This is a genomic window from Arthrobacter sp. M2012083 (assembly GCF_000281065.1).
Classification (GTDB): Bacteria; Actinomycetota; Actinomycetes; order Actinomycetales; family Micrococcaceae; genus Arthrobacter.
Map to the genome: position 1 here is coordinate 115,343 of NZ_AKKK01000011.1, position 57,208 is coordinate 172,550.

At 61.9% G+C, this 57,208-nt stretch carries 54 protein-coding genes (2 of these 54 cut by a window edge); 15 read left to right on the forward strand and 39 right to left on the reverse strand.

Annotated elements, in window-relative coordinates; translation table 11 throughout:
- A protein-coding gene (purL, locus tag A477_RS0107395; RefSeq protein ID WP_017198378.1) for a phosphoribosylformylglycinamidine synthase subunit PurL crosses the window boundary here: on the forward strand, positions 1–208 show its 3' end. The gene continues 2,102 nt to the left of window position 1, outside the view; 208 of the gene's 2,310 nt are visible here — the last part of the coding sequence; its start codon lies beyond the left edge, outside the window; its stop codon occupies positions 206–208.
- 73 nt (positions 209–281) lie between these two features.
- On the opposite strand, the gene A477_RS0107400 is transcribed toward purL, so the two are convergent.
- Genes A477_RS0107400 through A477_RS0107410 form a run of 3 tightly spaced genes read right to left on the reverse strand, consistent with a single transcriptional unit; the run spans position 282 to position 3,375 of the window.
- Positions 282–1,700 (reverse strand): putative bifunctional diguanylate cyclase/phosphodiesterase, encoded by a 1,419-nt coding sequence (locus tag A477_RS0107400; protein WP_017198379.1) that lies wholly within the window; start codon positions 1,698–1,700, stop codon positions 282–284.
- Positions 1,697–2,200, reverse strand: a complete 504-nt coding sequence (locus tag A477_RS0107405) for a hypothetical protein (protein WP_017198380.1) — start codon at positions 2,198–2,200, stop codon at positions 1,697–1,699. The genes A477_RS0107400 and A477_RS0107405 overlap by 4 nt, the downstream gene beginning before the upstream one ends.
- Positions 2,197–3,375, reverse strand: a complete 1,179-nt coding sequence (locus A477_RS0107410) for a GGDEF domain-containing protein (protein WP_017198381.1) — start codon at positions 3,373–3,375, stop codon at positions 2,197–2,199. Before A477_RS0107410 ends, A477_RS0107405 begins: the two co-directional genes overlap by 4 nt.
- A gap of 119 nt (positions 3,376–3,494) precedes the next feature.
- On the opposite strand from A477_RS0107410, the gene A477_RS0107415 reads away from it, so the two are divergent.
- Positions 3,495–3,788, forward strand: coding sequence for a DUF503 domain-containing protein (locus tag A477_RS0107415; RefSeq protein WP_017198382.1), 294 nt, complete (start codon positions 3,495–3,497; stop codon positions 3,786–3,788).
- Positions 3,789–3,794: 6 nt separating this feature from the next.
- Here A477_RS0107415 and A477_RS0107420 read toward each other — a convergent pair whose 3' ends face one another.
- Positions 3,795–4,436: a GntR family transcriptional regulator gene (locus A477_RS0107420; RefSeq protein WP_017198383.1), complete on the reverse strand. Its 642-nt coding sequence runs from the start codon at positions 4,434–4,436 to the stop codon at positions 3,795–3,797.
- 165 nt (positions 4,437–4,601) lie between these two features.
- On the opposite strand from A477_RS0107420, the gene A477_RS0107425 reads away from it, so the two are divergent.
- Genes A477_RS0107425 through A477_RS0107450 form a run of 6 tightly spaced genes read left to right on the forward strand, consistent with a single transcriptional unit; the run spans position 4,602 to position 9,850 of the window.
- The gene (locus A477_RS0107425) at positions 4,602–5,969 is read left to right on the forward strand and encodes an MFS transporter (RefSeq protein WP_017198384.1); all 1,368 of its coding nucleotides are present in this window, start codon (positions 4,602–4,604) and stop codon (positions 5,967–5,969) included.
- A complete protein-coding gene (locus A477_RS0107430; protein WP_017198385.1) occupies positions 5,966–6,760 on the forward strand; it encodes a carbon-nitrogen family hydrolase in 795 nt (264 codons plus the stop codon). The genes A477_RS0107425 and A477_RS0107430 overlap by 4 nt, the downstream gene beginning before the upstream one ends.
- A 10-nt stretch (positions 6,761–6,770) precedes the next feature.
- The gene (locus A477_RS0107435; protein WP_017198386.1) at positions 6,771–7,466 is read left to right on the forward strand and encodes a DUF2848 family protein; all 696 of its coding nucleotides are present in this window, start codon (positions 6,771–6,773) and stop codon (positions 7,464–7,466) included.
- Positions 7,463–8,950, forward strand: coding sequence for a 4-hydroxyphenylacetate 3-hydroxylase family protein (locus A477_RS0107440; RefSeq protein ID WP_017198387.1), 1,488 nt, complete (start codon positions 7,463–7,465; stop codon positions 8,948–8,950). The genes A477_RS0107435 and A477_RS0107440 overlap by 4 nt, the downstream gene beginning before the upstream one ends.
- 2 nt (positions 8,951–8,952) lie before the next feature.
- Positions 8,953–9,324 carry a cupin domain-containing protein gene (locus tag A477_RS0107445; protein ID WP_017198388.1) on the forward strand — a complete coding sequence of 124 codons (372 nt, stop codon included), beginning with the start codon at positions 8,953–8,955 and terminating at the stop codon, positions 9,322–9,324.
- Position 9,325: 1 nt separating this feature from the next.
- Positions 9,326–9,850: a flavin reductase family protein gene (locus A477_RS0107450; RefSeq protein ID WP_017198389.1), complete on the forward strand. Its 525-nt coding sequence runs from the start codon at positions 9,326–9,328 to the stop codon at positions 9,848–9,850.
- A 123-nt stretch (positions 9,851–9,973) separates the two neighbouring features.
- Here A477_RS0107450 and A477_RS0107455 read toward each other — a convergent pair whose 3' ends face one another.
- The 13 genes from A477_RS0107455 to A477_RS0107525 form a co-directional block, all read right to left on the reverse strand.
- A complete protein-coding gene (locus A477_RS0107455; protein WP_017198390.1) occupies positions 9,974–10,294 on the reverse strand; it encodes a putative quinol monooxygenase in 321 nt (106 codons plus the stop codon).
- A 118-nt stretch (positions 10,295–10,412) separates the two neighbouring features.
- The gene (locus A477_RS0107460) at positions 10,413–11,306 is read right to left on the reverse strand and encodes a carbohydrate ABC transporter permease (RefSeq protein WP_017198391.1); all 894 of its coding nucleotides are present in this window, start codon (positions 11,304–11,306) and stop codon (positions 10,413–10,415) included.
- Complete coding sequence (locus tag A477_RS0107465) at positions 11,306–12,331, reverse strand: ABC transporter permease subunit (protein ID WP_017198392.1); 1,026 nt, start codon at positions 12,329–12,331, stop codon at positions 11,306–11,308. Before A477_RS0107465 ends, A477_RS0107460 begins: the two co-directional genes overlap by 1 nt.
- Positions 12,328–13,737 (reverse strand): N-acetylglucosamine/diacetylchitobiose ABC transporter substrate-binding protein, encoded by a 1,410-nt coding sequence (gene ngcE, locus A477_RS0107470; RefSeq protein ID WP_017198393.1) that lies wholly within the window; start codon positions 13,735–13,737, stop codon positions 12,328–12,330. The genes A477_RS0107465 and ngcE overlap by 4 nt, the downstream gene beginning before the upstream one ends.
- A 176-nt stretch (positions 13,738–13,913) precedes the next feature.
- Positions 13,914–14,540 (reverse strand): tetratricopeptide repeat protein, encoded by a 627-nt coding sequence (locus tag A477_RS0107475; protein WP_017198394.1) that lies wholly within the window; start codon positions 14,538–14,540, stop codon positions 13,914–13,916.
- 95 nt (positions 14,541–14,635) lie between these two features.
- Positions 14,636–15,046 carry an MmcQ/YjbR family DNA-binding protein gene (locus A477_RS0107480; protein WP_017198395.1) on the reverse strand — a complete coding sequence of 137 codons (411 nt, stop codon included), beginning with the start codon at positions 15,044–15,046 and terminating at the stop codon, positions 14,636–14,638.
- Positions 15,047–15,095: 49 nt separating this feature from the next.
- Entirely contained in the window at positions 15,096–15,920 is an 825-nt protein-coding gene (locus A477_RS0107485) for a polysaccharide deacetylase family protein (RefSeq protein ID WP_237715745.1), read from the reverse strand.
- A 138-nt stretch (positions 15,921–16,058) separates the two neighbouring features.
- Complete coding sequence (locus A477_RS0107490; RefSeq protein ID WP_017198398.1) at positions 16,059–16,484, reverse strand: CoA-binding protein; 426 nt, start codon at positions 16,482–16,484, stop codon at positions 16,059–16,061.
- Between the two features lie 89 nt (positions 16,485–16,573).
- A complete protein-coding gene (locus A477_RS0107495; RefSeq protein WP_017198399.1) occupies positions 16,574–17,566 on the reverse strand; it encodes a hypothetical protein in 993 nt (330 codons plus the stop codon).
- Positions 17,563–18,117 carry an RNA polymerase sigma factor gene (locus A477_RS0107500; RefSeq protein WP_017198400.1) on the reverse strand — a complete coding sequence of 185 codons (555 nt, stop codon included), beginning with the start codon at positions 18,115–18,117 and terminating at the stop codon, positions 17,563–17,565. The genes A477_RS0107495 and A477_RS0107500 overlap by 4 nt, the downstream gene beginning before the upstream one ends.
- 393 nt (positions 18,118–18,510) lie before the next feature.
- Positions 18,511–19,845, reverse strand: coding sequence for an HNH endonuclease (locus tag A477_RS0107515; protein ID WP_026005427.1), 1,335 nt, complete (start codon positions 19,843–19,845; stop codon positions 18,511–18,513).
- A gap of 228 nt (positions 19,846–20,073) precedes the next feature.
- Positions 20,074–20,688, reverse strand: a complete 615-nt coding sequence (locus A477_RS0107520; protein ID WP_017198403.1) for a TetR/AcrR family transcriptional regulator — start codon at positions 20,686–20,688, stop codon at positions 20,074–20,076.
- Entirely contained in the window at positions 20,685–21,752 is a 1,068-nt protein-coding gene (locus tag A477_RS0107525) for a saccharopine dehydrogenase family protein (protein ID WP_017198404.1), read from the reverse strand. The genes A477_RS0107520 and A477_RS0107525 overlap by 4 nt, the downstream gene beginning before the upstream one ends.
- 452 nt (positions 21,753–22,204) lie before the next feature.
- Here A477_RS0107525 and A477_RS0107530 point away from each other — a divergent pair, with 452 nt between their 5' ends.
- Complete coding sequence (locus A477_RS0107530; RefSeq protein ID WP_017198405.1) at positions 22,205–23,341, forward strand: AI-2E family transporter; 1,137 nt, start codon at positions 22,205–22,207, stop codon at positions 23,339–23,341.
- A 10-nt stretch (positions 23,342–23,351) separates the two neighbouring features.
- Here the strand turns inward: A477_RS0107530 and A477_RS0107535 are convergent, their stop codons facing one another.
- Positions 23,352–23,807 (reverse strand): iron chaperone, encoded by a 456-nt coding sequence (locus tag A477_RS0107535; RefSeq protein ID WP_017198406.1) that lies wholly within the window; start codon positions 23,805–23,807, stop codon positions 23,352–23,354.
- A 371-nt stretch (positions 23,808–24,178) separates the two neighbouring features.
- Here A477_RS0107535 and A477_RS0107540 point away from each other — a divergent pair, with 371 nt between their 5' ends.
- A complete protein-coding gene (locus A477_RS0107540) occupies positions 24,179–25,780 on the forward strand; it encodes a chitobiase/beta-hexosaminidase C-terminal domain-containing protein (RefSeq protein ID WP_192811988.1) in 1,602 nt (533 codons plus the stop codon).
- 77 nt (positions 25,781–25,857) lie between these two features.
- Here A477_RS0107540 and A477_RS0107545 read toward each other — a convergent pair whose 3' ends face one another.
- From A477_RS0107545 to A477_RS0107575, 7 genes are all read right to left on the reverse strand, one after another.
- Positions 25,858–26,892: an alcohol dehydrogenase catalytic domain-containing protein gene (locus A477_RS0107545; RefSeq protein ID WP_017198408.1), complete on the reverse strand. Its 1,035-nt coding sequence runs from the start codon at positions 26,890–26,892 to the stop codon at positions 25,858–25,860.
- 73 nt (positions 26,893–26,965) lie between these two features.
- On the reverse strand, positions 26,966–27,271 hold the full coding sequence (locus A477_RS0107550; RefSeq protein WP_017198409.1) for a putative quinol monooxygenase: 306 nt from the start codon (positions 27,269–27,271) through the stop codon (positions 26,966–26,968).
- A gap of 39 nt (positions 27,272–27,310) precedes the next feature.
- Positions 27,311–27,892, reverse strand: coding sequence for a glycerol-3-phosphate responsive antiterminator (locus A477_RS0107555; protein ID WP_017198410.1), 582 nt, complete (start codon positions 27,890–27,892; stop codon positions 27,311–27,313).
- A 39-nt stretch (positions 27,893–27,931) separates the two neighbouring features.
- Positions 27,932–29,458, reverse strand: coding sequence for an FAD-binding oxidoreductase (locus A477_RS0107560; RefSeq protein ID WP_017198411.1), 1,527 nt, complete (start codon positions 29,456–29,458; stop codon positions 27,932–27,934).
- Positions 29,455–31,131 carry a glycerol-3-phosphate dehydrogenase/oxidase gene (locus A477_RS0107565; protein ID WP_017198412.1) on the reverse strand — a complete coding sequence of 559 codons (1,677 nt, stop codon included), beginning with the start codon at positions 31,129–31,131 and terminating at the stop codon, positions 29,455–29,457. Before A477_RS0107565 ends, A477_RS0107560 begins: the two co-directional genes overlap by 4 nt.
- Positions 31,132–31,200: 69 nt before the next feature.
- Positions 31,201–32,706: an FGGY family carbohydrate kinase gene (locus tag A477_RS0107570; RefSeq protein ID WP_017198413.1), complete on the reverse strand. Its 1,506-nt coding sequence runs from the start codon at positions 32,704–32,706 to the stop codon at positions 31,201–31,203.
- Between the two features lie 13 nt (positions 32,707–32,719).
- A complete protein-coding gene (locus A477_RS0107575; protein ID WP_017198414.1) occupies positions 32,720–34,153 on the reverse strand; it encodes an MFS transporter in 1,434 nt (477 codons plus the stop codon).
- A 324-nt stretch (positions 34,154–34,477) separates the two neighbouring features.
- On the opposite strand from A477_RS0107575, the gene A477_RS0107580 reads away from it, so the two are divergent.
- A complete protein-coding gene (locus tag A477_RS0107580) occupies positions 34,478–34,912 on the forward strand; it encodes a SipW-dependent-type signal peptide-containing protein (RefSeq protein ID WP_017198415.1) in 435 nt (144 codons plus the stop codon).
- 96 nt (positions 34,913–35,008) lie between these two features.
- Here A477_RS0107580 and A477_RS0107585 read toward each other — a convergent pair whose 3' ends face one another.
- Genes A477_RS0107585 through A477_RS0107605 form a run of 5 tightly spaced genes read right to left on the reverse strand, consistent with a single transcriptional unit; the run spans position 35,009 to position 39,709 of the window.
- Positions 35,009–36,121, reverse strand: coding sequence for an NAD(P)/FAD-dependent oxidoreductase (locus A477_RS0107585; RefSeq protein WP_017198416.1), 1,113 nt, complete (start codon positions 36,119–36,121; stop codon positions 35,009–35,011).
- Between the two features lie 39 nt (positions 36,122–36,160).
- Entirely contained in the window at positions 36,161–37,222 is a 1,062-nt protein-coding gene (locus tag A477_RS0107590; RefSeq protein ID WP_017198417.1) for a Gfo/Idh/MocA family protein, read from the reverse strand.
- Complete coding sequence (locus A477_RS0107595; protein ID WP_017198418.1) at positions 37,222–38,025, reverse strand: amino acid ABC transporter ATP-binding protein; 804 nt, start codon at positions 38,023–38,025, stop codon at positions 37,222–37,224. Before A477_RS0107595 ends, A477_RS0107590 begins: the two co-directional genes overlap by 1 nt.
- A complete protein-coding gene (locus A477_RS0107600) occupies positions 38,022–38,810 on the reverse strand; it encodes an amino acid ABC transporter permease (RefSeq protein ID WP_017198419.1) in 789 nt (262 codons plus the stop codon). The genes A477_RS0107595 and A477_RS0107600 overlap by 4 nt, the downstream gene beginning before the upstream one ends.
- Positions 38,811–38,842: 32 nt before the next feature.
- Complete coding sequence (locus tag A477_RS0107605; RefSeq protein WP_026005430.1) at positions 38,843–39,709, reverse strand: ABC transporter substrate-binding protein; 867 nt, start codon at positions 39,707–39,709, stop codon at positions 38,843–38,845.
- A gap of 180 nt (positions 39,710–39,889) precedes the next feature.
- On the opposite strand from A477_RS0107605, the gene A477_RS0107610 reads away from it, so the two are divergent.
- Positions 39,890–41,011, forward strand: coding sequence for a LacI family DNA-binding transcriptional regulator (locus tag A477_RS0107610; RefSeq protein WP_017198421.1), 1,122 nt, complete (start codon positions 39,890–39,892; stop codon positions 41,009–41,011).
- A gap of 157 nt (positions 41,012–41,168) precedes the next feature.
- Positions 41,169–42,893 (forward strand): PHP domain-containing protein, encoded by a 1,725-nt coding sequence (locus A477_RS0107615; protein ID WP_017198422.1) that lies wholly within the window; start codon positions 41,169–41,171, stop codon positions 42,891–42,893.
- A gap of 3 nt (positions 42,894–42,896) precedes the next feature.
- Here the strand turns inward: A477_RS0107615 and A477_RS0107620 are convergent, their stop codons facing one another.
- From A477_RS0107620 to A477_RS0107640, 5 genes are all read right to left on the reverse strand, one after another.
- Positions 42,897–44,039, reverse strand: coding sequence for an App1 family protein phosphatidate phosphatase (locus A477_RS0107620; RefSeq protein WP_017198423.1), 1,143 nt, complete (start codon positions 44,037–44,039; stop codon positions 42,897–42,899).
- An 80-nt stretch (positions 44,040–44,119) separates the two neighbouring features.
- Positions 44,120–44,869 (reverse strand): class F sortase, encoded by a 750-nt coding sequence (locus tag A477_RS23680; RefSeq protein ID WP_237715746.1) that lies wholly within the window; start codon positions 44,867–44,869, stop codon positions 44,120–44,122.
- 4 nt (positions 44,870–44,873) lie between these two features.
- On the reverse strand, positions 44,874–46,163 hold the full coding sequence (locus A477_RS22760) for an ice-binding family protein (RefSeq protein ID WP_237715747.1): 1,290 nt from the start codon (positions 46,161–46,163) through the stop codon (positions 44,874–44,876).
- Between the two features lie 302 nt (positions 46,164–46,465).
- Complete coding sequence (locus A477_RS0107635; RefSeq protein ID WP_017198426.1) at positions 46,466–47,767, reverse strand: cation:proton antiporter; 1,302 nt, start codon at positions 47,765–47,767, stop codon at positions 46,466–46,468.
- 41 nt (positions 47,768–47,808) lie between these two features.
- Complete coding sequence (locus tag A477_RS0107640; protein WP_017198427.1) at positions 47,809–48,372, reverse strand: TetR/AcrR family transcriptional regulator; 564 nt, start codon at positions 48,370–48,372, stop codon at positions 47,809–47,811.
- A 94-nt stretch (positions 48,373–48,466) separates the two neighbouring features.
- On the opposite strand from A477_RS0107640, the gene A477_RS0107645 reads away from it, so the two are divergent.
- The gene (locus A477_RS0107645; protein WP_017198428.1) at positions 48,467–49,300 is read left to right on the forward strand and encodes an alpha/beta fold hydrolase; all 834 of its coding nucleotides are present in this window, start codon (positions 48,467–48,469) and stop codon (positions 49,298–49,300) included.
- A gap of 250 nt (positions 49,301–49,550) precedes the next feature.
- Positions 49,551–50,918, forward strand: a complete 1,368-nt coding sequence (locus A477_RS0107650) for an MFS transporter (RefSeq protein WP_017198429.1) — start codon at positions 49,551–49,553, stop codon at positions 50,916–50,918.
- Positions 50,919–50,936: 18 nt separating this feature from the next.
- Here A477_RS0107650 and A477_RS0107655 read toward each other — a convergent pair whose 3' ends face one another.
- The 4 genes from A477_RS0107655 to A477_RS0107675 form a co-directional block, all read right to left on the reverse strand.
- Entirely contained in the window at positions 50,937–52,445 is a 1,509-nt protein-coding gene (locus tag A477_RS0107655) for an APC family permease (RefSeq protein ID WP_017198430.1), read from the reverse strand.
- 29 nt (positions 52,446–52,474) lie between these two features.
- Positions 52,475–54,148 (reverse strand): amidohydrolase, encoded by a 1,674-nt coding sequence (locus A477_RS0107660; protein WP_017198431.1) that lies wholly within the window; start codon positions 54,146–54,148, stop codon positions 52,475–52,477.
- A gap of 4 nt (positions 54,149–54,152) precedes the next feature.
- Entirely contained in the window at positions 54,153–55,586 is a 1,434-nt protein-coding gene (locus A477_RS0107665; protein WP_026005432.1) for a purine-cytosine permease family protein, read from the reverse strand.
- Positions 55,587–55,758: 172 nt separating this feature from the next.
- On the reverse strand, positions 55,759–57,208 hold the 3' portion of the coding sequence (locus A477_RS0107675; protein WP_017198433.1) for an aldehyde dehydrogenase. The gene runs 47 nt beyond the window's last position; 1,450 of the gene's 1,497 nt are visible here — the last part of the coding sequence; its start codon lies off the right edge, out of view; its stop codon occupies positions 55,759–55,761.

The following is a 57,208-nucleotide window of genomic DNA, read 5'->3' on the forward strand; positions in this document are numbered from 1 at the left end:
TGAGTCCCAGGCCCGGGCCATCGTGTCCGTCCCGCGCTCGGAGGAAGTCCGTTTCAAGGACATGTGCACCGCGCGCGGTTTCGCCCACCTCCGTATCGGCGTTGTTGACGCTGCCGGCGGAAAGCTGGAGATCAACGGTGTGAATGAGCTGTCCTTGGATGCTCTCCGCGAAGCACACGAAGCCACCCTGCCGAAGTACTTCGGCTAAGAGCAGGCAAGCCAAAAAGGCCCCGGCGACATCCTCTGGAATGTCGCCGGGGCCTTTTGCTTCTTCAGGTTAATCAAGCCGGCCACACCACTTGCCGTGATAGCTGCTCGGTGAAGTCCGCTTCCGGCAACGGTCGCCCGAAGTAATACCCTTGCCCGCTTGCGCAGCCGATGCTCCGGAGCGCTTCCGCCTGTTCGGCGGTCTCGATCCCCTCCCAAACACCTTCCAGCCCGCAGGAGCGGATGACTTCCTGGACGGCGGCCAGGAAACCGAGCTGCGAAGGGTCCGTGCCCAGGTCCTGGACGAACTGCCGATCCACTTTTACCCGGTCCACCGGAAGTTTCCGCAGGTAGCCCATGGACGAGTAACCGGCACCGAAGTCATCGATCTCGAGTCCGACTCCCAGCCTGTGCAGGCTTGCCAAGGTGTAACGGTCCAGCTCGTTGTTATGGATGATGGCGCTCTCGGTGAGCTCCAGCACCAGTGATTCCGGGGCCAGGTTCTCCTCGGCCAGTGCTTCACCGACGTCGTCCACGAACTCGAGGCTTTGAAGGTCGGCGGCAGACACATTGATGCGCATGGAGAAGTCGTGCTGTGTGGTGGCCGGGTTGTCGCGCCACTGTCGCAACTGACCGACGGCCTTGCGCAGGACCCACCTGCCCAGTTCCGCGATCAGGCCGGTGGCCTCCGCAACGGGAATGAACTGGTCCGGCATGATCAGTCCGTGAATGGGGTGGTTCCAGCGAACCAGAGCCTCGCAGCCTTCGATCCGGCCAGTGGAGAGCTCCACGATCGGCTGGTAGAAGAGGACCAACTGATCAGAACGGATGGCTTCGCGGAGCTCTCCCACTATCTGCCGCTGAAGCTGCCGGGCGTGAAGGGTGGCGGGATCGAAGACTTTGAGCTTGTTCCGGCCCTCGTTTTTGGATTCTTCCATGGCCAGATCGGCCTCTTGCAGAAGGTCCTCGATGCTGTGATGTGGTTCAGCGGTGCGCAGCCCGAGGCTTGCGCTGCAGCGGATGCTGTTGTTGCCGAGGTCGATGTTCGGCCCCAGCGCGGCAAGGATGCGGTTCCCGACGGCGGTGGCCCGACTTTGCGGGGTGGCGGGTAGCAGCACCGCGAATTCGTCGCCGCCCAGGCGGGTGACGACGTCGTTCTCCCGGACGGCCGAGCGGACGCGCATGGCAACGGTGACCAGAACCTGGTCCGCGGCGGCATGACCGGCGGAGTTCTTCAGTGCCTTGAACCCATCCAGGTTCAGGAGGAGAAGTGCCGGCGGGACGGCGCCCTTGGCCGTGGCTGCCTGAGCTTCGACGAAGGAATTCACCAGTGCTTGGTGGTTGCCGAGCCCAGTGAGGGCGTCCGTAAGGGCCTCGCGGCGTTGTTCATGGCGTGCTCGGTGGAGCTCCTCCATCAGCGCCTGTACGTGCCGCTCCAATTTCTCGATCCGTGAATCAACGGGGATCAACCTGTGGGGTTTGGAGCCTCTCACGACTCTTCCAAGCGTCGCAGGCTGGAGTCAGCGACAGCCTGCGGTTTGGCCACTGGGTTACGGCGTTCGTCCAGGAACAGCCGGTATGAGGCAATGTCCAGCCTGCCATCCGGCTCCACCTTGTTTCCGGCGCGGTACACGTGGGTGATCCACGCCCCGCCAAGGATCGCCTCAATCCAAGCGTCGCATTCTGCGAGCGGGAGGTGCACGCGGGTGCCGGTGTTCCTGCGGTGACCGGCGATGGACACTGTGATGCAGCTGCCCAGGAGGCCTTTGTCCGCCGTGAACCAGGCAAGGCCTTCGACGTCGGCCACTATGGTGAGGTTTGCGTTGCTGTCCTCCACCGACTGAACGGGACCCATCCTTACCGACCGTCGATCCGCGTTCAGCACTGTGGGTGTTCCGGCCTTGTAGGGAGGGCTCGTGATGCCTTGCCGGAACGCGGACAGTTCTTGGGTGTGCTGGATCTGGATCCGGGTGGTGAGTTCGTTGAAGGTCATGATCTTGCCTCATCCGCGATAGTGGCCGCCTCGGGGCGGTCGGCTCCTACAATCCTGTTTCTTCCTTGCGCTTTCGCACTGTAAAGGGCTGCGTCCGCTACCTCGATCATGAAGTTGAGGTCGGCTGCAGCGGGAATGCTTGACGTGACTCCGTAGCTGATGGTCGGGAATACAACACCCTTTGGAGTCGGCAAGGCCGCCATCCGGCGGCTGATTTCGGTAGCGATGTTCTCCGCCCGGTCCTGCGTAGCTCCCGGCAGGAAGAGGACGAACTCTTCGCCTCCATAGCGTCCGATGAGATCTGTGGACCTGACGGAGGCCGTGCAAACGTCAGCGAATGCCTGCAAGGCCACATCCCCTGCCCCGTGACCGTGTTCGTCGTTGACGGCTTTGAAGTGGTCCAGGTCGGCCAGGACTACGGCTGCGCCGGAACCTGTGGAGTGAAGGCGCTCGAGTTCCGTTGTGGCGAGGTCCAGGAAGGCTCCACGGTTGAGGAGTCCCGTGAGATGGTCGCGGGTGGCACGTTCCCGGAGACCCTTGATGAGTTGGTCGCTGGTCAGGGCCGTCATGCTGAAGGACACCGTGACCAGAAGAACCATTGATATCAGCGCGGACGGCCCGGGCCCAAAATACGTGCGGAACGTGTAGCTGCCCGGCCCTTCGAAGGCATAAACCATCCAGCGGCCCAGGTAATAGGCGGCCAGCAGGCCGGCGGCGACGGACAGGGCTTTGTGGACTTGCGAATGCGAGGACTTGATGAACCAGAGATCGTACGCAGCCAACGCTATGCCCACCGTCATCATGGCCAGATAAACCAGGCCTCCGGACCAAACGTTGCTCCCGGGGCTTTCCAGAAAGGATGCGATAGCCGTGATGGCCGGACCAAGAGCCAGCTGCCATGACGCGGCCTTCCGGTCCCGGAGTGTCTTCGCTCCGGCCCACACGCTGAAAGCGCCTGCCACCACCAGGACGTTGCCCAAGGGGTTGGCCCACTGCTGGTGGGGGGTTCCGTTGAGGAGGAAGGCGGCATTCCCCGCCATGAACTCGAGCAAAGCCAGGCTCCACCAGCCTGCATACGGCGAGCGCGTGCGGTGGAATGAAGTACAAAACAGCACCAGGAGGGTCACCGTGACCACACCCAGAGCGACCCTCACCGAGAATGCATCGAGCTCCATGTCCAACCCCCTCAGCTGGTCACCCTCCGGCCTTTGAGTTCAGTGTCCCGGGGCTTACTCAACCTGGATGCGAATTTTGCTCAAGATTGGCTCAAGATGCAGGCAAGTAATAATGAACCATGTGGATCGGTTGGATTGAGTTCGACGTCCTCTTGGGCGATGTCCATAGCCTCAAGGAGAAGCGGTCGCTGGTACGGCCCCTCGTGGCTGAGCTTAAGCGGCGCTTCGAGGTGTCAGCCGCTGAAACGGGCATGCAGGACCAACATAGGCGAGCGCTGGTGGGTGCCGCTATGGTGGCCGCCGACCACGCGCACCTTCAGCAAGTGCTCGACGCCGTAGAACGGTTCGTGGCTGCCCGGCCTGAGTTTGAGCTGCTGAGCGCACGGCAGCGTGAGCTGCACAGCGAGGACTAACAGGGCTTAGTAGCCGATAACCGCCAAGCGCGTGGAGTCCAGGTGGGCATCAATGGCCTGATGCGCGGCGTCGAGGCTTCGGCTGCGGAGGGCGTCAACAATCAACTGGTGTTCGCGGAGGACATCGCCGGCGCGATCGGTGCCTTGGCTGACTGCCTTGACCCCGATCCTGAGCTGCTTTTGCCGAAGGGAAGCATAGAAATCGGCAAGTACGGGGTTGCCCCCTGCCCGGACCATCAGGGTGTGGAATTCGGTATCCAGTTCAATGAACCGGGCTGGGTCTTCCCGCGCTTCCTGTTGCTGGTCAATGATTCGCTGGAAGGCCTCGATCTGGGCGTCAGGCATGGTCTCCACAGCTGAGACCGCCCACTTTTCCACGACCGCCCTGGCCTGCAGGATGGCGCGTACATCGGGGTCCGAGATCGGCGGGACGTAGGCGCCTTTGTGGGGGACGCGCTTGACGAACCCCTCGGCTTCGAGACGCAGCAAGGCTTCACGCACAGGTGTCCTTGATGTTCCGGTGGTCTTTGCCAGGACCCCTTCGTTGAGGAAGGTTTCCTCCTCACGAGGGAGTGCTGCGATGTAGCTTTTCATCCACTGGTAGGCCACTTCTGGCTGCGACTGCGCAGTGGGGGTCATCTGGATCATGCAGAGCCTTTCTCGCCTTGCCCAGTATACGAGTTGCATTCAGAACGGAGCGGAGTCCTGAAAAAGTTCTGCTTCAAATATAGACAGGTTGTATACAACTCGTCTACAGTCTTCTTAGTGACACCGCTCACGCACTCGGAATCTCCCCGCAAAAGGACCCCCACAATGACCGAATTGAAGAAAGCAGAACTGAGGCGACAGAAGCACTCCAGCCTGCCCGTCGTTGCTGCTTCGAGTCTCGCCGGCACCGCCGTCGAATGGTATGACTTCTTTCTCTACGGCACCGCGGCCGCGCTGGTATTCAACAAGCTCTACTTTCCCACCGACGATCCCTTGGTGGGCACCATGCTGGCCCTCGGAACGTTCGCAGCCGGTTTCCTTGCCCGTCCCGTCGGCGCAATAGTCCTGGGGCACCTCGGCGATAAGCACGGTCGACGCGCCACGTTGGTTGCCAGCCTGATGCTCATGGGCGTGGCTACAACCCTTATCGCTTTCATCCCCTCCTACGCCGCCATCGGATTGGCAGCACCTTTGCTCCTCCTGCTGCTCCGCCTGATCCAAGGCTTTGCCCTGGGCGGCGAGTGGGGTGGCGCCGTCCTCCTGGTTTCCGAACACAGCAATGAGAGCACCCGGCGTGCCTTCTGGTCCTCCTGGCCAAATATGGGTCCGCCCCTGGGCAACCTGATGGCCGCCGGCGTCCTGGCCATCCTGGCCGCCACTATGCCGGAGAGCGAATTCCTGGCATGGGGATGGCGCATAGCGTTCGGATTGTCCGCCCTGCTGGTTGTCATTGGCCTCATCCTGCGCCTCTATGTCCAGGAAACCCCGCTGTTCAAGGAAGCACAGCGGAAGCGCGAAGCCGAAGGCAACAAGGAACGGAAGCTGCCACTGGCCATCCTGTTCCGCCGCAACTGGCGCGAAATCCTCATCGCTACCGGTAGCCGGATGGGCGAAAACGCAGGCTTCTACATCTACTCGCTGTTCATCATCACGTACGTCACCCAGATCATGGGGCTGCAAAGGCAGACAGGTCTTACCGCCGTCATGATCGGTCAGGGCGTCGCCGTCGTCGCCATTCCCATCCTTGCCGTCTACGCAGACAAAGTGGGCCGCAAGCCAATCCTGATTGGCGCCTCGATCGCCACCATGGTGTGGGCCTTCGCGTTCTTCTTCCTGCTGAACACCGGCCAGGTGTGGGGCATCATTGCCGCCGCTGTGGGAGGGCTCCTGATCTTCGCGGCGTACAGCTCAGTGATCGGCGCATTCTTCTCCGAGCTGTTCCCCACGGACGTCCGGTACAGCGGAACCTCGGTGTCCTACAACCTGGCCTCGCTGATCGCAGGTTCGTTGTCCCCGATCATCGCCCTGGCGCTCTACAGCGCTTTCGGCACCGGCTATGCGATCGGCATCTACCTCGCCGCCATGGGCCTGATCTCCATGGTCTCGGTGATGTTCGCCAAGGAAACCATGGGCCTGAAGCTCAGCGATCTGGACAGGGACCCGACCGCCGGACCGGAGAAGGGAAAAGCATGAAAATCGCACTCGTCCAGGTGTCCAGCCCTGACTCCGAAACCCGTGAGGAACGGATTGATCGAGTCGAGGCGATCCTTCGGGGCATCAACGGCGCAGAGCTCATCGTGCTCCCCGAACTCTGGAGCGCCGGCTACTTCCACTTCGACGACTATGAGGCCCTCGCCGAAACATTGGACGGGCCAACAGTCTCCATGTGCTCGCGGGTAGCGGCGGAACTGGGTGTTTATCTTCACCTGGGCAGCATCATCGAGGCGGGCGGGGACGGCCAGCTCAGCAACACCTCAATCCTGCTGGGGCCGGACGGCAACGTGGTCCACACGTACCGGAAGATCCACGTGTTCGGCTACAAGTCCAAGGAGGCCAGCCTGCTCACTGCCGGCTCCTCACTTCCTATCGTCCCGCTGCCGTTTGGCGCCGTTGCAGGCATCACCTGTTACGACCTCCGCTTCCCCGGGTTGTGGATGGAGTTGAGCACACGCGGCGCGGACATCGTGATCGTTCCCGCAGCCTGGCCCGCTGCCAGGCGGGAACACTGGCGGTTGCTCACCACAGCCAGGGCACTGGAACACCAGATCTTCGTGATCGCCTGCAACGCTGCAGGTAACCAGGAAGGCGTGGATCTTGGCGGGCACAGCCGCGTGGTGGACCCGGGCGGCAACGTCATCGCCGAGGCAGGCCCGGACGAAACCGTTCTGATGGTGGACATCGATCCCCGTCAGGTCCAGGCAGTCCGCGAAGAGTTTCCCGTCATTGGCGATCGCCTACCCGCCTACAACACTTTGACTGTTTAGAGGAAACCCAATGCAAACACAGCAAACCACAAGGCAAGTCCCGCTCACCTTCAGGGTGGTGGGCACCGACCAGACAATCGCAATCACCGACTTCCATGCGGTTGTGGCCGGTTACACGGGCCGCGATCCCAAGGCAGTCCAGCATCACATCGATGAGCTCGCCGCAATCGGCGTAGCTCCCCCACCGGAGGTTCCCATGTTCTACCGGATGGACTCGGACCTGTTCGAGACCTCGGGCGAGCATGAGACGTCGGAAAACCTGACATCAGGCGAGATAGAGCCCCTCTACATCCGCCACGACGGAAAGTACTACCTCGGCATCGGCTCCGACCACACTGACCGGGACATTGAAGCCCTGGACATTGGCGATTCGAAGCGCGCCTGCCCCAAGCCCGTCTCAAACGAGGTGATCGCCGTCGAATCACTGAAGGACCTGGATCTCGACGAATGCACAGCCCGTTCATGGGTTGACGGAAACCTGTACCAGGAAGGTTCGCTGAGCGGCCTCCTCAAACCGGCCGACGTCGTCGGGCGTCTTCTCGCACGAACGGACATCGGCGACGCTGATTTCATGTGCTTGGGAGGCACTCTTCCGCTGCTCAACGGGAAGTTCGTCGACGGAACTTCCTGGAAGTTGGAGCTCTCCTTCCCGAATGGGACCACCATTGAACATAACTACAAAATCAAGAAAGGCTCACTCCGATGAGAACCGGAAAGCAGTATTTGAAGTCCCTGAACGACGGCCGTACGGTGATCCTCGACGGCGAGGTAGTCGGCAACGTCCTGGAGCACCCGGCCTTCGCGAACGTTGCCCGGACCATGGCCGAGCTGTTCGATATCGCAGCCGATCCTGCCAGCGGCATGCAGTTCCATTCGGAAGAGATCAACGGTCCGGCCAACCGCACCTTCGCCGCTCCCCGCACGCAGGAAGAGCTGGTCCTTCGCCGCCAGGCCATCGAAAAGTGGGCCAAGCACACTCATGGCTGGGTGGGCCGCAGCCCCGACCACGTCGGAACGTTCTTCGCCGCGTTCGGTTCCCATCCGGACGTCTTCCAGAACGACGAACGCGACTTTGCCGGCAACGTGGAGCGGTACTACAAGAAGATCCTGTCCGAGAACCTGTACCTCTCTTACGCAATCATTCCCCCGCAGGTCTCCCGCGCAACCACGGCGTCCGGTTGGGAAGGCGAATACCTGCAGGTCGGCGTCGTGCGTGAAACCGAGGAAGGCATCATTGTCCGCGGTTCGCAGATGCTCGCCACAGGCGCCGCCATTGCCGACGAAGTCTTTGTCACCTGCATCAAGCCCCTGGGCCCGGACGATGTTGACTTCGCGGTCAGCTTCGCCATCCCGGTGGCAACTGACGGACTCAAGCTGTACTGCCGCCGTCCGTTCGCGCCGGCCGCCACCAGCGAGTTCGACTACCCCCTCACCAGCCACTACGACGAACCCGACGCCTTGGTGGTTTTCGACGACGTGCTGATCCCATGGGACCGAGTGTTCATCAACCGGAACATCGAAACCCTTCGCCGCCAGTTCTTCGACACGGGCGCCCACGCCCTGGGCAACTGGCAGGCCCAGATCCGCTTCTCCACCAAGCTGAAGTTCATCGCCTCCGTTGCCCGCAAAGTTGCGCAGGTCAACGGCACGGACAAGATCCCCGGCGTGCAGGAGAAGCTCGGCGAGCTCGCCGCCATTGTGCAGTCCGTTGAGTCAGCTGTCCTGGCCGCCGAATACACAGCAACCACGGACGACGCCGGCATGCGGATTCCGGGCAAGAGCGCACTTTACGGGGCCATGGGCTTGCAGTCCGAGACGTACCCGCGGGTGATTTCCATCCTCCGCGACTTGGTAGGCGGCGGCGTCCTGCAACTGCCGTCCAGCATCGCCGACATGACCAGCAGCGTTACCCGGCCGGACATGGAGCGCTACGTCCAGTCCCCGGGCGTTGCCAGCGAGGAGCGCGTCAAGCTGTTCAAGCTTGCTTGGGACATCATCGGTTCCGAGTTCGCCGGCCGCCACCAGCAGTACGAAATGTTCTATGCCGGTGCTCCGTTCGTGGTCCGCGGCGCTTACACCTACAGGAACTACGGCTATGACGCACTGGTTGCGGAGCTGGACACATTCCTCGGTTCGTACAGCATCGACAGCACAGTCAATGGGGCCGGCAACGGCGTGGAAGGAGCATAGCCATGGCAAAGCCCGAAGTGGAGTTCACACCTGTATCTTCGGTGGACTTCGCACCCTGCAACCCACACATCGAGGGCCTCTCCGAGGCCATCCTCGCCCGCGACCCGGACAATGACAGCGTCACGCGCATCCTCAAGTTCGAGCCGGGCACGGATACTTCCCCCAACGGCGTCCTCACTCACGATTTCTGGGAAGAGGTCTTCATCTTCGAGGGCTCCTTCGTAGATCAGCGCCTCGGGAAGACCTTCAAGGCCGGCGACTGGGCAACCCGGCCTCCCGGAATGGAACATGGCCCATGGGTTTCCGAAAACGGCGCCAAGATGTTCGAGGTCCGGTACTACACCGACCCGGCACAAACGGAGCGGAGCAACTGACATGAGCCTGGCACCAGCCTTCACCATCCCCGATGCCATGGGGATGCGCCGCGCGATGGGCCGATTCCTCACCGGCGTTGCCGTGGTCACCACCAAGCACGACGACGAGCTGTACGGGATGACCATCAGCTCGCTGACCTCCATCAGCCTGGAACCGCCCATCCTGATGATCTCGCTGAACTTCGGCACCCGCACCGGCGAGGCCCTGATGGCCAGCGGTAAGTTCGCGGTATCCATCCTCGGTGCCAAGCAGGAGTCAGTGGCCCGGCGTTTCGCCGTCCGTGGCGGGGACCGCTTCGGCGAAGGAGATTTCGACGTCACAGACAGCGGGCTCCCGGTGATCAAGGGCGCCCTCGCCCAAGCCGATTGCACCGTGGTGCAGCAGTACGACGTCGGAGATCACCAGGTCTTCTTCGGCCAGGTCACCACGTGCCGGGACCGGGACGGGGAGGTGCTGGCGTTCAAGGCCGGCCGTTTCGGCTCGTTCAGCGACTTCGGCCACGCAGAGATCCCTTGGATGTTCTGAGTAGTACGGTGGAGGGCCTGTGCCGCCACGACCTTCTTTGAATCACAACCGCCCCCGACACGCCTCTTTGAAGGTGTGTCGGGGGCGGTTCTGCTTCCAAAGTGGGTGGATGCGGTACAGCCGCTAGTCGATAGTCAGCTCGCCCATGCGATCCCAGCCGCTGCCCTCGAACTGGCGGCTGATGATCTTGGGCGTCTCCACCAAGGCCTGCGGCATGTCCGCCATGGCCTTCTTGAAGTGCTCACTGTTGACGTGGGCCTCAGCGGCATCATCCTGGAAGGCTTCCACCAGGACGAACTCGTTGGGGTTGTCCACACTGCGGGACCAGTCGAACCACAAGTTGCCGGGCTCTTCGCGGGTCGCCTTGGTGAAGTCGGCCACCAGGTCCAGCCAGCGCTCGGACCAGTCGGGCTTGACGTTGAACTTAACCACAATAAAGATCACGGGCTGCTGCCTTTCGTTGCATTACAGAATCCGTTCCATCTTTTCAGAATTAATACCCGACGGCGGCCCTCACCCTTAGGTGAGGACCGCCGTCGAACGCTGTTTTGGCTTGCTTGTACTACTTGGAGGTTCCCTGTGAAACCGACCCCTGCAGCTGGCGCTGGAAGATCACGTAGACGATGAGCACCGGAATGACGGTGACACTGACTGCCGCGAACAGCGCGCCATAGTCCACGGCGTAGCCCATCTGGCCGGCGAAGGCCGCGAGTTCCTGGGAGAGGACGCGAGGACCGGCGGCGTTGATGGACACCGGAATGAGGAACTGGTTCCAGAGGCCCAGGAAGTTGAAGATGGCGACTGAGGCGAGGCCCGGTTTGGCCATCGGCAGCATGACCTGGAAGAACGTCCGCCACTCCCCTGCTCCGTCGAGGGCCGCTGCTTCAGTGATTTCGTGCGGCAGTGACTTGAAGAAGGAGAACAGGAAAAACACCGTGAATGGAAGCGCGAAGCCCACATACACCAGGATCAGTCCCGGCAGGGTGTTCAGGAGGCCCATGTTCCTCAGGACGAAGAACAACGGCACCATGGCGAGGAAGATCGGGAAGGTCAGGCCCGCGAGCATCAGGTAGTAGATGGCCCGGCTGCCCCGGAACGTGTAGCGGGCCAGAACGTATGCGCACATGGCCCCGAGGACCATGACGATCACCAGTGCCACGGCCACCACCAGCACCGAGTTGAGGAAGGCAGATCCGATGCCTGCCTCGCTCCAGGCCTTGACGTAGTTATCCAGCTTCCATTCACCCGGCAAGGCGAACGGCGAAGCGAAGATCTCGCTGGACGTCTTGAAGGAGGACATGAACGTCCACAGCAAAGGAAGAATGACGATGAGCGTCCAGATGGTCAGCGCCGTGTGCGAGACCGCTCCCACCACTTTGTCGCCCGTAGTGGTTGCCGGTGTCCGCGGCTGGAAGTGCAGTGACTTCATTTCCGGAGTTGAGACTTTGGTAGTCATTACAGGCTCACATCCTTATCGCCGCCAGTGAGCCGGTTGACCAGGAAGACCAATCCGGAGAAGATCAGCGTGGCAACGGCCAACACAACGCCCATGGCGCTGGCGAGGCCGAACTGTCCCTTGCTGAATGCGGTAAAGAACAGCTGCTGCGCCATGACCAGCGTGGAGTTGTCCGGGCCACCGCCCGAGTTCAGTGCCGCCATGTAAACGAAGGCGTCCAACGCCAGGATGCCCATGTAAATGTAGGCAGTCTGGATGTTGTCGCGAATCAAAGGGATGGTGATGGACACCGCGGTCCGGAAGCGACCGGCACCATCGATCCTGGCGGCCTCGAAAAGCTCGGCAGGAATGCCCTTGATACCAGCCACGAACAGGACCATGTAAAAGCCAACAAAGCCCCAGACGATCACGAACATGGTGGCGATCATTGCGGTGTTCTTGTCACCCAGCCAAGCGAAGTCCTTGAACTGGTCAAAGCCAAGTCCTGTGAGGATGCCGTTCAGCAGGCCGCCGGAGGGATCGTAGATCTGTCCCCACATGATGCCAATGGCGATCGCCGGAATCGTGTACGGGAAGAACGACACAACCCTGTAGAAGCTGGAGTTTCTCAGGCCCTTGATCTGACCTTTGCTGCTGCCGCCAACCGTCACCAATGATGCGAGCACCAGGCTCAGGATGATGGTGATGATGGGGAGGAAGATGACCAGGAGGATGTTGTTTCCCATGGCCTTCATGAAAATGTCGTCCGTAAAGATCTTGGTGTAGTTCTCAAGGCCGATGAAGTTCTGGTTGGGAGAGAATCCGGACCAGTCCGTCAACGAATAACCGAAGGCTTGCACGAACGGCCAAATCACGAATAACAGGTAGATCGCCAGCGGCAGTCCGAGGAAGACCGCGAAGAAGCTGACCTTGTCCCATGTCAACGGTTTCCGCCGCCGCTTAACCAGCTGCGGCGGAGCCGTTGCCGGAACGACGGCGGCCAGGCCGTCGTCGTTCCGGCTCTGCTGAGTTTTCACTGAAGTCACTTCACTTCGATCTTCTTGACCGAGCTGTCGTTACGGACCTTGTCCGTGATGTTCTGCAGTGCGGAGGTGAGGGTTGCAACGTCCGACTTGCCGTCCAGGAAGGTATTCATGACTACAAGTTGATCTTTATTCATGCCATACAGGTCGATAAAGTTCCAGGTGAAGATGTCCTCGCCGGCGTCAGCGAGCAACTTGGTCTGCGAGACCAGTGCCGTGGAGCCGAAGCCATCGGCCGGGATGGTGTCCTTGACGATGGTGGGGGCCAGTTTGGTCTTGGCGAAGTTGGTCGCAGCTTCCTTGGACAGCATGATGCGGAGCAGTTCCTTGCCACCCGCTGCATTCTTGGCCTGAGAGGGAACGATGTAGGGCTCGCCTGCCGCACTGTGAATCGCAGTGTAAGGCAACTTGGATCCAGTCGTAACGGTCGGCACGGGAGCGCCCGTCATGTTGAAGCCGGCCTTGGTCTGGTCCTTCATCTCGTTTTCGATCCACGAACCGGACGGATAGAACAGCGCCTCCTGGGCGTTGGTCCACTGTGCCTGAGCTGCCGTGAACTGTGTTCCGGAGCCGCCGGGCTTGAAGAAGCCTGCCTTAACAATCTTGTCCATCGCTGTGAAGACCGACTGGACAGCAGGGTGTGACCAGCCGTCTTCCTTGAGGTTCTCCAGAGCCAGGCGGACCTCGTCGCCGCCTTCCTTGATGGCAGATTCCATCATCATCCAGAGATAGTAGGAAGCCGCTTCCTTACCCCATACAAAGAGGTACTTACCCTTGGCCTTGGCCTGCTCGCCCAAGGTGTACATCTCATCCCATGTCTTGGGAACCGTCCAGCCGTTTTCCTTGAGCAGGGAATCGGAGTACCACACTGCGAAGACGGTCAGGACATAGTTCAGGGCAGCAAGCTTGCCATCGAAGGTGCCCGGAGCCAGTACGCCTGTGTACAGGGTGTCCTTGATGACCTTGCCTTCGAGGTTCTTCGCCTCCACCACGCTGGTGAGGTCCTCGAGCTGGGCCAGGATGGTGCTGAAGCCAATGGACTTCGCACCGGAGTTGTCGATCAGGTCCGGCGGGTTGCCACCGACGAAGCGCGGCTGGAGCTCCTGGGCGATATCCGTGGACGGGGCGATCTTGGCAGTGGAGCCCTCGTGCGTCTTTTCGAAGATCTTGCCGGCGAACTCGACATAGTCGATGCCGTAGCCGCCCTTGAAGATCACGGCGTCGAGGGTTGCCTTCTCCGCCATGCCAAACGGGTTGGTGTCGGAAACAGTGCCGGTGGGGCCGGTGGTAGTGCCACCGCCACCTGCGGCACAGGAAGCAATGGTTCCACCCATGGGCACGAGCACGGCTGCTGCGAGTGCTCCACGCAGGAATCCACGGCGTCCGACGGACTGGTGCTGAACGTTCATTTCTAAACCCTCCAGTGACTCGTAGTGTCGACTGTTGCGGCGGGAAAGCCGTTCAGTCAGACAGTCTGGGTAGGCGCTCTGGCAGCACCAACCTTCTGTGACATAATTCACCACGAATGATCGAAAATCAATCTTTCTTGGCAGTTTCGATCAACATTTGTCAAAGCGTGATCTTTCTACGGACCTTCCGCGAGGGCTTTTCCGCACTCCGTAATCGCCTGCCGCGCCATGGCCCTCTGCCGCTCAGTTCCCAGTCGTTCCGCCCATTGTTCGGCCAATTGGAACTCCACCAAGGCTTCCGTGAGCCGGTTTTTACCCTGCAGAAACGCACCAAGACCTGCGTGCAAAGCAATCATCCATCGCTTGGTTCGCGCATCATGGGAGGTAGATGCATATTCAAGGGCGCTACGCATCCACACTTCGGCGTTTGCAGCATCTGCGATCGAGAGCATGTGCAGGGCATCGACAGCCAGGAATTCCTCACCAAGATGGTCCGCCAACTCGGCCGCCTGCTCCAAGAGAGGCACAGCCATGGCGGGCCGCCCGCCGGAGTTAAGAACCCGCCCGCGCTCGAGGAGGATACGCACGCCAACAGTTGGCTCGTCGTCGTCAATCTGGTCCAGGAGGGCGTCGGCTTCTTCGAAACGGCCCTGCAAACCAATGGCCCGCCCAAGCTGGGTTGCCAACTCAGCGCGCTCGTCGACGTCGTATAAGTCTTCTGTCATCGCGGCGCGGAACGCTGCCTCGGAGGATGCAGGATCGCGAAAGTTCCATAGGTTGTCCAGTGTCTTCTGATCCAGCATCAAACCGCTCCTGACCAGCCCGTGGCTGAGGTCTTTAGGTATGCAGTATCAATCTAGTCCCATGTCAGCGCCGTGGGGAGGGGTTTGCGTGCGTGTCAGTGGCCCTGTGGTTTTGCGAGCCTGGCCCAACCAAGTTGCTCCTGTTGCTTGCGACTCAATGTCGCCACTACGAGGTCATACGAGTCCTCCACCATGTCCCGGATCATGTCATCGGGAAGGGAACCGTCCAGGCGGACACCGTTCCAGTGTGTCTTGTTCATATGCCAGGCGCCGGTGATTTCAGGATTCGCTGCCCTAAGTTGTTCGGCCAATGCGGGCTCGCATTTGAGGCTCACGGACCAGTTGTCCGGATCCATGGTGGACAACGCGAACATTTTGGCCTCCTGACGCGAACCACCCGCGACGGCGGCACGCACCTTGAACACGGAGGTCTCGGGACCGAACGGGAAGTCTTCGAAAGCACCGGGAAAGCCCAGGCAAATCGCGCGGAGGGTGGAAACGTCCATGCGGAGAGCCTACTGGCGCTGCGGGCGGCGGGCTATGTCGACGCTCCGCCTACGCCACGCCCAGGAAGTCCTCCAGCAGCACCACTTCAAGTCCCGCCGCCAATTGTGCAGCGCGGAAAGCAGCGAGGTCAGCGGCGAACTCAGCCCGGAAATGCATGAGCACAATGTCACCGGGACGCAGTGAGTTGCCCACCTGGTAGTCCATCTTCCCGGCGTTCGCCTTCGCCTCCCACGTAACGATTGCCTTCATTCCTGCGTCAGCAACGGCTTGGCGCATCACGCTGGAGTAGGCGCCTCCCGGCGGCCGAAAAAGCGTAGGACGGCGGCCGTAGTGCTGGAGCGCATACTCCTGCATTCCCACTATGTCGTTGAGTTGCTGCTGATAACCCCACTGCCTCACCATGTTGATGTTGTGAGTGACCGTGTGGTTCTCGATCAGGCTGCCCTGGGCTTTGAACGCGTTGAAGAAAGCCGGGTTATCCGCGATGGTGTCCCTGGTGAGGAACAGCGACGACGGATAGTCGTACTCTGCCAAGAGCTTGATCGACTCCGGCGTTTTGATGTTGCCGTCATCGATGGTCAGGAACACCACCGGGTGCTTGGTCTCGATTTTGGTGATCACCGGTGCCAGCCCACCAATGATCGGCGGCAGCTGATAATCCGGGATAAACGTGCGGCGGATGCGCTTGGTGGCCGTCGGCGTGGGGGTTGGAGACGGAGTTAGCGTTGGCGAAGCGGACGACGTCGGTACCTCGCCGCCCACGGCCAACGCACCATTCGGTCCCGGGGCCTCGTGCGAGCCGGCAGCGCCACTGGGCGTTAGCGCCGGCGTCGAACTTTGAGCGGCGGTGCACGCCGTCAATCCGGCCACCACGGAAGCACCTAAGACACTGAAGACGGCCCGTCTGCTGGGAGTGGAAACAGGCACCGCAGAATGGCCACCGAACATGGTTGTCCCCCAAGACTCAAGAAATGATTCAGCTGCAATCTAGCAGAGGAATCAGCCCGGCCATCACAGGCCGTAATGCCAGCCTTCACGTGCCGGGCAGGAGTTGACCACAACATCGAGTCCGGCCTTAAGTGCACGTTCCACGGCATCGTCGTCAAAGACGCCGAGTTGGAGCCATACAGCCTTGGCACCGATCGCAATCGCTTGGTCAATCACTGCGCCCACGCGTTGGGAGTTAACGAAACAGTCCACAACATCGATCGGGTGCCTGGCCTCGGGGACGTCCGCCAAGGATTTATAGCCCTTTTCGCCGTGCACATCTTCGCCCTTGAGGTTGATGGGAATGATTTCCATGCCCATTTTGTCCCGAACATACAGCGAAACATCGTATGCAGACCGCCACTGGTTGGTGCTGAGGCCAACGATGGCCCAGGTGCCTTTTGTTCGCATCAACCGCTCGACGACGGCCGGATCGTTGACATGCATCATGCCCCCAGCCTACTCCCGGCCTTGCGCCGGCAGCTTTGCCGAATATTCTGCACGTCAGGCCAGGTTTCCTTCAAGCGGCTGGTCCTTGCCTAGCGTCGGTCGCCGTGCTTAAGCCACTGCTTCCACCTGTCCGCGGCCATCCTTAACTGCTCGTCAGTCAGTTGCTTGCCCAGAACGGGAGGCACGCTTCCGGGCTTGATGCCGTCCGCTCCCGGCAATGCAGGCGCAGGCTTGCCGGCACCTTGCAGTGACGCATCAGGCTTACCGGAATGCGGCTTCTCCGCTTTGACCGGGGCGGGCTTTGTCTGCGGAATCGGCCTGGCAAGGTTCGGGGCGGCATGGCCCGGCGTGGCGCTGCCCGGCGTTGCGTGGCCCGGCGTGGCGTGGCCCGGCGTGGCGCTGCCCGGCGTTGAGCCGCTCTGGGCGCTACCGGCCGAAGCAGGCTTTTCCTCGGCAATAGCGGGACCGGGGGCTGCGAGCACGTCCTGCGCCTGTGCCTGTGCCTGTGCCTGTGCCTGTGCCTGTGCCTGTGCCTGTGCGGGAGTTTCGACGGGCGCAGCGCGGTCTGGCACGGGAACGGATGGAGCGGCCGGGATTGGCGGAACCGTTGCAGGGTTCACAACCGGAGCAGGTTCCGTGCTGACGCGAGGGGCATCGGGAACCGGCAGTACGGGCGCCGCGTCCACTGACTGCGGCCGGACATTGCGCAGAAGTTCATCAACAAAGGAAGGGTTCCGGGTGAAGCCGGAACTCGCTGCGGCAACACCACTGACGCCGAGACCCATGGCTGCCACCACCGCTACGCTCACTACGGCGGTGCGGTGTTTGTGCCTCCACCGACGTTTGGAGACTTCATCATGCGGACCAGCCAGCATGGCGGAAAGCTCCGCGCCGGGAGTTGGCGCTGCCAGGTTGGCGAAGGAACCCAATGAGAGGAGCGCCTGCCGGACGCTGGACGTAGCACCGGCATCAGCGACATCAGTGGCGTTAGTGGCATCGACGTCAGTGGCATCGACGTCAGCAGCACTGTCGAGTAGCAGCTCGTCCACGATTGCTTCGCGTTCACTATCCCTGTATGTCATGGCGACACGTATTCCTTTACTGCCGAGTGCTCACGGAGTGTAATAAGTGCCCGCCGCTGCAGTTGTTTCACTGCCCCGTCGGATTTCCCCATGATCTCGGCAACCTGCTCAACGGTCAGGCCTGCCACGATTCGAAGCGTCAGGACCTCCCGCTGGTCGTCACCAAGGTAGTCCAGAAGTTTCATGACCTCTTTGGGCGCCAAGAGACCCATGGCTTCCGCCTCCGCGGAACTCACTTCGCGGGTATCCCGCTCCGGCTCAAACTCGTGGTGTTCAGGTGCCCTGCTTTGCTTCCGATGCTCATCAACCATGCGGGCATGCGCCACCGAGAAAATGAAGGTCCGGAGGCCGTGAACTCCGCCACTGATGTCATCCAGTCTGGGCAGAACTGCCAGGAACACGTCCTGGGTGATTGCTTCCGGGTCTGGCACACCTTTGGCCGTCAGATAGCCAAGAACCTGGCCGGCATAGGTCTGGTAGACGGCGCCGAACAGTTCCGCGTTATTGCCCTTGAGTGCATGTAGCGCTTCATCGGTCAATGCGTCGGTCACAGAATGAGGCTTTCGATCGGCGGCAGGTCCGTTGCTTGGGCCTGGACATCCGCCTTGTCACCAACGGACGACCCCACCAAGGGTAACTGCTCTCCGCGCCCTTCCGTAGAAGGACCCGCTATCCCGACAAACTCCCCGAGACTAAACTTTCCGAGACCTCCCGGAGATCAAACTCCCCCGAGACAAGGAAGAACCGAGCTGGAACATGATGGGGGACAAATTCCAGCTCGGCCCTTTCAAAGACGTAATCGTCGCGGCACACCAAAGGGTTACGCGGGGTACGAACTTTTTTTGAAATCTTTTGCAGGCTTATTGAGGTGGGCAGAAATGAGCCTCCGAGCGGGCAGCAACAAGCCGTCGGGCAGGCAGCACGGGGACATCTGCGGCGGATGTCTATGTTCTGGAGGGGCGGTGTCCGGGCAGGGGTGGGGCTTTGGATTTGTACGTGTGCCCGGTGGGGGTGCTGATTTCCAGGGTGTGGACACCCCCGTGCGCGTCAGCATGTACGGTTTTGCTGGTCCAGCCGGGGTTTTCCTTGGTGTGGTTGCACGCCTCGCACAGACCTGCACCGTTGGCGAGGTTCGTTTTCCCTCCGGAACGCCAAGGAACCACATGGTCGATATGCCGGATGGGCGCATCACAGTACGGCATCCGGCAAGTATCGTCACGGGTTTCAATGAAACGCCGAAGCCTCGTCGGGAAGAGCCGGGCTTTGGAGTCCATGCTCAGGAGCTCACCACTGGCCGGCGCGGTGTAAAGCCGCCGAAGCCAGACACTGAGCTCTGTATCCGCCGTTCTCGCGTGGACCTGGCCGGCTTGCCCCGAACCGACTATTTCCCTTCCCCATTCTGCGGGGACGATTCCGTAACCCTTGAGCCGGGCCGGTTCGCTGTCGCCTTGGAAGAGGGTGCGGTCAGTCATGATCAGGTCCAGGTTGATCCCGGAGACCCCGCCCGGGGTACCGGTGACGCGTTCGACCACAGTGTCGGCCATGACCTGACCACGGGTGCCGGTGTCACCGCTGCAACGGGCCGCATCAGCCGCCCGGCACAGGGCAGCATAAACCGCGACCCCTTGGGCGACCGGCAGCAGCGCGGTCAGGTAAGTCATCGTGTCCGGCGCCGGACGCAGACTCACCGTCCGCTCGGCGGCAGCACGGCTCGCACGACCAGCCACCGACCGCGGATCCCGCCGATACGCAGCAGCCTTCACCGCCGCAACAATCGCCCGATCGCCCTTCCCGTCAAAAGTCCCGGTATCTGCGGCGAGCTCCTCATCCACCGCGCACCGGTCCTCAACAGACAAACACGCCGTCTCCTTCACCAAAAGCGTGGCCCGCCACTCATTCAACTGCCCCGACTTCAAGGCCGCCAACGTCCGCGGCATCTCCATCACAAGGGCTTTCGCCAAACCCAGCAACCGGGACCCACGATTCGGTGACTCCCTCCGGGCCAACGCCACCTGAGCACCCACCCCCTGGCCCCGCTCCAAGACAGGAACACCAGCCTCGGCCTGCTCAGCACGCTGGGCAAGATCAAACGCCACAGCAACCCGCGCCTGCAAAGCCGTAATGGACGACTTCATCTCCTCCAAAACCCGCAACTGCTCAATCAGGTCCCCACTCACAGTGCCGACCGGAACCGCACCGGGCTGAAAAGCAGCCGCAACCACGGCGGCGCGCCCACCCGCCACCACCGCACCCGCTTGCCTCTCCCCAACACGCTCCATGCCCTAACACTGGCAGCAGGCACCGACATTATTAGCCACCCATCAACCGGCCACGGCAATTCGGGGTACAGGAGGGCACGGAGCACTGTTCCGCTGCGTCCGTTGGGGCTTCGTAGCCTTCGGGGATCGCCGGTACTCCAGCCTCCAACGCACGGCATAAACCCGCGCGGAGTTCCGTAAGTTGCTGGACTTAGAAATCGTCGTAGGCGGCGGGGTCGCTAAGCTGATTCACTGTGCGGGCTCCTGTCCGTGGATCAACCATTGTGCTGTGCGGATGATGGCGTTGTCGCCCGGCTCAGTTCGCAGGCCCGCGATGTCCGAGCGTGTCACAGCCGCCCCCTCGAAGAGACTCACGATCGCGGCAGCCACACCGTGAAGTTCCGGTTCCGGTAAGTCCGGCCTCCCCCGCCGCACAACGCCACCCACATGGGCCGCGTACTGCTCATAGAAGCTCCTCAGGGCACTCGCCGCTTGCTGATCCGCGGAAGCCAGGGCCCAGATCTCCAGGTGCATCTTCACGTCATCAAGGGCTGAGTGTTCATGCAGCAGAGCCGTCAGGAGCCGGCGCGATTCATCCCGGGACAGGCCTCCATCTGTGCTGGGACCAAGGTCGACCCCGGCCTCCTCCGCAAGCCGCTGCAACGAGCGCTCCAGGCTTCGCTCAAGAACGGCCCGGATCAGGTCCGCCCGCGTAGGGAAGTAGTGCTGCAAGTGCCCGATCCGCACCCCGGCGGCTGCGGCAAAGTCACGCATTGCGGAGTTGGCGTTGCCTTTGGTGACCAGAACTTCTTCCGCAGCGTCGAGGAGCGCCGCCTTTCGCAGGGCGCCCTTGCTTTCGGTCATGACCTCAATATTGTCACACCGCGTGATTCAAGTTCCGCGAGCCGGGATGCCGGATCAGGCGCGGATTCGGGGAACGAAACGCCTTCCCTCGCGCCCTCTGCGAGGACTGTGCGCAGACCCAGCAACCCACCCAGCGCGGTGAGATGCGCCTGGCCCAGCGGGTCGGAGATAACCGCTGATCGTGTTCCGGCCGGACCTTTCACATCAATGCGTATATGTGCCGTTCCACCTGAACCGGGCGAATACAGGAACGAGCGACGCAGCGGCGCCCACCGTTCCCCGCTACCCCAGCGGAACAGCCCCGCCGCACGCGCGGCGAGCAACGCCGTCGTGGACGTAGTGGAACTGAATCCAATCCGGGTTGCCACCGATCCCGCTCCGATAGTCAAAGGCAAAGTGAACTGTTCCGGGGTGTCGAGCCGCGCCACCTTGGTGCGGTGACCGGCGATGTCCACCCAGCGCGTGTCAGTCAGGGGGCGTACGACGGCGGCCTGACCGCCTTTGCGTACTTCAAAGTCCAGTCCCAGCCGGTCCATGAAGTCCACCGAATCGACACCGGCCTGGTCATTGATGTCGTAACGGATGGCGACGTCGATCGTGTCTCCGCCGCCCGCGTCCTGGGCCAAAGCTGCTGCGACGATGTTGGTGACCCCGCCCATCCAGCCCGAGCTAAGCAGTACAGGAGCAGTTGGCCGCAGGAGGGTGGCCTGCGTGACTGCCCGGGTGACGCGGCTGGTCCAACGGGTGACGTCAACATACGGAATACCGGCGCTGACGGCAGCGCGGAGCACCCTGTCATCGGGATCGTTGACAGTGCTGATGACTGCCCGGACCTTGGCGGCAAACGGCTCCGCCTGGTTGAGGTCCCACTTCCGGACTGTCACGTCTTGTTGCTGGCCGGGAATCTTGCCGCTGATCAAGTGGCTGCCGCGATCAGGGTTCCTCCCCGTCAGCAGCAAGGGCCAATCTGTTGCGGCGAGGCGGGTTAGCGCCGTTCCGACGGTGCCGTAGCCACCGACGATCAGCACGGGACCGGTGGTATCGAGTTTCAAGTCATCATTCATGAGTAGATTCTAGGTCAATTGACCTAGAATCTACAGCCGAGTTTGCGCTCGGCCGCCTAACTCCCGGACTCGACTCCGGCTTAAACCCAGCCCTACAACTGCCAAGCAACCCGGAGTAGGCTGCAGGTATCTGCCGGAGCTATACCCTGAGTACGCAAAGGAGAGATCATGACACTGCCTCCAACGCACGAGCCCGAGCCATTCCCGCCGGATCCCGGACCTGTCCCGCCACCGCCGGATCCCACGACGCCGTTCCCGCCTAGCCCCATTCCGGACCCGAATCCCACCCCCGGTCCCTCTCCGGTCCCCGATCCCGGACCCGTTCCGCCGCATCCCGATCCGACTCACTAGCCGAGCCATCTCAACGGGGCACGTCGCCACACCAGCGAAATAGTCAGTAGGCTTATGTTTGATCACGTCGGTTTGACCGATGCGAACGAACAGGAGCCATCATGACGTCGTCCAAACAAACAGCGCCCGTGCCAGTCCGCAGGCAGTACAAACCCGATCTCTGGAAAGACTCATTGGGCCGGACGGCCATCCGGGCAAGCCAGATACTGCTCGTGCTTGCCCTGACAGTGGTGGCAATCTTCGGGCTGTTGCAAATTCGGCTGCTGGTCATCCCGGTACTCATAGCGCTGATCCTGGCTGCCGCCATCGGCCCCTTCGTGAATATGCTGCGACGTCGCGGTTGGCGCGGTGGCTTGGCCACCGGCGTCGCATTCCTGGGCCTGTTGATAGTGCTCGGCGGAGTGATCACTGTCATCGTGCTGTCAGTGCGCAGTCAATGGGACGAGCTGATCAGTCAGGCAGCGCGAGGGCTGGACGAACTCGAGAACTTCCTGCTGACCGGCCCCTTCCCCATTGACCGGGAGCAGATGAACCAGGCCCGCGAAGCCATAGTGGAGTTCGCCCAAAGCAGCCAGGTTCGGTCCGGCGCAGTGACAGGGCTGTCGGTGGTCACCGAGTTCCTGGCTGGCGCCAGCCTGGTGGTTGTCATCCTGTTCTTCTTCCTCAAGGACGGCGCCAAAATCTGGGAGTTTTTCCTGCGGCCCTTCAAAGGAACGCGCGAAGCCAAACTGCGTCGCGTCGGCAAGCGGACCATGGAGGTCCTGGGTGGCTACGTCCGGGGAACGGCGATCGTGGCGCTGGTGGACACGGTGGCCATCGGCGCCGCCCTGCTCATCCTGCAGGTTCCGCTCGCCATCCCCCTGGCCATCATCGTGTTCATCGGCGCGTTCATCCCCTTGGTGGGTGCCACAGTGGCCGGAATTTTGGCTGCCTTGGTGGCACTCGTGGCCAACGGCCCCCTAGTGGCACTGATCGTGATCATCGTCGTGATCGCCGTCAACCAGCTCGAAGGAGACCTCCTCCAGCCAGTCGTCATGGGCAAATCCTTGGAGCTCCACGCATTGGTCATCCTGATGGCCCTAACAGCAGGCACCATCCTCGCCGGCATCATCGGCGCCGTCTTGGCGGTACCGATCGCGGCCGTCACGTGGGCCATCATTCAGGTCTGGACGGCGGAAGACCCGGACCTGGAACCCATGAATCCGGATCTCCCGCCCGCCAACAGCGAACCGGCTTGAGAGCGCTGCCCTATCCCAGTGCCTTCTTGATGAGTTCGACGATCCTGGCCTCTACCTCAGGCGTGATTTTCGTAAGGGCGAAGGACGTGGGCCACATGGCTCCGTCGTCCAGCTGCGCGTTCTCTTCGAAGCCCAGCGTGGCGTACCTTGCCTTGAACTTATGTGAGCTCTGGAAGAAGACAATGTTCTTCCCGTCCTTGGCATAGGCCGGCATGCCGTACCAGGTTTTGGGCGTGAGCTCCGGGGCGTGCTCCTTGACGATTGCGTGGAGGCGCTCGGCCATGAGCTTGTCCGGCTCGGGCATCTCAGCGATCTTGGCCATAACGTCAGCTTCGCCGTCGGCTTTGGATGCTTTCTTGCGTGGTGCCTTCTTGAGTTCCTGTGCGCGCTCCTTCATCGCGGCGCGCTCTTCTTCCGTGAAGCCGTCGTAGGACTTGGTCTTGTCAGTGGTTCCGGTCTCAGCCATGGCAGGCCCCTCTTATCTGCTGGATTTCATGCGGATAACCCAACGATAGGTCTCGGCGGCCAGGGCAGCTTCTCCGAAACTGCTCGATCTGACTGACGACCATGGGGACTAGTATCGACAACCCCGCAAAGGAGGGGGCCAACCAACCCCACAAAGAAGTAGCCCTAGTCGCGCCTCACAGGCACAAAACCTGTACATACAACTTTCGCCATACGCATGATTGCTGTTCATGACCGGTTGGGCCTACATCTACCCATTCACTAAATCCTTGAGGGGACCACAACCACCTATAGCCGTGCACCCGCACGGCACCGGATTACGGAGCATCAATGCCTGATGTAGGCACTGCCAAACCTAAAAACCCCTCTACCGTGACTCGCTTCGCAGTAATGTCTGCCCTCATGGCCGTTGCGTTGCTGCCAATGGCCCAGCCTGCAGTGGCATCGCCGCACGAACCGCCTGAGGCCCCGACCTTCAGCGTCGACGGTGGACGTTACGAAGAATCGGTCTCGGTCCGATTGAACGCAGCCCCCGGAGAGACTATCCGTTACACGACGGACGGAACCATCCCTACGAAGGCCAGCCCCACTTTTGCCGGCAAGCCGATCCAGATCACCGAAGACATGAATCTCACGGCCCGGGCCTTCAAGGGCAGCCAGCCCGGAGCTGTCTCCAGCGAGGGCTACCTCATCAGGAACGGCGAACAACCCATAGCCCGATTCATGATCATGTCCGATGTACACGTTGGCGACTACGACGGCGACCGAAAGCGTTGGGCATCCTATTTCGACACCATCAAGAATGTGCTTGGCACCCCCGACGCCATCCTTTCGAACGGCGACATGATCAACGACAATTGGAACGGACGCGGCCAGGACCACAAAATCGTGCAGAGGATCTTCGCCGAGAATCTCGAGCGGAAGGGCATGGGCGACACACAGGTCTTTATGTCGTACGGAAACCATGACGCAACGCTGGCCGAACTCCGCGCCGGGTACCCGAAGGAGTGGTTCCCGGACTCCGGTGGCGGTTACTACCGCACCGAAGTCAACGGAGTTCCCATGATCACCGTCAACACGGAGAACTATTCCACCCAACAGGGCGCATGGCTGCGGGAGCAACTGACTGGCATCACTGCCGACCCGGGATACCGGAACCTGCCGGTCATCATCCAAGGTCACCGGCCCACCCCGGGAACCGTTATGGATGGTCAGCAGACCAGCAATCCACGATTGGCCCAGGACCTTTCAGCTTTCCCTCAAGCGATCTACTTCTCCGGCCACTCGCACCTCAACTTGAACGATCCTCGATCCATTCACCAAAAGTCATTCACTGCAGTGAATGACTCCAGCTCGTCCTACATTGAGATCGACCACGGCTATCAAATGCTCACGGCTGAGGGTCAACTGGCCAACCGCTTTGAAACACCCACAGCCCAGGCCGTTGCCGTCGAGGTCTACCCCGGCCGCACAGTCATCAACCGCATCAATTTCAACGCAGATCTCAATGACATTTACACCGACGGCAATTGGTCCGCCAACTGGCAGCCGCCGTACTTGTCCGATGGCACGCTCGCTGGTGAGGCGTGGGAAGTAAGCACCCGCGGGGACAGCAAGAAGATCGTTGAGACGTTCACCTACACGGACGCGAACCGCAACACATCCGGCCCAACGTGGCCCCAGGGTCAACCCCTGGAGTCCGTGGCCGGAGACGATGGGAATCTAACGTTGCGCATCCACCAGGCGGCTGACGACGAGATGGTGCACCACTACAGGATCCGTGTGACACGCGAAGGAAGCAACGACCCGGTCCTGGACACCAAGCTCGCTAATCGCTTTGATGTGGTCCCGGCACCATCCGTCCTGGACGTACCTCTGCCCGTGAAGCGGGATGGTTCGAGTTTCCGAGCGGAAGTCATAGCGGTCGACGCCCAGGGCAATACTTCCCCGGCGACCGTCAAGGCCATCGCGTAAACCAGCCTGGCCACATAGGATCCTCAGCCGAGAGGGCCTGAACACGGCATTGCACCGGGCTCAGGCCCTCAAGGTCATCACGCTACGAAAAGCCTTCGCACCACACGCCCGTCGGCAAGCGCATCGAGGCCTTCATTGATCTCCGCCAGCGGCTTGGTGTCGGTGTGCAGTAGTTCCAGCGGAAGCTTTCCATCCCGCCAGAGTTGCACGTAGGCGGGAATGTCCCGGGCAGGCACGGAGTCCCCCATGTAGGAACCCAACAGTCGAATACCCTTGCCGGCGAACTGCAGCGCTTGGACGTTGAGTTGCTGGTCCGGGTGCGGCAGCCCCACGGATACAAGGGCGCCACCACGGTCCAGGAGCCCAAGGCAGGACTCCATAACCTTTGCGCTGCCAACGGCCTCGACGGCCATATCAACGCCCTGCCCGGCATGCTCCGCGACAAGCGCTGCAGCTGATTCCGGCGGACCGGCAAACCCCGCACCGCAGTGCAATGCCAGCTGCTGCTTTTCCTCAAATGGGTCGATGGCGATAACAGTGGTACCGGGCACCTGAGCGGCCGCCATGACTGCCATCAGGCCCACGGCCCCCAAACCGAACACGATTATCGACTGCCCCAGGTGGAGGTCCCCGGAGTTCAGGACGGCACCGATCCCAGTTAGCGCTGCGCAGCCAAACATCGCAGCAACATCCCACGGAACATCATTGTCGATGGCCACCAAAGATTCACGGGCAACGACGGCGTATTCGGAAAAGGCAGAAACCCCCAGATGATGGTTGATCCGCCTACCGTCAGCAGTTTTCAGTGCGGCCTCACCGTGCAGCAAGTCTCCGCGCCCGTTGGCGTCCGCCGCCCGGTGGCACAATGCCGGACGGCCGGCCTCGCAGGAGCGGCACCTTCCGCAGCTTGGTACGAACACCACCACCACACGGTCACCCGGCGCGAGGTCGTCCACGCCGACGCCAGTATCAACCACCGTTCCGGCGGCCTCGTGCCCGAGGGCCATGGGCAGCGGCCTTTCCCGGGATCCGTCAACCACAGACAGGTCAGAGTGGCAGAGGCTGGCGCGCTCGATCTTGATCAGAACTTCGCCGGGACGAGGATCCGGCACAGGCAATTCCTCGAGAACCAAGGGATTGCTGTTTGAGTAGGGACGAGTGGCCCCGGCACGATGAAGGACCGCGCTAAGCAACGTCCACCCCTTCATAGCTTTCCACGCGCCGATGTTCCAACCTCGGGATGATCTGCTGGAGACCAATGTCTTGGAAGTGGACTGATTCCCGGTGCGCGGCAAACCCTGCCTCGTCTGCGTATCGTTCAAGAATCACGAAGTGACCCGGGTTCTCGACACCCTGGAAGTAGTCGTAGGACAGGTTGGCTGGCTCAGTCCTGCTGGCCACGGCAAGCTCATTGAGGAAGCCAGCCACGGCAGCCTCTTCGCCGTCCCTGACGTGGTAGTGCGCGATCACCTGAAAGTAGGTTTCGGACATGCTCACATTCCTTTGTTCATAGTTGATTCCGGGTTCCGCTTATCGCACGGCAAGGTCCCACAGCTCAGCGGCACTCGTGGATATGCCCTTGGCACCTTCCTTGAGTGCCTGGGCAACATCGGACGAAGTCGCGACAAATCCGGCGGCCACAAACGGAGATAAGCCCTTCAGCTCACCCTCTGACAGATGGGACACCACGGGCCAAGGCATGAGCTGCACCAGATGCGGTTTGCTCTGATCAATGGCCGCCGTGCTACGGGGCAGGTTGGATCGGTCCGTCACGAACACCTTCTGCATGGTCACCATGCCCATGGAGTTCGCCCGCTGGATCATGGCAGTCCGGGTGCTCACCACGCCGCGGGTACCGATCTTCCTCAGGTATTCAAGAGCACCTTTGTCCTGCCCCAGGCCCGCGCAGGCGTCCATGTTGACGAAAGTGAATTTGCCCGCCTGGTCCAACACTTTGAGGGCACCGTCAAGCTCGTGCAATTCCAAGTGCGCCAGAATGCAGATTCTGCATTCTGAAGTAACAAACCCGGGAATCGAATTCGCCCCGAACACCGAAGCAATCACAGGGTTCCTAGTGAGCTGCACTTCCAGCTCCGGCGGGAAATCAATCATCAGCTAATTCTGCTCCATCGATGCCTGCCCGGCCCGGAGTCACAGGCCCAGCTTGCCCGGGTTGAGCAAGTTTCGTGGATCCAAGGCCGCTTTGACGGTGCGCAGCACACCAAAACCGGTACCGAGTGAAGACTCCATGTAGGGAGCACGCAGCAATCCGACTCCGTGATGATGGCTGAGTGTTGCCCGGTGTCGAATGATCACTTCATTGGCGGCGTCCCAGGCTGCCCGATACCAGTCAGCCCGGTCCTGAACATCGACGTCACCCCGCAGGGAAAAATACAGGCAGGCGCCGTCAACATAGGCATGGGATTGGTGTGCCGATCCGGCAAGGGTGCCAGGGACGCTGTTGATGGCCTCAACAACCTCCGCGTAGATCGCCGGAAGGGCACTCCACGGGCCAATCATCTCCAAGGTGTCGGCCACGAATCCGGGGCTCCGCTTGAAGCCCTCGGCGCTCTTGCCGGTCAGGTACCGGGTGTCCAGCCAGCGCTCAAAAATGGCATCGCCGTCCAAGCGGGTACCTGTGGAAGCGCAGATCCGCTCGGCAACGGCCAGCCCGGCGTCGACCATTTCGCTGGTACCCTCGTCTGCCACGAGCAGCACATTGGTGTCGGGCAAGCCAAACTGCACGCCGCTCTCCAGGGCGTCGTACAACCGGAGCGCAGCCGGCGTTCCTCCTTGCTGCATGATCTGCCTGCAGGCCTCCAGTCCGCCCGCGAAGGTGTCGAAACCGTAGGCGACTGCTTTGCCATAGCCCGGCAGACGGTGCAGTTTGAACCGCACGCGAGTAATAATTCCCAGTGTGCCTTCGGAGCCGATGAACAGTTGCAGGAGGTCCGGGCCGACGGCGGAGCGGGCGCTCTCGCCCAAGGTCACAAGATCACCATTGGCCAGGACAACGTCCATGCCGTACACCATGTCTTCAACCTTGCCGTACCTGGTGGAGAGTTGGCCGGCCCCGCGGCAAGCAACCCAACCGCCTACAGTGCTGATGGCATACGACGAAGGCCAGTGCCCCATTGTCATGCCGTAGCGGGCCTGGATGGTTTCTTCGAAAATGTCGCCGAAGACACCCGCTTCCACCTCTACGATCTGGCTCGTCTCATCGAAGGAGACGAATTTATCCAGGCCACAGACGTCCAGGACAATTCCTCCGGAGACAGGCAGGGCGGCTCCCGTGACGTTGCTCCGGCCGGCCGAAACAGTCACGGGAACGTTCTTCGCGTGGGCTATGCGCATGACGGCCTGAACCTGCTCAGTGCTGGAGACGTGCACGATCACGGCGTCGGGGGTTGCCGGGTGTCCGCTCGTTTCGGCGATCATAGTGCCGGCCCACCAGTCCCGCGTACCGTCCCGGACCAGCCCGACGTCGGTCACCACCTTTTCTGCTGCGGCAGCAAGCAGTTCCAGCGTTGCTCCGTCAACCACGCAGGGGCTCTCCGAGGTGTAGTACGCCTCGCCCGAAAGTGCCCCGATGGTGGCTGCGTAATGCGGCTGGGTGGGCGCCCCCACGGTGTAATTTCCCCTGTTGTAGCCACGTTTGACGGCTTCCTTGCTGATCATTTCTGGTTGTCTCCCATCAGGATTGCGCGTTCATGCGATGTCTGGTTCTTGTAGTCATTCACTTGGGCTTCCACGAGGCTGGCCGGTAAGTCCAGTTCCTTCATGAGTAGCTCGCCTACCCTCGCTGCCGCCGCGGCGGAGGCGTCCCGGGCCATCATCCGCGCCCGGGTTCGGCGGGAGAGGATGTCATCCACGCTCCGAGCCATCTCGTGGCGCGCCGCGTAGATAACTTCGGCCTCCACATAGGGCAGGCCTTCAACGATGGGGGTGTTCAAGGACGGATCCTCCGTGAGGATGTCCGTCACGAACCTCGCCTCCGTGCCGTATCTCTCACCCAGGTGGGAGGCGAGGCCCCCGGACGCCACCACGGCTTCGGTGTCGTACCCCGCAGCACCCAGGAGGTAGGCGTTGGAGGTCCGGCAGCGACGTCTCTGGCCCAACACCTTCTGCGCTGCGTCCACGGTTTGCTGCGCCATATGCCGGGACGTCGTCAGTTTCCCGCCAACTACTGTCACCAATCCGTCGTGGTCCGTGCGGATTTCATGGTTTCGCTTGACCTCAATGGTCTTGCCGCCGGGCGGTGCCACCAACGGACGACAACCACCTATGCTGCCGAGTACGTCGCTTGCCTCGATATCCATGTTCAGCGCGGTTCGGGCGCCGTCCAGCAGAAAGTCCATCTCGTCCCGGGTGCAATTCACGTCATCCAGATCGCCGGTGTAGTCCTCATCGGTAGTCCCGAGGTACGAGGTGTTACCCCAGCGGGTAATGGTGGCTCGGCGGTTCCTGCCGGGGACTGGGATCGTCACAGTACAGTCATTCCGGATTTTGCTCCAAGGCACTGCGATGTGAACACCTTTGGCCGGGCGAATGCTCGGAGCATCGGCGTCCTTGGCGGCGCCGGTCCAGTCCCGGAGCCACACACCAGTGGCGATGATGACTGCTTGCGCGCGTGCGGCAAGTTCCCGGCCGTCTGCCTCGACGACCACGCCGTCCACCTTGCCGCTGCGTCTTGTCACCTCGCTGACTCTGGCGCCGTTCAAGACCGTGGCACCGTGGAAGGCCGCTGTCCTGGCCAGCGCAAGCGTCAGCCGGGCGTCATCTGCGCGTGCGTCGTAGTACATGAAGCCGCTTTCAAGGTTTTCAGCCTTGAATGTAGGACAGTGGGCCAGCACCTCGTTCTTGCTGAGCTTCTGGTGCAGGACCCCTTCCCGCCAGCCCCCGGCGAGGTCGTAGGTCCACAGCAGGCTCTCGAACCCAGCCGCCAACCGGCGGTCGAAGACGCCGTCCTGGGAGAGAACGGGGAACAGGAAGGGCAACCGTTGTACCAAGTGGGCGGCGTTCTTCCGCAGCCGCTGGCGTTCCAAGAGTGAGTGCCGGACCAAGGGCAGGTTTCCCTGTTCGATATAGCGAAGGCCGCCATGAATCATCTTGGAGGATTTTGACGAAGTGCCCGAAGCAAAGTCGTCCTTCTCCAGCAACGCTACGCGGTAACCGCGAAGGACGGCGTCCATGGCAGTGTAGGCTCCAGTGACGCCGCCGCCGACGACGATCATGTCGAACTCACCGCCGTCGAGGGCGTCGAGCTGTTCCTTTCGGTCCAGTTTCAATGGCGTGTCCGAAACCATTCTGGCTCGATCCAGCTTGGGCTTGCGTGCGGGCATGGAGATCATGTGATTGTTCTTTCTGGTGCAAAGTTTTCTTGTAAGTGGGTGCGCGCGGAAGGCCGGCGGGTCCCGCTGTCAGGACGCGACAAGGCCAAGCTCCATGGCTATTCGCCTGTTCCAGGTGTTCCTGCGATCCAATCGATGGTCCGGTGACAGCCGGGGTTCGAAGACCTCGCCGCCGCCGAGGGTCGCAGCAGCGGCATCGAGCGTTTCCCAAAGGAGCCCGTCCGAGCCCGCCATGAATGCTGCACCACGAATACTGGCGGTCTCTGAACGGGGCAGCCGTTGCATGGGCAGACCTGTCAGATCGGCCTGCATTTGGATGAGTGAGTCGCTCGCAGACATACCTCCGCCGACAGCTATCTCCGTCACGGCCAAGCCGGCCACTTCCTGGTTGGCTTCAACGCTGCTTGCTACCGAATGCGCGATGCCTTCCACAACAGCGTAGGCAAGCTCCGCGCGGGTGCTGGCCATGGACAGGCCGGTGAGGGAAGCACGTGCTGTGGGCTCCACCACCGGGATCCTGATACCCGTCAAAGCAGGCACGAACATGACTCCATTGGCACTGGAAGCTTGCGATGCGAGTTCACTGATCTGACGTGATGAGTCGAACCAGCCAAGGGTGTTGCAGATCCAGTCCAGGGCCGAACCTGTGGTGGCCGTGAACGTTTCCACGGCGTACACGGTTTGGAAGTGCCGTCTCCATCCGGTCAGAGTCAACGTCCCCTCGTAAAGCCCGGATTTGACCGGCGGGCTGGAACCGGTGACCAGGTCAACGAAACTTCCGGTGCCATGAACGCACATCGCCTGACCGGCGCGGAGGCAGCCCAGGCCCACCGTACCCGCATGCTGATCGCCCATGGCTGCCAGGATCGGCAGCTCGATGCCCAGCGTTCCGGGGTCTGTGTGCCCCAGCAGGTCTGCATCCTGGCGCAGCTCGGGGAGAAGCTCCTGCGGGAATCCCAAGGCATCGATCCACGCCGTTTCATAGCTGTGCCCTGCCAGAACGTATGCGCCGGCGGACGTTGCATTCGTCGAAGTGGCCACGTAGCTCTTTTCCCGGGTGAGGCTCCACAGCAGCCACGTCTCCACGGTGCCGAAGCCCAGCCTGTTGGTTGCCTGGGCTTCGCGAACGGCCGGAGTTTCACGCAAATGATGGGCCGCCCACAGGTAGGGGGATCGGACGCCGGCCGGGCGTCCCACGGAAGGCACCAGCCGGGTGTCCCATTCCTTCCCCAGTTCCGCCAGTTCCGCTGCGTGGCGACTGTCCTGCCAGACCATCGCCGGGACCAAAGCCCTGCCTGTGGCAGTGTCCCAAAGCACCGCCGTCGATCTCTGGGTCGCCAGTGCAACGGCCACGAGTTCGACGCCGGCCTCAGCCGCCCGGCGCACAACTACCCGGCAAGCATCAACGGTCTTCGCCAATATTTCGTCGGCGTCCTGCTCCACGACGCCCGGCCGGGGACTGGCCACGGCAAGGTGCCGGTATTCCAGTCCATGAACCACTCCGTCACCGGTAACCCAGGCTGCGCGGGTCCCCGTGGTTCCTTCATCAATCGAGAGTATTGCTTGTTGCTTCATGGGTGGTCACCTTCTAGACGCGGTTCAACTCTGCCTGCTGGATGTCGCTCTTGAATTGCGGGGCATTCAACTCCTCATCCGGACTGACCGGTGCCCGCGTTGGATCCCATTTGATGACGCTGCAGACCACGCAGGCGGCCAACGGAACCACCGCCAGAATGAGGAACGTGGGTCCAAGGCCCAAATTCTGTTTGAGAAGCGGGAAGACCAGCAGCCCAAGCGCGGCACCCGTACTGCCAAGCGCCCCAATAACCCCGTTGGCGCCAGCCCTGAGCTCGCTCCGGAAGGAAAGTGTGGAAATGCTCTTTCCGTTGGCACCCGGACCGCCCGAATGGAACAGAATGAAGAGCGACGGGATAAGGAATGCCAGGACGATCGGAAGGCTCTGGTAGAAGAGTCCCAGGAGCAGCAGCATGATGAAGACGGCTCCGAAGCCGATGGCGGAGGCCTTTCGCAAGCCGAACTTCTTGCCGATTGCCGGTGACAGGAATCCGCCGAGTATGCCGAACAGGTTGAACACCAGGGCCCCAAGAGTGGCGACCACGAAGTCCTGGCCGAAGAGAGTCAGGCTAATGATGGGCAGGTACCAGCCCACGGCGAAGTACTGGATGGACTGACCTATCTGAATGGTCGCTGCCAGAATCGTGCGGGGCAAATAGATGCCACGGAAAATCAAGGCAATGTTGGCAAATCCTTTGGTTGCCTGGTTCACGATCGGCGAGCGGTCTTCAACCGGGGCGGCGGAGAATTTCTCCCCGTAAATCTTGCTCATGGAGGCAGCGGCCCGGTCCAGGAGGCCCTTTCGGGCAGCCCATGTGGGACTCTCAACCATGTAGAGCAGTTGCGCAATAAACAGCGTTAGTGCCACCACACCGGCAGAACCGACGGCATAACGCCAGATCGACGCCCCCACGCCCATGTTGTAGAACATGACCGCCAACAAGAGGTTGGCGCTGACCGCGCAGTACCAAATTCCCTGCCAAGTGTTCAGCCTGCTCTTGAACCGTGCGGGAGTGAACTCGGCAAGCAGCGCCATCGCGATGGCGAAATCGATGCCGTACGCGGCCCCTACAAAGAAGCGGCCCACAAGTACTAGCTCGAATGAGGGTGCAAACGCAGCAAAAGCAGCGCCAGCGAGTGCCAGGAACTTGGCGAAGACCAGCGGAGGAATGCGGCCCCATTTGTCGGCCATCCACCCGCCGATGGGGTTGAAAACGATCGCGACCCAAGACGCCAGCGATGTGAGGACAGCAACCTGGGTGGCGCTCAATTGAAGATCCTTGGTCATGGGGCCAAGGCCGGCGCTGAGCGCCGAGTTGGAGAAGGCGTCGAGGAACAGGCCGCCCAAGGCGAGCCACCAAATGAGCCCTGCGCGCCCCGAAATCCTAGGGCGGGCGTCAATATAGGACACAACATCGTGCACACCGCGGATAACAAAACTGGACATTTCGTCCGACCTCTCTGTCGGGAAACTGCCCCTGTCAGAGGTCACCTTTTTGGGTAGCAAAAAAGGGCAGAAAAAAACCTCCGACAGGAGGTCTCTTTTCTAACCCTGATGAGTGAGATCTTAGTCATATTTCGCTCGGTATTGCAAGGGAACAGTCGAGGGAAGGCGGCGTGAAGGTCTTGAGGTTTTCTTGAGGAATTGTTGACCGAACACAGGATTTGTTCTTGATCCGGGCCCGGCACAGTAGTTCTTGTCAGCCCGAGGGGCTGGAACAGAACGACACCAGCCCCGTTGAGCAGCCACAGCAGAAAGAGAACGATCCCCATGACACCGCGGAACAGTTTCGTGCGCGCCTTGGTGATTGTCGCCGTCGTCGTTCTTGGCCTGATAGCCGGACCTACGGCCGCGGTGGCCGCCTTCACGGACAGTGAACACGCTACTCCACAGTTCTCGGCAGCAACCATCCTCGCCCCGGCCAGCGCCAGCGTCACGATGCGGTGCACTTTGGGACTCCACACCACGGTCACCGTAAATTCCTATGGAACGGTGGCGAATGCCAACTACTACGAGGTGAAGGTCTACGACCGCTCCGGCAACCTCGAGTTCACCGGCGACCTCAGCCAGGCCGCGGGAAGATCGTACAGTTCCGGCATCGAGATCATCGGCACCTGGAGCTACGAAATCCGCGGTTACTACAAAGTTCCTGGCTCCAGCAACTTTTGGACGGGTAAGCCCCTCAAGGGCACCATGACCTGTTGAACGGGTCATCTCAAACTCCAATGGCCCCGACACGCTTGAGCAGATGGCGTATCGGGGCCATTGGCCTCTATAAAAGCGACTTACGGCAACAGCGAATCAGGAGAAACGCCCCGGACGGAACGTGGCCAGCATCGGGTGCTTTTCGCCGCTCAGGATCTCACCGGACAGAAGCTCACCGGCGATGAGGCCCAGTGTGGCACCGGAGTGCGTGAAGGCCACGAAGCATCCCGGCACTTGGCCTAGTTCCCCGAAGACCGGTTCGCCGTCGCCGGGGATGGGCTTGTAGCCGATCTTCCACGAGGCGGGCTTGAGCTCGGGATTGCCCGCGATGAGCTTGGAGGATTCGTCGGCCAGCTCCTGGACAACGTCATCCGGGATAGTGAAGGAACCGTCGGCGTGCTCGGTGATGTGTTCCTCGTACCAGTCGTGATCCAGGGCGAAAGTGTTGCCGGGGTTGGGACGAACAGCAGCTCGGGGCGTGTTCATCACCGCAGTGACCTGATGCTCCACTGGCTTGGTGACCACCAGCATGGAAACCGGCGAACCGTTGGGAATTTCCACGCCCAAAGGCTTTACGACGGCGGGCGTCGCGGCACCGCAGGCAACCAGTACAGCGTCAGCGGGGTACGTTTCACCGCCGGCAGTTTCGACCCCGGCAGCCCGGCCGCCGTCGACCATTACCGAGGCCTTGCCGGCATTAAGGACCAGCTGACCACCCAGGGCGTGGAATTCCTCCATCAGGAAGTTCACCAGGTCCGGCAGGCTCACCCAGCCTTCGCCCGGGTTGAAGATGGCGTTCTCGGGGACGGCGCCGGCATCGATGCCAGGGGTCACCGAGGCGATTTCCTCAGGGGCCAGCAGCTTGGAGTCGTAGCCAATCGACTTCTCGTAAGCATGGCGGGCTTCGGTGACCTCGCTCTGCCCGGCCGCGTTCCACATGAGGCCGCCGCCGAACTGCAGCCATTCACGACCGGGGTCCGCGGCGAAGAGTGTGCGGTACCGGTCAACGCCGGCCACCCGCAGCAGGTGGTACGGCGTGGAGCGTTCGCCCGCCGAGTTGAGCCACGACAATGAACGGCCAGTAGCTTCACTGGCCAGTCCCTGCTCGGTCAGCAGGGTGACGGAAGCGCCTTCGCGGAGCAGGTGGACGGCGGTGGAAACGCCCAGGATGCCGCCTCCGATGACGGCGACGTGCTTGGTGGAGGACATGGTTCTCCCTTTCTCTGAGGTAAATGCTGCTAAACGCGACTATGCGAACGCGTGGATGTTTTCGATGATCCTGAGGGTTTCCAACGCTTCCGCCGGCTGCACCGGAAGAGTCCCGTGCCCACGGAGCGAGGCTGCGAGGTCCCTGTAAAACTGTGGATAGTCGCCCTTCTCCGCCGGGACTGGCGTAGCTGAACCGTCCACTCCCAGAAGCCCCCAAGACTCCTGGGGTTCGGCGCCGTACGCGGCGTCCGACGGCGTGATGCCGGCTGCGAGGGCAGGTTCCTGGCTGTCCAGTCCCCACTTGGTGTAGCCGGCTTTGGAGCCGAGGACGTGGAAGCGCGGGCCCACTTGCGCGGCCATTCCGTTCATCCACAGCCGGGTCCTGACGCCGGATTCGTGGCGTAGCGACACGAAAGCTTCGGTGTCGGCCGCATCCGGGTGGGGGCCATGGTTGGCGGTCTCGCCGTAGCTCTCCTCCACAGGGCCGAACAGCTGGATGGCTTGGTCGATCAGGTGGGCGCCGAGGTCATGGAGGATCCCGCCGCCCTCGGCCAGCGTGGCCGGATCGCGCCAGTTGCCGAAGCCTTCCGGCCGCCACCATTCGAAGCGCGACTCAAAGGTCCGCACTTCGCCCAGGGCACCTTCCCTCAGCAGCTTCCGCAGCGTCAGGAAGTCGGCGTCCCACCGGCGGTTCTGGAAGACCGTGAGCTGCACACCGGCGTCGGACGCCCGCCCGACCAGTTCCTCACCGTAGGCCACCGTAGTGACGAAAGGCTTGTCCACCACAACGTTGAGCCCATGGGCGATGGCCGTGGCACCAAGCTCAAGATGCGTAAGCGGCGGGGTTCCAAGGACCACCAGGTCCAGGTCTCCGGCGAAGGCGAACATGTCCTCCGGGGTGGGGACGATCCTTGCCTGCGGGTAGAGCCGCCGGGCTTCGGCCATGCGCTGCGGATCTGCTGTGACAATGACGTCAAGGGAGTAGTCCGGATCCGCTTGGATCAGCGGCGCGTGGAACACCCTGCCGGAGACGCCAAACCCGACGACGGCGGTTCGGATGGGTGCCGCTGTTGGCTGGCGCACCACAGGAGTCCCGCCCATTACAGCACTTCCGAGAGGAAGCGCTGAAGGCGTTCGCTGCGCGGGTTGTCGAAGAGCTCGGTGGGGGTTCCAATTTCCACTACTTCGCCTTCGTCCATGAACACCACCTGGTCGGCCACTTTGCGGGCGAAGCCCATCTCGTGGGTGACAACCAGCATGGTCATGCCGCGGCGGCCGAGACCTGCCATGAGGTTGAGGACGCCCTTGACGAGTTCCGGATCCAGCGCGCTGGTGGCTTCGTCGAAGAGCATGACCTCAGGCTCCATGGCCAGCGCCCGGGCGATAGCGACACGTTGCTGCTGTCCGCCGGAGAGGTCACGTGGCCGGTGGTCAGCGCGCTCGGCGAGGCCTACTTCTGCAAGGCGTCGTCGGGCGCGTTCGCGGGCCTCCGACTTGGACATTCCCTTGACGCTCCACAGGGCCAATGCCACATTTTCCAGGGCGGTGTGGTCCGGGAAGAGATTGAAGTGCTGGAACACCATACCGATACGTGCACGGAGGATGTCCGGCTTGACCTTAAGTGCGCTTTCGCCGGCCAGCAGCACGTCGCCGCTCTTGGGTTCGTGCAGGCGGTTTACGCCGCGCAGGAGTGTGGACTTGCCGGACCCGGACGGGCCGATGATGCAGGTGGTGGTTCCCGGAGCCACGGTGAGGCTGACATTGCGGAGCACTTCAACGTCACCGTAGGCCATGGTCAGGTTGTGCAGTTCCAGGCTGGAGCCGTGGAACTTTTCAATGTCCCCGGTGCCTGGGTTAGGGCTTGGCTGGTTGGTGCTGGTAGCGCTGCTGCTTGTGAGGTTCACGTGTTGCTCCCGGTGATGAGCGGCGAGGCCGCATCGAGTTCCTTGACTTCCTTCAGCCCACTGGTGGGTGCCGTGGGACGGCGGCGTCCGGTGCGGAACTTGTTGTCGAAGTAGTTGACCAGGTGGGTCAGGGGCACCGTGATGATCAGGTAGAAGATGCCAGCCATGACCAGCGGTGAAAGGTTGCCGGACAGTACTGCGGCGTCCTGGCCCACCCGGAACAGTTCACGCTCGCTGACCAGGAGTCCAAGGAAGTAGACCAGCGACGAGTCTTTGACGATTGCAATGAACTGATTTACCAAGGCCGGTAGGACCCGGCGAATGCCTTGCGGCACCACGACGAGGGCCATGGACTTGGAGTAGCTCATTCCCAAAGCGCGGCAGGCCTCCCCCTGGCCCTTATCAACGCTCTGTATGCCGGCCCGGAAGATCTCACCGATGTAGGCACTGGCGATGAGGCTCAGGGCGATGATTCCCAGCGGGTAAGGAGAGGGTCCGAAGACCGACTGGCTCAACCGCGCAAATCCCTGGCCGATCAGCAGGATGGTGAGGATAGCGGGCAGGCCACGGAACAGGTCTGTGTAGATCCTTGCCGGGATACGCAGCCACTTCGAGCGCGAGATGCCCATGACCGCCACCACCATGCCCATCACTACGCCGAGGATGGTTGCTGCGATGGAGATGATCAGGGTGTTGAGGAGGCCAACTCCGAGGAGCTGGGGCAGTACTTCGACCATGGCGTCAAGGTCGAAGAACGTGCGGCTGATGGTATTGAGCCAATCCATTGAGTGCTCTCAGACGTTAGGTGTTTTGGGGCTTACTTGCTGGCGGTCGGAGCAGGGCTGGAGGTCTGCTCGGCCTTCGGAAGGTACTGCTCCGGCATCGGCGAACCCGGGAACCACTTCTCGTAGAGCTTCTTCCAGGTGCCGTCTTCCATTGCTTCGGCGAGGCCCTTGTTCAAGGCTTCCTTGAAGGCGGGCTTGTCCTTGGCGATGGCGAAGCCTGCCGGTGCGTCGAAGGAGGGAATGTCCGCGGCGCTGACCAGTCCGAACTGCTCCTGGTATTCCTTGGCTGCCTCGTAGTCCAGGAAGTGGGCGTCCACGGAACCGCTGTTGACTGCGGAGATGGCGGTGTTGTTGTCCGGGAAGCGGACCAGCTGCGCCGAGGTGAAGTTCTTGACTGCGTAGGCTTCCTGCAGGGTGCCCTGGACCACGCCCAAGCGCTTGCCGTTGAGGCCATCGGCGTCCTTGATGCCTGAGGTCTTGGTGGTGATGACCGTCAGGTATCCGGCGAGGTAGCCGTCGGAGAAGTCAACGGTTTCCTTGCGCTTGTCCGTGATGCCGATAGCTGCAACGCCGACGTCGAACTGGCCGTTGGCTACGGCTGCCAGGAGTCCGGAGAAGTCCTGTCCGGTGAAGACAACATTGTCCACGCCGGCGCGGTGGGCCACGTCCTTGAACAGTTCCACGTCAAAGCCGGTGAAGTTACCCGAGCTGTCCGTGAAGGTGTAGGGCTTGGAGTCTCCCAGGCTGGCCACACGGATGGTGCCGGGCTCGATGAGCCCATAGGGGTTGTCCGCGGAAGGTGAGCTGCCGGCAGGTGATCCACCGCAGCCGGAGAGGGCGAGAATGGCCGCCAAGGCTGCTGCCGCGAGGGCTGCCGGGCGGAAGTTCAGTTTGATCACAGCGTTGTCCAATCGTGGGAGGGAAAGCGGTGCTGTCAGGAGCCGCTGAAGCTATTACTCGATGAGGGGTCTTGTTGAGTCCGGTCTCAGCCCCTAGGATTGAGACCGGACTCACATCGATTGATAAGAAATGTAGCGGAACTCACAAAGCCGCGTCAACACCCCTCTTGAAAGGTGAACATGAGCAGTGACGGAACCCGACGGCGGGACGTGACGGTTGCCGACGTCGCCAAAGCCGCGAAAGTGTCCAAGGCGCAAGCAGCCCGGGCGTTGGGCAATTACGGCGCGGTCAGCGACGACGTCCGCGAGCGGGTGCTCGCCGCGGCCGAGGAACTTGAGTACCGGCCCAACGAACTCGCCCGGAGCATGAACACGGGCAAATCCAACACCATTGGCGTGGTGGTGGGCGACATCGAAAATCCCCACTTCGGGCTCGCCATGAGGGGCATCACGGATACCGCGAAGAAGAGCGGCTACAACGTCATCCTCATCAACACGGACGAGGAACGGGCCGCCGAAGTGGACGCCGTCCGGGTGCTCCTGGACAAGCGCGTGGACGGGCTCATCGTTGCTCCCGCCTCGTCCGTGGAAACCTCGCACCTGCAGCAGGTCCGAGAGTCCGGGCGTCCCTTGGTCCTGCTGGATCGCGCTGCCGCAGGGGTGGACGTTGAGACCTTTGCAGTGGACATGGGACGCATTTCCTACGAGTCCACCCTGCATTTGATCGAGGCCGGACACCGACGGATTGCCTTTGTCTCCACTGTCCGGACCGATGCCCCCTATGTTGCCGGCATGACCTTGGACTCTTCGCAGATCTCGGATCGCCTGGACGGAATCCGCCGGGCTTTCGACGATGCGGGCTTCCCCCACCCCACGGACCTCATCCGGCTTAATGCTGGGGACGCCGACTCCATCATGCGGATTACGCGCGAGCTGCTGGACGGGCCGGACGCCGCCACGGCCATCATCGCGTCCGACGGCCTCATCGCCTTGAGCGTCGTGGAAGCCATCCAGGAATCGGGGCGCTCCATCCCGAATGACGTTTCGTTCCTCATGTACGACGATTTCGCGTGGACCCGCCTCACCACTCCCCCGCTCACCGTCATCTCACAACCCGTTTACGACATGGGAATTGCCGCAGCCTCAGCGCTGATCAGGCAGATCGAGGGCAGGAAAGCTGCCGGGCCCGGCCCGGATCTGGTGGCGACGTTGATAAAGCGGGGATCCGTCGGGGCCCCCAAGGATGCTGAGGCACTCTTGCCGGACGCCGAGATCGCCGGAATCCTGCCGGATCGCTGGTAGCTTCCGGGTGGTTTCGACGTTTTCCCGCGAACTCGCTAAGGATGCACACCCTCTGGGCGCTCCCCCAAACCGTTCCCGCCCGGTTAACCTCCGCGCCATCCCGCTTCCCTACTGTGATCCCGCTGGGGGGATCACAAAACTACAGAGGGAAAGCGCTATGTGCACCGCAGACGAAAACACGACTACCCACAGCCAACGAGTGGAGCTTGCCGACGCTGAGCTGAAAACCATGGGATTGAGCCGCCGGCGCATCCTGCAGTCGGCAGGCATCCTGGCCGCGGGCAGCGCGGCAACGGCCGCCATGGCACGGCCGGCGACGGCGAACACGGGCGGCAACGACCCCCGGCTGAAGTGGCTTGTCGGAGACCACCACGTCCACACCCAGTACAGCCACGACGCGAAGTACATGATCAAGCAGCAGCTCGATACCGCACAGTCCTACGGTGTGGACTGGCTGGCACTGACTGAGCACAGCAACTTTGGCCACGCCAACAACGGCGGGGCAGTCAACGCCAACAGGGAAATCCAGGCGCAGCGTGCAGCGAGGCCCCACCTGCTGATCTTCCAGGGACTCGAATGGTACATCCCGGGAGCTGAGCACGCGTCAGTGCTTGTCGCCCCCGGTCCCAATGAAGTGAACCTCCTGCGGACCTTCGAACTGGTGTGGGACGGAAAGCTGAACCAATGGGAGAAGCCAACCCCTGGAACGGCCCAAGTGGAGACGTTCGAGCGAAAAGCAGTTGAAGCCATTACTTGGTTGGCCAACCAGCGGCGCTCCGGCTACATCGACGACGTCGTAGCGCTGGCCAACCATCCCATGCGGCTGGGCATCGATTCCCCGCACGAACTCCGGGCTTGGCGCGATGCCGCCCGCGAAGTGATGATCGGAATGGAAGGTGCCCCGGGTGCGCAGGGCTCCGGCGTCAGCCAGTTCTCCAGAGCCGGCGACCAGCGCGGCGAATACACCAACAACCCCACCCAGTACAGCTTTCCCGGCTACCCGGCCGACGCTTTCCGGCCCTACGGCGGCTTCGATTGGGCAACCGCAACGGTGGGTGGCGTCTGGGACTCCATGCTCGCTGAAGGCCTGCCCTTCTGGATCACGTCCAACTCCGACAACCACCTCACTGTGAAGGACACCTGGAAAACCGGACCGTATCCGGCAGAGGAGCCCTACCTCAGCCTGCCCAGCGAATTCGACCGCTGGTCCGTCACGGGCAAGCGTCCCGATCCCTTTGATACCGGCGAAAAGCAGGGTGGTAGCGACTACTGGCCGGGACAGTTCAGCCGCCTTCACACGGGTGTCACCAAACACTCCTACACCGGCGTCCTGGAAGCAATGCGCAACGGCCGCATGTGGGTGGACCACGGACACCTCCTCCAGGGACTCGACGTGCGGGTCCGCGAGGTGCGCGGCACCGGCGCAGGCAACAGTAACGGGCGCAACGGCGTCACCCTCGGTTCCCGCCTCCAGGTAAGGCGAGGTGCCGACGTCGAAATTTCCATCACCATGACGACGACGGACTACCGCAACTTCGCGGGGATCCTCCCGAAGCTCGCCCACGTGGACGTCATCGGTGGCGCCGTAACTGGTGCCGCGGCAGATCGCGACACTCTGAGGGCCCCTGGCACAGCGGTATGGAAGCAGATCGATGTTTCCGGGCGTACCGGAACGTTCACCATCAAGCACGTCATCAAGGACGTGCAGACATCCTGCTACTTCCGCCTCCGCGGCAGCGACGGAAACCGCCACGGTGCCGGCTACTACGGCGCTGCCGTGGACCCCGCCGGGCCCATCCGCCACGGAGACAACCTCGGGGATGCTGACCCGTGGGCTGATACCTGGTTCTACGCCAACCCGGTGTTCATCGACGTCGCGTAGTCATCACTCCGATGCGGTGTGCACTTCGCCTTCTTCGGGATCGTCGGCGGAGCGAACCTCATTCCGGATGATGCCCAGTTCCTCGAGCTGGGCAGACATCCCCGCTCCATCCGGGGCATAGATCCAGGGGATTCCAGGCGTGGGCTGGCCTCCGGACTTTGATCGTCCGCCTGCGAGCACGGCTTCACCCGCGGAGAGCTGGCGGATGGCGATGGCCCTGACGTTGGCCGGATGACGTTGGGCGAACTCGGAGTAGATGGCCTCATCGTGTTGTCCGTCGTCGCCCACCAGCAGCCACTTGATGTTGGGGAATTCCTCCGCGAGGCGTTCCAACGAGGTTTTCTTGTGCTCCTGGCCGCTGCGGAACCAGCGGTCAGGAGTCGGGCCCCAGTCCGTGAGGAGCTTGGGACCGGCGGGGTACAAGTTGCGGGACAGGAACCGGGACAGGGTTGGTGCAACGTTCCATGCTCCGGTGGACAGATACAGCACGGGTGCGGAAGGTGCCGTCCTGGCGATCCGTTCATACAGCACAGCCATGCCCGGCGTGGGAGTCCTCGCGTGCTCGTTGAGGACGAAGGTGTTCCAAGCTGCCAGGAACGGACGCGGCAGCGCAGTGACCATTACGGTGTCGTCAATGTCGGACACGACGCCGAAATCGGCATCGTCCGCGACGATCTCCAGCGGAGCCTCAACAATTTCGGACTCCCCGGATTGCAGCGTGATGGTGTGCCAACCGGCGTCGAGGGCTACCGGAACACGAGCATCCACCACACCACCGCGGTCAGCCCTCACATCAAAAACTGTGCCTGCGATGGTCACGTTCACGCGAGCATGGGCCACGGGGGCGCTGGTGAAATTGCGCCAGCCGCGCATGCTTTCCTGCAACGGATTTGCATGACCCGCAGCGTCCCGGGGGTCACTACGGACCACACGCGCGAGGACCCTGACCCAGGAAGTACTGCCGTACCCGGTGTAAGGGATGACGGTCTCCACCCGGCCACGCCGGATCGCAAGACGCGTCTGAAAACCAAGCCACGCGTCGTCGAGCCTCATGGCGAGGTGACGGCGACCCTTACTCAACGGCGTGGGGCCTTCATTGTCAGCGGCGTCGGACTGGGGGCGTGGTTTCATGGGACGGGGTGACATGCGTCCAGTCTTCCATGGCTCGGCTCCCGAACGCAGTGCTCCGACGTACTGTGAAGTGGCGACCGTGCGGGCAAAAGTGGCTACCTTGCGGGCACCGGGCTTGCCTGGACGATGATGTTCTTCCCCCAAAGGTCAGCCGCGTAGCAGGTGATCAGTATGAGCCGACCCGGCACTATGTCCCAGATCTTGCTGTCCCTCAAAGTTTCCTTGTACTCAGTGGTGACCCCGTCCACCCTGAAATCCAGCTGCCCTTCAGCAGTGGTGACAGTCAGTAGATCACCCGCCCTCGCACGGGCACTGATGTTATTGAATGGCGATTCGCCCCCTTCCAAGCTGTGTCCCACAACGTAGGTGGTGTTCGTCGAGCCCCCACCGGGCGTGCCGTACGGGCTCAACCAATAGGCGTCCGGGGTGTGGGGCGGAACGATCGCATTCACCTCGAGTTCCTGCGCGGTCGGAGTCAGAGGCACTATGCCCTGGTCGAGTCCTACCGCATCGTAGGTAATGTGCAGCGGCGGAGCACCGGCCTCCAAGGCAGCGACCTTGTCCGGCACGTGGTGCTGCGGAACCGACTCCGGCTGTATCGGCGGAGGACTCCCTGGAGACTTGGAGTCCGGAGGGCTGGTTGCCGGTTGGGGCGCCGCCGCGATTGCCGAGGGCGCCGCGTTATGGGTTGTTGCCGGAGCCGACCACCATCCGGGAAGCGCCACAGCCAGCAGCACCGCGGCGAGGAGGACGGCGAGGGCCGCCCTACCCCGCCGCTGTCCGGCTAGCCTCCCCGGAACAAAGCCGCGGCGATGCCTCCCCGGCTGAATAGCATGGCGCCGCAAGACACTACTCCTGCCGGCTTCCCCTGCGTCCGTTCATCAGTAGCCGGGTTGCCAAGAAGACGATGCCCACCCCACCAAGGCCCACGAAGACTGTCCCAAGGATGGTTGTTTGCGGCATGGAGCCGGTTCGGGATAGAGCGACGGCGGTGTCCACATTCGTGCCTTGATTCCTGCCGGTTCCGGCCAGGGGAACGCCTTGATTCGTAGCAATAGTTGATTCAGTGGGCCTTGTGGCGGGCGCCGTCTGGGTAGAAGTGGCCGTGGCAGTGGCTGTGGCGGGCGCCGTCTGGGTGGCAGTCGCCGTCGCCGTCGCCGTCTCCGTCTCCGTAGCAGTCGCCGTCGGGGTGGCAGTCGCCGTCGCCGTCGTCGTCTCCGTAGCAGTCACGGTCGGGGTGGCAGTCGCCGTCGGGGTGGCAGTCGCCGTCGCCGTCACCGTCTCCGTGGCGGTCACCGTCGGGGTGGCAGTCGCCGTCGCCGTCACCGTCTCAGTGGGCGTAACCGTCGGCGTCGCAGTGGCCGTGACCGGGGGCGCGGAGGTTGTGGGCGTCGTGACGCAGGCGGGGGTGGTCACGACGTTGGTGTCGAGGGAGACCTGCCCGTTGCGGGCCAGCAGCCGCCCCTCCACCACGGCGTTGGTTTGAGCCGTGATCGACGTCAGGGCAAGGATGGATCCCTTGAAACTCGAAGCGGTACCCAGGGTTGCCGAGCTGCCGACTTGCCAGAACACGTTGCAGGCTTGGGCGCCGTTGATGAAGATGATGCTGCTGGCTGAGGCCGTAATCAGCGTCGAGGCGACTTGAAAGACAAAGACGGAGGCGGGGTTGCCCTGGCCATCAAGGGTGAGCTGTCCACTGAGCGCCAAGGAGGACGTGGACTTGTAGACGCCCTCAACGAGCGTTTGGCCTACCAGGTCCCCGGAGACGGTTGCCGTCAATGGTTGCCCCGCGGCATTGTTGTAGGCGGTGGTCAGATCCGATTGCGCCTGCAGTGCCACCGCGTCTGCCGCGTGAGTGGTTCCAGCGGCTATTCCGGGCGGAAACCCGGTAATGGCGGTGCCTGGGCTCAGGCCGAGGTCTCGCTGAAGGGTGGTTGGTCCTGTGTTGGTCACTGTTGTAGCGGCAAGGACGGAATAGGACGTCGCCGTACCCAGGTTGACCGGCGTGGCTGCGAACGCGGGAGACTGTTGCACCATGATGGCGCCTGCAAGGAGAAGGACTCCGGAGGCTGCTCCCACTGCCACGGTTGTGCGGCGACGAGCCGATCCCAACGATGGTGTTCCTGGATTTCTTCGCACAGAGCTATGGTGCATGGCAGTCCTTCCCCCGGCGGGGCAAACGCCCCAAAGCAACTGCCCAACAGAATGAGGGGGAGCTATACAGCGGACCTTACGCTCGCAAGTACGGCATGCCTAGAGCAAGTTCCCGGCACAAAGTACGAGGCCAGGAGAGCGGCGCGCGCTCTGCCAGCACGCAAATTACTATCGCCCCTGCTCAGACCGTCAGTATGCTGACAATTTTGCTCAGCAGCGACTGCCAGTAGCCGTGATTAATTATTCCAGAATATCGATAAACCACTCGGCGCAGGGGCCTGCCGACGCTAAACAGCCGTGGTGGGCGCCCGGCCTTCGTCGCCGTGCTGCTTGCGTGCTTCAGCGGCCCGGAGCCGATCCAGCCGGTTCATGAGGGGCGCCGTGGTGGCCCCATGCACCACGATGGACAGTGCCACCACCAAGCCGATCAGGGCCCAAAGCTCGCGCGCTTCGGCATCGAAGTTGCCATGGCTCAGTGCGTATGCCACGTAATACAGTGACCCGATCCCGCGGATGCCGAAGTAGGAAATGGCCAGGCGTTCGCGCGGACCGGTCTTGCCACCCATCAAGCCGAGCCATCCAGCCAAGGGGCGGACCAGCAAGAGGAACGCGAACGCTACCAACAGCTCCATCCAACCGATACCCTCCAAGAGGCCACGGGCTATGGCGCCGCCAAGAAGAACCAGGATCACCACCGTCATGAGGCGCTCGAGCTGCTCCACATAGCTGTGCAGCACCTGGTGGTAGGAGTGGTTGTGCTCAGCAGATCGAATGGTCACGGCGCATATGAAAACTGCGATGAACCCGTAGCCTTCCACCATCTCCGCAACGCCGTAGGCCAGGAAAGTAGCTGCGAGCGCCACGAAGCCCTCGGAGTGTTCTGACAAGCGGAAGCTCTTCCCCTTGGCGGCGAAGAAGATCAAGCTCAGAAGCTTGCCGGTTCCGAAACCGACCAGCACCCCCGCACCAATGCGCCAGAGAACATCCAACGCCAGCCATTCCCCAAGCCAGGCCTCCGGGGAGGCACCCACCAAGCTGATGAGGATGGCCAGATACACGAAGGGGAAGGCGAGCCCGTCGTTCAAACCTGCCTCGGACGTCAAGGCGAAGCGGACCTCGTCCTCGTCCGGGTCATCTTCTGTGTCTGCAGGTTTTCCCACCTGGACCTCAGATGCCAGCACAGGGTCCGTGGGTGCGATCGCTGCCGCTACGAGGATTGCGGCGGCCAAACCCAGACCCAACACCCACAGGCCAAGGAGCGTCATCACCAGGATGCACAAGGGCATGACGATCCCGAGGAGACGCCAGGTGGTGGTCCATCCGCGCCAACGGAAGGGTCTATCAAGAGCCAGCCCGGCACCCATGAGAGAGATGATGACGCACACTTCGGTCAGGTGCGTCGTGAAATCCCCATACTGGACAGGGTCCGGGTCCGGTAAGTCAGGAAGCAGGGTGAACGCCAGAATTCCGCTGCCCAGAAAGACCATCGGCATGGAAAGCGGCATGTGGCGCAACAATTTCGGCAGAACTGCTGCGGCCAACACCGCAATGCCTGCCGAGAAGAACAAGATGCTGGGGACTTCAAACACAAATAGTCTTCTTCCTGCCGCGTACGGCGCGTCTCAGAAGCCTAGTCGGCCGTGAGGGCTGCGTCGATCAGTACTGCCGCTGCTTGACGCGCCTGCCCGGCGGCATCGGACGTTCCTGCGATGGCCGCCGTGGTCTGCGCACCTTCGGCAAGGATGGCCAGTTGCGGTGCCAGATAGCCCGGCGCGCCGGCCTCACCAGCCAAACGGGCAACGTATTCCTGGAACGATTCCTTGTGCTTCCGCGCATATTCGGCGACGTCCGGGCTGATGGCACCGAGCTCGGCGAAGCTGTTGATGAATCCGCACCCGCGAAACGAATCCTGACAGAACCATCCGGCGAGGTAGTCGAAGATGGCGAGGAGGCGCTCCCGGGGGCCCCCGGCCTGCTGCACCGTGGCGTCGAGCCCTTCGGTCCAGGACTTATGCCGGTGCTCAAGCACGGCCATGACAATGCTGCTCTTTGAGGGGAACTCCGCGTAAAGCTTCTTCAGCGAGACCCCGGCCACCGAGCGGAGTTCGTCCATGCCAACGGCCTGGATTCCCTTCGCGTTGTAGAGCTCGTCGGCGGCGGCGACGATGCGTTCGCGAACCTCGGAAATATCCATGCACCTATTGTACTTGCAATGAGAACGATCGTTCTCTACTATGGAGAACACCGAGGGAGAACGATCGTTCTCCACCTCTAGAAAGGGACAAATCATGGGTTTCATCAAGGTTGGCACCGAGAACACCACGGACATTGAGCTCTACTACGAGGACCACGGCGCGGGTCAGCCCGTCGTCCTGATCCACGGCTACCCCTTGGACGGCGGCTCATGGGAAAAGCAGACAGCCGCCCTCCTCAACGCCGGTTACAGGGTCATCACCTACGACCGCCGCGGCTTCGGCAAGTCCAGCAAGCCAACCACCGGCTACGACTACGACACCTTCGCGGCAGACCTGAACACCGTTCTTGAAACCCTGGACCTACAGGACGTCGTGCTGGTCGGCTTCTCGATGGGCACCGGTGAAGTTGGACGCTACATCGGCACGTACGGAGAAGCCCGCATCGCCAAGGCCGCATTCCTGGCATCCCTGGAACCCTTCCTCCTTCAGACGGGCGACAACCCAACCGGCGTTCCCTCGTCAGTCTTCGATGGCATCCGCAACGCCGCTATCGAAGACCGCTACGCCTGGTTCACCAACTTCTACAACGACTTCTTCAACACCGATAACTTCCTGGGCAACCGCCTCAGCGAAGAGGCACTGCGGAATTCCTGGAACGTAGCCGCAGGCTCGTCCTGGTACGCATCCTTCGCAGTGGTTGACTCATGGCTCACGGACTTCCGCTCCGACATCGGGAAGGTCACCGTCCCCTCACTGATCGTCCACGGCACCGACGACCGCATCCTTCCCATCGACTCCACAGGCCGCGAGTTCACCAAGCGCCTGCCGTCCGCCGAATACGTCGAGATTGAAGACGCGCCGCACGGCATGCTGTGGACTCACGGCGCTGAAATCAACGAGATCCTGTTGCGCTTCCTGGCCAAGTAACCGCACAACCGCCTACGACGGCGAACCACTCAAAAAACGAATAATACTTACGACGGCGGCAGGTCGCCTTGGTTCCATTGGAACCAACGGTGGCCTGCCGCCGTCGTGCGTTGACGTAGCGCACGTCACGTCCTATGATTTATGAATCGATTCAAGATGTAACCTTCCTCACGCTGAATGACCACTTTGTTCAGTCCTGGATGGGAAGAGTTCTTGTTCCTTGCCAACGACGCCAGAGGAGTACAGCGACGTGACAGTCACGCACCGGAGGGATCCCAGCACCTCCCCCGAACACGCCACCGGCCCCGAACCAACCACCGGCCAGAAGGATCCGAAGAAGGCCGCGATGAGCGGCTGGATCGGAAGCGCACTGGAGTACTACGACTTCGCTCTGTACTCACTGGCGGCGACACTTCTGTTTCCCACCATCTTCTTCCCTACCGAGAATGCCACCGTCGGCATCATCGCCTCCCTGGCCACCTACGCCGTGGGTTACGTTTCCCGCCCGCTCGGCGCCGTGGTCCTGGGCGCCTACGGTGACCGGCACGGGCGCAAGAAGGTGCTCGTTTTCGCGATGCTGCTCATGGGCTTCGCTACTTTTGCCGTCGGCCTCCTGCCCACGTATGGACAGGTTGGCCTTCTGGCCCCCGTCCTCCTGGTGATTCTGAGGCTGATCCAAGGATTCGCCGTTGCAGGTGAACTCGGTGGTGCCAGTGCCATGATCGTGGAGCACTCCCCCGATGCGAAGCGCGGATTCTTCGCGAGCTTCAGCCTGCAGGGCACGCAAGTGGGCTCGATCCTCGCCACGGCCGTCCTGATTCCGCTCGCCGCCTTGCTCCCTGAAGAGCAGTTCCACTCCTGGGGCTGGCGCTTGCCGTTCCTGCTCAGCGCCGTAGTGATCGTGGCCGGATATGTTATCCGTCGCCGAGTGGAGGAGCCGCCCGCCTACTTGGCCCAGTCCGAGGACGCCAGCGCCAAGCGCCGCTTTCCGTTGGTGGACCTCCTGCGCACCCATCCCTGGGTTTTGCTGCGGTGCATCATCATGACCTTCACCAACGTCATCGGCATGGCCACCCTCATCTTCGGCGTCTCCTTCGCCACCCAAAAGGGCTACGGCATCGGCTTCTCCAGCAGCGAGTTCCTCTGGGTAACCCTGGCAGCCAATGTGGCCGCGGTGCTGACCATCCCGTTGTTCGGTGCCCTGTCCGACAAGATCGGCCGGCGAACACTGATGGTGGCCGGCGGCATCGCCGGCGGTTTGTTGACCGTGGGCTACCTGTGGGCGATCGAACAGCGCAGCCTTCCCTTGGTCTTCGTCTGCGTCGTGATCGTCCAAGGCATCCTCTTCCAGATGTGGAACGCCACCTTTGCCACCTTCTTCCAGGAGCAGTTCCCCATGAGAATGAGGGTGACCGGCTTCGCTGTCTCGCAGAACATCGGGCTCATGATCGCTTCCTTCTTCCCGAGCCTGTTCACGGCGATCGCTCCCCCGGGATCAGCGAACATCCCCATGGTCATCGGCCTGACCACGCTGGGCATCTGCTTGGTTTCAGCTGTAGCAACCCTTTTGTCCTCGGACACCAAGGGCAAGACGCTCGAGGACCTCGAAAGCCGATGACGAACGCCGTGCAGCGAGTTAGTCGTTGACCAGTTCCGCGGTCTCGCTCCTGGGCGCTACCGCCTCCCTCACCTTCTTGCCACGGGCATAACCCACGAGCCCGAGTGCCAGGATGCATCCAAGGGTGCCGAGGGCGAAGGCTTCGAACGTGAACTGCGGGACACCCCACGTTGCCTCAAAGTCGTACGGCAAGCCGAAGAGCACATCCAAGGTTCCCGGGAAGATTGCCACCCAGGACCCGATCAGGATCCACGTGAAGCAGATGTAACCGAGGATGCGGAAACCGGCATCGGAGACAGGAACCCTAAAGGGCCGGTCAGCGTGGGGATACTTGCTCCGGAGCTTCACAGCCGCCGGGATGGCAAACAGGTAGCTCAGTAGGAACGTCGAAATCGCGATGGAGAGCACCACTCCGAACAGTGCGCTGCTGGTGCCGCTGAGCTGCATGGCTGCAAGCATGAACAGCGTCGCCACCACACCTGAGAGCGTATTGACGCGGATAGGCGTGCCCAGCTTGGGATGGAAGCGTCCAAAGAAGCCCCCAAAGAAGGACCCGTCTGCCGCGGCCATGGCCTGCATGCGGTCGCTGATGATCATCCATGCGGCACCTTGCGAGACCAGGATGAAGCAGAAAACTACGGCGGAAACAGACAACATGATCTCAGCAGCAGGACCAAAGACTGTGTAGACAGTGGCTATTGCTCCGAACAGGCCACCAATGCCGGTGATCTGGTCCAGCGGTACCACCAGCAGGATGGCAAGGATGGGGAGCAGGTAGCTTGCGGCGGCAATCATGGAGGACCGGGCAACCGAAATGGGAACATCCTTGGCCGGGTTCTTCATCTCCCCGGCGGCACTGTTCCCGGACTCGAAACCAAGGAACGAGAACAGCAGAAGTGGAGTGACACCCAGGAAGCCGGCAAGTGTTGGAGAGAAGAAGCCCAGGTCCAGACCGTTGAAGCCGTGCTGCAGCCCGTAAACCATGGTGACAATGATGAAGAAGGTCAGGAACGCGACCTTGAGGATGGCGCCCAGCGAGGGCAGCCATTTGCCGTGCTTCAAGCTGATAATCGCTGAGGTAACAGTGATCCAGATGAAGAGAAGCTTGAAGATGTAATCGGCCGGGCTGCCGGCGTCCACGTGGCCCACGTACTCGGACCAGGTTTCCACTGCGACGAAGGCCATGGCGCCACCCACCCAGACCGGCTGCGTTACCCATGTGAAAAGGGAGGTGATAGCTGCAACCACGCGGCCAAACGCCATCTTCGTCCACACGTAGACGCCGCCCTCTTCGGTGAAAGCGCCGCCGGTCTCGGCGAAGATCAGCCCATAGGGCACCATGAACGTGACGGCCAGGATGAGCGTCCAGGTGAAGGTTTCCCCGCCGAAGCCGGAAACCTGGCCCAGGACCTCCACTGAGATAACGGCGGCGACCACCAACAACAAGATGTCGAAGCGGCCCAGGGATTTTTGCAGATGCTTGCTTTGCTCTTGCGCGAGCCGCGTTGAGGCTACTGGCTGATCCATGATCGATCCTTTGCTACTGCTTAAGTTTGCTACTGAGCAAGAAGGGTGGGAAGCGCCCCGTTGTGGGCGCGGCTGTAGACGGGCTGGCCTCCAGCGAAAGTGACGTCGACGCCAATCGCCCCCAGCTCGCGGGCTTCGACGGCGAGGGGATCGGCGTCGAGCACAACCAAGTCGGCGGCCATGCCCACGCGGATGGCACCACGCTCGGCGTCAAGCCGGTTGGCGCGCGCAGCTCCCGTTGTGTAGGCGGCGAGCGCCGCGCCGAGGGTAATCGCTTCGGCGGGTAACAGCGGATCCGTTTGCGAGCGGGTGTCGCGGGCATGTGGATCGGCCGACGGCGCCGTGCGGTTCACGGCTGTATGGATGCCCCACAGGGGATCGGGGCTGGAGACCGGCCAGTCGCTGCCGATGGCAAGGCCGACGCCGGCGCGGCGCAAGGTCTCGAAGGCAAAGTGCACCTGTTGGTGGGCTTCGTCGAGATACGGCAGCTTGGTTTCGACAAGGACCGGATCCTTCCTGGCCCACAGCGGTTGTATATTGGCGATTGCCCCTGTGGCTGCGAAGCGGGCGACGTCGGCCGGATCAACCAAGTCCAAGTGTGCGATCTGGTGGCGCGGGTCCCCGCCTTCGCGGCGAGGCAAGTCCAGAGCGTTAACGCAGTCCCGCACGGCCCTGTCTCCAACAGCATGCAGATGGAGGTCGAAGCCCTCCGCGTCCACAGCCCGCGTGATTCGCGCAAGCTCGTCCGGTTCGATGAGGCTCATGCCCGTTTCATGAGGATGGCCGTTGTATGGCCGGGTCAAGGCAGCAGTGAGGTTTTCACAGACGCCGTCCACCATGATTTTTACGGCTGTGGCCCTGAAGCGACCCCGCGAGGTAGCACGGCGTTGCTTGAAGAGTTCAATCTGTTCGAGGCCGCAATCCCGCTTCCACCAGAGCGCTCCGGTCACCGTGGCGGTCAAGCGCCCTTCCGACTCCAAGGCCAGGTAATGATCGAAGGAGTCGGGCATCCCCAGGGCTTGTCCGACCGCGGCGTCTTGCCATGCGGTCACACCCAACGAGTGCAGATAGGCCTGGGCCGTAAGAAGAGCACGACGGATATGCTTTTGGTCCGGGTCCGGAATCAGTGCCGAGACCAGGTCTGCCGCGTGTTCAATGAGCATGCCGGTGGCGGCTCCGGATCCATCCCGGGCAATGACTCCTCCGTCCGGATCAGGAGTCGTGTCAGTGATTCCGGCACGTTCAAGTGCACGTGAATTCACCCATGCACCGTGTCCGTCATGGCTTATCAGGAACACAGGCCGGTCCGGAACGAGCTCGTCCAGCAGCGCACGATGCGGGAAGCCGCCGTCGAAAACGTCGCCGTACCAGCCCGCACCCTGGATCCATTCCGCGGCCGGGTTCGCACGGGCATGATCCGCAATCAGCGCGCGATACTCCGCCAGGGAATGGACGCCGGAAAGATCACAGCCGAGCATTTGCAGTCCGCCCGCGAGCGGGTGAACGTGGGCGTCCTGGAAGCCGGGAAGGAGCGCCTTTCCGGAAAGGTCCACCAGCTCAGTAGCTGGACCACGCCAGCCTGCGGCATCGACGCCGAGAGCCACGATTCTTCCGTTAGCCACCGCGACTGCATCAGTGTGGGCTTGGAGCGGATCCAGAGTATGTACGGGGCCGCCGCTGAAGATCCAGTCTGCGTAGGTCATGTCATTACTTTCCATGGATTTGGGGTTCGATGGAGCTGAACTTGGTTTCTGAATCGAGGCGTATCAGCTTCGGGGCGGTGCGGGCAATCAAGATGTAAACCACAGAACTGACTCCCAGGCCCACGAGCCAGGCGATATCAATTCCGCCCATCGCTTCGGCCACCACCCCTGTATGGAAGGAAGTGGCCATGAAGGGGATCTGGGCAAGAACGCCGATGGCGAAAACCGCCAGCGCGCCGGCATTCCAGCGGCCATAGCGGCCGCCGTCGGCAGCGTAGAACTCGTCTACTGCGTAGGAGCCGTGTCGGATGACGTAGTAGTCCACCAAGTTGATGGCAGACCATGGGATGAGCACGTAAAGGAGCACGCTGAGGAAGCTGAAGTATGAGGACGCGAAGCTGGTTGCGGCGGTTAGGGCCAGGGCGACACCGAGCACGTGCAACACCAGGGACGTCACCAGGCGGGCTTTGATTCCGGGGCGCCATCCGCTGAAGAAGGTCTCCACCAGCGTCAAGGCACAAAGGGCACTGCAGTAGGCGTTCACCGAGTTTCCCGCGGCCGCGACCAGTGCAAATCCCACCAGGACGGCGGCACCGAGTGCCGGCCCGAGCAAGCCGTGGAGCCCTGTCATCGAATCCACTCCGGTTACGGCTATCCCGACTCCGGCGCCGAGGACCATCAACATTGCGCTCGACGTGACGCAGCCCAAGTAGGTTCCCCAAAAGGCTCCCTTGGTGCCTGACTTGGCGGGCATGTACCGGGAGTAGTCCGATACGTAGGGAGCGTACGTCAGTTGCCACACGATGCCGATTGCCAGCATGGCCAGGAAACCCGTCCAAGTGAATTCACCGTGGTTCATGTGGGCCCAAAAGTCCCCACTGGCAAGTAGGCCCGCGAAAGACACCAGCACCAGTGCGCCAACCACATAGGCGCCCAACGCTGTCACCTTCCGGACCAGGTTGTACCCGAACGCAGCGATGATGAAGCTGAGGACGGCGCAGCCGATGATCATGGCAGTTCCATTGGCCTCCGGCAGGAGGGCTGCGATCGAGTCCGAGGAAACGATCAGGTTCGACGAGAAGTACCCCACGAACATCAGGATCGCCACGGCCACGATCAAACTCGCCCCACGCGATCCGAACTGGCCGCGGGCTTGCAGCATCTGGGGGACGCCCAGCTGCGGTCCTTGCGCCGCGTGCAGTGCCATGGCGATTCCGCCGATTGCGTGGCCGAGAAAGATCGCGATGATGGAGCCGACCATGGGAAGGCCCAACAGTGTGGTGGCCGTGGCGCCGGTGACCACCGTGAGGGGCGTCATGTTCATTCCAAACCAGATGGTGAAGAGTTCCCGGGACCTACCGTGCCGCGCTTCGGCCGGTATGGGGGCGATGGACTCTTGTTCGATTTCGAAAAGACGGGAGCGGAGCATCGATTTCATTTGAGGGTGTCCTTAACACAGTGGAAGGATGCTGGCAGATTCTGGCAGGCCTTCCCCAAAAGCCCTTCGGCGCCTAACCTGGTCTGCTGTCTGGCCCAGCGTAGGCCTGTGAACTGCATCACGTAAACCATTGAATGGTGATGCATATCAGCGGTTTTCCAGATGAATCAAATCAGCCGAACTGGATCCACGTGGTCTTTGGCGCGGTGTAGTTGTCGAACGCATGCAGGGAGAGGTCCCGCCCGAACCCGGACTGCTTGAAGCCGCCAAAGGGTGTGGTGTTTCCCAGCGCGTCCACGGTATTGACGGAGACTGTTCCGGCAAGGAGCTCTGCTGCCACGCGATGTCCGCGGGACAGGTTGGACGTCCACACAGAGGCAGCCAGCCCGTAGTCTGTGGCATTGGCTAACTGCACCGCTTCCTCCTCGGTGTCGAAGGCGTGCAGCACAGCCACGGGCCCAAAAATCTCGTCGCGGTGGACATCGTGATCCGCGCCCAGGCCGCCCAACAAAGTGGGTTCCAGGTAGGCATCCGAGCCCCGGATTTCGTGCCGCTCACCGCCGAAAAGCACCTCACCTTCGGCGCGGCCGCGCCGAATCCAGCCCTCGACGTCGTTCGCGTGCGCGCTGCTGATAAGGGCACCATTGCCCTCCAAGCCCGCCAACGGGTCAGCGGGCCGATAGCCGGCCGCCGCATCCGCAAGGAGGGCCGCGAACTCGTCATGGATATCCCTCTGCACCAGGATCCGTGAATTCGCAGAACAGACCTGGCCTTGGTTGTAGAAGGCTCCGAAGGCTGCCTTGGTTGCTGCTTCTGGCAGGTCTGCCGTGTCGGCAAAGACAATGTTGGAGCTCTTGCCGCCTGCTTCGAGGCTAAGCCGTTTGAGGTTGCTGCGACCCGAGGCCTCCAACAGGGTGCGGGAGACCGCGGTGGAACCCGTGAAGGCCAGCGCATCAACGTCCATGTGGTGCGCCAAGGCCGCGCCTACTTCCCGCCCTGTGCCAGTAACGATGTTCAGCACGCCATCCGGAAGACCCGCTTCCGTGGCCAGTTCGGCGAGCCGCAGCACGCTCAACGAAGTCTGCTCGGCCGGCTTGAGCACCACGGTGTTCCCCGAGGCAAGCGCCGGAGCCAGTTTCCAGACCGCGATCTCCAGCGGGAAGTTCCACGGCACGATTGCCGCCACCACACCCAAGGGCTCGCGGGTCACCAGGGCGGTTGCCCCGGGCGGAACTGTGGGTAACTCACCGTTCTGCTTGTCCGCCGCCTCCGCGTACCAGCGCAACGTGGAGATAGCGCCGGGCACGTCAACAGTGGTGGTCTGCAGGATTGGCTTTCCACTGTCCAGCGTCTCCAAGAGCGCCAATTCATCAGAATGCCGCTCCATCAAGGCAGCCATCGCCAGCAACAGCCCTTTTCGCTTCTCGGCCCCGCAACGGGCCCACGCGGGAAAAGCTCGCCTGGCGGCTGCTACCGCGCGATCAACGTCATTGGCTCCGCACGCAGCCAGCTCAGCAAGGACGCGACCATCAATCGGGCTGATCGTGGGGCGGGCAAGTTCCGTGCTTGACGCTGTTCGGCGGCCATCGACGAAAGCCCTTCCATCGATCGCGAGGGCGGCG

Excerpts from the sequence above, each read along its gene's own strand:
- A477_RS0107615 (WP_017198422.1), top strand. The coding sequence starts at position 41,169 with ATGTGCACCGCAGACGAAAACACGACTACCCACAGCCAACGAGTGGAG.
- A477_RS0107550 (WP_017198409.1), bottom strand. The coding sequence starts at position 27,271 with ATGTCCGAAACCTACTTTCAGGTGATCGCGCACTACCACGTCAGGGAC.
- A477_RS0107620 (WP_017198423.1), bottom strand. The coding sequence starts at position 44,039 with ATGTCACCCCGTCCCATGAAACCACGCCCCCAGTCCGACGCCGCTGAC.
- A477_RS0107430 (WP_017198385.1), top strand. The coding sequence starts at position 5,966 with ATGAAAATCGCACTCGTCCAGGTGTCCAGCCCTGACTCCGAAACCCGT.
- A477_RS0107560 (WP_017198411.1), bottom strand. The coding sequence starts at position 29,458 with ATGATCAGCAAGGAAGCCGTCAAACGTGGCTACAACAGGGGAAATTAC.
- A477_RS0107480 (WP_017198395.1), bottom strand. The coding sequence starts at position 15,046 with ATGGACGTTTCCACCCTCCGCGCGATTTGCCTGGGCTTTCCCGGTGCT.
- A477_RS0107590 (WP_017198417.1), bottom strand. The coding sequence starts at position 37,222 with ATGGGCGGGACTCCTGTGGTGCGCCAGCCAACAGCGGCACCCATCCGA.
- A477_RS0107585 (WP_017198416.1), bottom strand. The coding sequence starts at position 36,121 with ATGTCCTCCACCAAGCACGTCGCCGTCATCGGAGGCGGCATCCTGGGC.
- A477_RS0107425 (WP_017198384.1), top strand. The coding sequence starts at position 4,602 with ATGACCGAATTGAAGAAAGCAGAACTGAGGCGACAGAAGCACTCCAGC.
- A477_RS0107655 (WP_017198430.1), bottom strand. The coding sequence starts at position 52,445 with ATGGATCAGCCAGTAGCCTCAACGCGGCTCGCGCAAGAGCAAAGCAAG.
- A477_RS0107420 (WP_017198383.1), bottom strand. The coding sequence starts at position 4,436 with ATGATCCAGATGACCCCCACTGCGCAGTCGCAGCCAGAAGTGGCCTAC.
- A477_RS0107530 (WP_017198405.1), top strand. The coding sequence starts at position 22,205 with ATGACGTCGTCCAAACAAACAGCGCCCGTGCCAGTCCGCAGGCAGTAC.
- A477_RS0107570 (WP_017198413.1), bottom strand. The coding sequence starts at position 32,706 with ATGAAGCAACAAGCAATACTCTCGATTGATGAAGGAACCACGGGGACC.
- A477_RS0107520 (WP_017198403.1), bottom strand. The coding sequence starts at position 20,688 with ATGACCGAAAGCAAGGGCGCCCTGCGAAAGGCGGCGCTCCTCGACGCT.
- A477_RS0107405 (WP_017198380.1), bottom strand. The coding sequence starts at position 2,200 with ATGACCTTCAACGAACTCACCACCCGGATCCAGATCCAGCACACCCAA.
- A477_RS0107495 (WP_017198399.1), bottom strand. The coding sequence starts at position 17,566 with ATGACATACAGGGATAGTGAACGCGAAGCAATCGTGGACGAGCTGCTA.
- A477_RS0107475 (WP_017198394.1), bottom strand. The coding sequence starts at position 14,540 with ATGCTGGATCAGAAGACACTGGACAACCTATGGAACTTTCGCGATCCT.
- A477_RS0107645 (WP_017198428.1), top strand. The coding sequence starts at position 48,467 with ATGGGTTTCATCAAGGTTGGCACCGAGAACACCACGGACATTGAGCTC.
- A477_RS0107555 (WP_017198410.1), bottom strand. The coding sequence starts at position 27,892 with ATGATTGATTTCCCGCCGGAGCTGGAAGTGCAGCTCACTAGGAACCCT.
- ngcE (WP_017198393.1), bottom strand. The coding sequence starts at position 13,737 with ATGAACGTTCAGCACCAGTCCGTCGGACGCCGTGGATTCCTGCGTGGA.
- A477_RS0107515 (WP_026005427.1), bottom strand. The coding sequence starts at position 19,845 with ATGGAGCGTGTTGGGGAGAGGCAAGCGGGTGCGGTGGTGGCGGGTGGG.
- A477_RS0107610 (WP_017198421.1), top strand. The coding sequence starts at position 39,890 with ATGAGCAGTGACGGAACCCGACGGCGGGACGTGACGGTTGCCGACGTC.
- A477_RS0107410 (WP_017198381.1), bottom strand. The coding sequence starts at position 3,375 with ATGGAGCTCGATGCATTCTCGGTGAGGGTCGCTCTGGGTGTGGTCACG.
- A477_RS0107440 (WP_017198387.1), top strand. The coding sequence starts at position 7,463 with ATGAGAACCGGAAAGCAGTATTTGAAGTCCCTGAACGACGGCCGTACG.
- A477_RS0107575 (WP_017198414.1), bottom strand. The coding sequence starts at position 34,153 with ATGTCCAGTTTTGTTATCCGCGGTGTGCACGATGTTGTGTCCTATATT.
- A477_RS0107640 (WP_017198427.1), bottom strand. The coding sequence starts at position 48,372 with ATGGATATTTCCGAGGTTCGCGAACGCATCGTCGCCGCCGCCGACGAG.
- A477_RS0107580 (WP_017198415.1), top strand. The coding sequence starts at position 34,478 with ATGACACCGCGGAACAGTTTCGTGCGCGCCTTGGTGATTGTCGCCGTC.
- A477_RS0107600 (WP_017198419.1), bottom strand. The coding sequence starts at position 38,810 with ATGGATTGGCTCAATACCATCAGCCGCACGTTCTTCGACCTTGACGCC.
- A477_RS0107435 (WP_017198386.1), top strand. The coding sequence starts at position 6,771 with ATGCAAACACAGCAAACCACAAGGCAAGTCCCGCTCACCTTCAGGGTG.
- A477_RS0107490 (WP_017198398.1), bottom strand. The coding sequence starts at position 16,484 with ATGATGCATGTCAACGATCCGGCCGTCGTCGAGCGGTTGATGCGAACA.
- A477_RS0107660 (WP_017198431.1), bottom strand. The coding sequence starts at position 54,148 with ATGACCTACGCAGACTGGATCTTCAGCGGCGGCCCCGTACATACTCTG.
- A477_RS0107460 (WP_017198391.1), bottom strand. The coding sequence starts at position 11,306 with ATGACTACCAAAGTCTCAACTCCGGAAATGAAGTCACTGCACTTCCAG.
- A477_RS0107665 (WP_026005432.1), bottom strand. The coding sequence starts at position 55,586 with ATGAAATCGATGCTCCGCTCCCGTCTTTTCGAAATCGAACAAGAGTCC.
- A477_RS0107535 (WP_017198406.1), bottom strand. The coding sequence starts at position 23,807 with ATGGCTGAGACCGGAACCACTGACAAGACCAAGTCCTACGACGGCTTC.
- A477_RS0107450 (WP_017198389.1), top strand. The coding sequence starts at position 9,326 with ATGAGCCTGGCACCAGCCTTCACCATCCCCGATGCCATGGGGATGCGC.
- A477_RS0107565 (WP_017198412.1), bottom strand. The coding sequence starts at position 31,131 with ATGATCTCCATGCCCGCACGCAAGCCCAAGCTGGATCGAGCCAGAATG.
- A477_RS0107445 (WP_017198388.1), top strand. The coding sequence starts at position 8,953 with ATGGCAAAGCCCGAAGTGGAGTTCACACCTGTATCTTCGGTGGACTTC.
- A477_RS0107415 (WP_017198382.1), top strand. The coding sequence starts at position 3,495 with ATGTGGATCGGTTGGATTGAGTTCGACGTCCTCTTGGGCGATGTCCAT.
- A477_RS0107525 (WP_017198404.1), bottom strand. The coding sequence starts at position 21,752 with ATGAATGATGACTTGAAACTCGATACCACCGGTCCCGTGCTGATCGTC.